This is a genomic window from Actinoallomurus soli (assembly GCF_024055715.1).
Classification (GTDB): Bacteria; Actinomycetota; Actinomycetes; order Streptosporangiales; family Streptosporangiaceae; genus Actinoallomurus; species Actinoallomurus soli.
The window spans coordinates 112008-164914 of record NZ_JAMXMV010000006.1; the positions used below are offsets into that span (position 1 = coordinate 112008).

Sequence of the window (52907 nt, forward strand, 5' to 3'; positions counted from 1 at the left end):
CAGGCCGGTGAGGCGGTCGAGCGCGGGGGTGTCGCGGTCGAAGACGACCGCCGTGCGCAGGACGACCCGGCGCTCGGCGGGCGCGTCGGCGGCGGCCGCCTCCCAGGCCCGCGCCACGCCGGCCATCTGCGGCGGCCCATCGGCGGGCGGATGGTCCTCGGTGATCGTCGCCTCGCCGCCGTCGCCGTAGATCGCCAGCGTGCTCATCTGGAGCCAGGCGATGGGCGGGTCGTCGAGGTGGGACGCCGCCTCGACGAGGGCGCGGGTCGGCCGGACGCGTGATTCGGTGAGCAGTTCGACGTTGGCCGGGGTGGGCCGGCGGTCCACGAGTTCGCCCGCCAGGTTCACGACGGCCGCGCCCGCCAGCTCCGCCGCCCACGCGCCCGTGGTGACGCCGTCCCAGCCGACCTGCCGGCCGGGGCGACCGGGGTCGTACGGGCGCGGCGAACGCGTCAGCACGACGACCTCGTCACCGCGCGCGGTCAGGTCGGCGGCGATGCGCCGCCCCAGCGCACCGGATCCCCCGGCGAGAACGACCTTCATGGAACTCCCCATTCGACGCGGCGACGGCTCCACGCGGGCAACCTGTGAAGGATCAAGCTTGGCCCCCTTTACGGGCGCAGTGACGATCTTGGTGTTAAGGTCCCCTAGCCTCCCCGGTTTCCAGCGACATGAGGTGTCATGCGCTTGTCTCGTCTCGGCCGTTCCATAAGTATCGTCTCAGGGGTTATCGCGCTGGCTTCGGTGATCGGTTCGTCGCCCGGCGCGATGGCGACGACACCCACCTGGACGCAGATCGTATTGGCGCCGATCCAGGAGATCACCTACGGCGATTCGACGGTCACGATCCACGGCACGCTCGAGACCCGCTCCTCGACCCCGGGCGACGCCCGACCGATCGCCGGGAAGGCGATCGACGTGGGCCTGCAGAACGACGGGCCCCCAAAGGACCTCGGCACGGTGACGACCGGAGATGACGGCACGTTCTCCCTGACCGCGACGCTTCCCGAACCCGGGATGGTGGTGGCCACGTACGCCGGGGACGCGGATTACGGCCAAACGAAGAGCGGCAGGACCGCGCGGCCCGCCGCCCACCTCCCGGCCAGGGTCACCCTGCATCCGATGCCGGCGACCGCGATCGCGTACAGCAGCGTTCCGGTGACCGGCACCGTGGAGATGCAGACCCCCGACGGCCGGTGGATCCCCGCACCCGACACCGTCATCGGCATGGACAGCGACGGCGTCCGGCAATGGATCGGGCCGTCCGTCCATACCGATGACTCCGGCGCGTTCCGCACCTCCGCCTTGATGACGTCGCCCGGCCCATGGACCGCGGTCGTCCAGGCGAACGACGCAAGCTTCGCCGGCAACGCGAGCAGCTCCGGGCAGACGATCGACGTGTCCCCGGCACCGGTCCAGATCAGCGACTTCAGCGCGACCTACTCCGGTAGGCCGGTGCGTTCGGTGGCCGCCGCGCAGGGGCTCGCCTTCAGCGCGACCGTCTCACCGTATGTCGGCGGCCAGACCGCCGAACTCTACTTCCAGCCGCGCGGATCCAAGGCGTGGAGCCTGATGGGCTCCTATCCCGTGGAGCGGTTCGGCACCGTCACCGTCTCGGGCATCTCCGGGTACGTCGCGAAGGGCCGGCCGCGCGAGGGCTCGTGGCAACTCCGCACCGCGGCGACTCCACTGCTCCAGGCCGCGACGACCCCGGCGCTGCCCGTCGAGGTGTACCTTTCGACGTCGTTCCACAGCTTGAAGATCAAGAAGGTGCACGGGAAGGCCTACCTCCAGGGCGTGCTCTCTTCCGCGAACGGCCCGCTGGCAGGCCAGAAGCTCGATCTCGAATACCGCTACCGGTCGAAGACGGCCGAGCACCACGCCGCGTACGTGAAGACGGGCAAGGGCGGCGTGTTCAGCGTCAGGTTGCCGGCGACCCACCGGTATTACCGGGTGCTGACCACGAAGCTCCCGCAGGACTACGACGGTGTGATCAGCAGCGAGCTCTACTTCTCCCACTGACGACCGGCACGTGCCGACCGTACGGGCCGGGTCGCCCTAGTCGTCGCGGCCGGGGTGAACGCCGTCGCGTGGTCGCGTACGAAGTCGGTGATGTCACGGGGAGGACGGCCGAGGAGGCCGGCGACCGTATCGGTGACGCGGTCGCCCCAGCCGGAGGCGTACGCCTGGGCGTACTCCTCGACCATGCCGACGGCGCACTCGGCGCTGTCGCGTGCGTCGATCATGCCGATCCGCGCCGAGCCATGTTCAGCGAGAACGTGCCGGTGGCGGAGATGTCACCCGCCTCGTTCAGCAGGTTCTGCATGAACCGGTAGGGGCGCAGGATCGTCCGGTCCATGCCGCACTGCTCGGTCTCCCGGTCGGACAGCGCGTGTCCGCTGCGGTTCGGCGCGTCGTGTGCCGCGCCGACCACGGACAGGCGCACGATGCGGCTCGGCGTGCCGCCCACACGGCGTTCATGTTGTTCTCCGGGGCACGCGGGCTGGTCGGGGTGAGCAGCCACAGTCCTGCACGCCCTCGAACGCGGGCCGCAGCGACCGAGGGTCGCCGAGGTCACCGACGAAGACGTCGGCGCGAGCGCGCCCCCGCGGTACACGTCCTCGTCCCGGCGCACGCGTCAGCGTGCGCTCGCCTCCAGGACCGCGCGGATCACGGCCGCCGTGTCGCGAAGGTCGGCGAGGACCAGTTCGGCGCCCGCGGCACGGAGGGTGGCCTCGTCGCTCGCGCCGGTCGCCACGGCGACGACCCGGGCGCCGCCTTCGTGACCGGCGAGAACGTCGTGCGGCGTGTCACCGATGACGACCGTGTCGGCGGGGGCGAAGGGATGGCCGTACTTCTCGGTCGCGCGTTCGCGGGCGAGCCCGACCATGGGCGGCCGCCGGAGGTCGTCGAACCCGAACGCCCCGACCTCGAAGTCGACGAACGTGTGCAGGTCGAAGGCGCTGAGCTTGCCGAGGGCGATCGGTGCCAGGTTGCCCGTGAGGAGGGACTGCACGACCTCGGGCCGGTCCGCGAGCGCGGACAGTGCCTCTCGCGCGCCCGGCAGCGGCGCCCCCCGGCGTCCGATCTCGTTCTCCCGGTCGGCGAAGCCGGCCGCGAGCGCGTCCCCGAAGGAGGTCAGCAGGCTCTCGGTCGGGGTGATCCGGTGGAGGCGCAGCGTCTCGGTGATGATCGCCCGATCGGTCTTTCCGGCCATGTCCGCGAGGTGTTCCAGGGTCCGGCCGGTGACCTCGCGGAACACCGTCGCGTAGATCTCCGCGCTCAGCCCGCGGACCCGGACCAGCGTGTGATCGACGTCCCACAGGACGAGAGTGCGCACGCCGGAATGGTAGATGCTCAGCCCTCGGCCGCCGCGCGGCGCTCGATGCGGAGGCGGTGGGCTGGTCCGCGGGGGAGAACGTCTCCAGGCGGAGTGCGGCGAGCGTGACGTCGGTGGCGGTGGCGAACGACGTCAGCGTGGTGATCAGCGCGGTCGCCGCTCACTGACGCGGCGTTCGGTGCACCAGCCGAGGAGCGCCAGGAGGGGAAGGGCCCCGCCGAAGGCGGTCAGCGCGCTCCAGCCCCAGTCGTGGTAGGCGAACGACCCGAGCTGTGATCCCACCGCTCCGCCCACGAAGAAGGTCGCGATGTACGCGCTGTTCAGCCGGGCGCGGGCGGTGGCGTCGAGCGCGTAGATCGTGTGCTGGCCGAGCACGAGCGTGGTCTGCACGGCCATGTCGATGAGGACCGCGGCGACGCCGAGCAGGATCACGTTGTGCCGGCCCAGCGCCGCGACGCCGAAGGACAGGGCCGCGGCGGCCAGGCCGACGGCCGTCATCGGGCGGGTCAGCCCGCGGTCGGCCCAGCGCCCCGCCCAGGGGGCGATCAGCGCGCCACCCGCCCCGACCAGGGCGAACAACCCGACGCCGAGCTGAGAGTAGTGGAACGGCGGACCGGTGAGGACGAACGCGATCGTCGTCCAGAAGGCACTGAACGCCCCGAACATCGCGGCCTGGTACAGCGCCCGCCGCCGCAGCGCCGGGTGGACGCGCACCAGGTGAACGGTGGTGCGCAGCAGCCGGCCGTACGACAGGCCCGTCTTCGGGGGGTGCGGCGGCAGGGTCGCGCGCAGGACGAGCCCCAGCACGGCCATGAGGGCGGCGGACGCGAAGTAGATGACGCGCCAGCCGGCGAGGTCGGCCACCAGGCTGCTCAGCGCGCGGGAGAGCAGGATGCCGGTGAGCAGCCCGCTCACCACGCGCCCGACGATGCGCCCACGCGTGGCGTCCGGCGCGATGTCGGCGGCGAACGGCACGAGGATCTGGACGACGACCGAGGTCGCTCCGCTGACCAGCGAGGCGAGGAGCAGGACGGGGAACGCCGGGGCGGTCGCGGCGACGAGCAGGGCCACGCACGTGATGCCCAGGAGTGCCGCGACGAGCCGCCGGTTCTCGACCCGGTCACCGAGCGGGACGAGGAGGATCATCCCGGCCGCGTATCCGAGCTGGGTCACCGTGATCAGCGCACCGGCGGCGACGCCGCCCACGTGGAACGAGCGGGTGAGTTCGGCCAGGAGGGGCTGGGCGTAGTAGAGGTTCGCGACGGTCAGCCCGCAGGACACCGCGAGCAGCAGCACCAGCCAGCCGGGCGGGCCGGAGTCGGGCGCCGAGCGGGCGGGGGACGCCTTCGGGCTGGGAGAGGGGCGGAGAGACACGAAACCTCACAGACGGGGGCCTGGTCAGGGAGTTCTCCAAAAGGTACCAGTTATACCGGTTCTCTCATTTAGGGTGGGGGGCATGACCACGACGACCGTCCGGTTCCGTGAGGGAGCGGGCCGGGTGTGCCTGGACTTCATCCGCACGCTGCGATACCGCGGGACGCCGGACGCGACGGAGGAGCTGCCCGACGGCGTGGCCGTCGCCGCCTGGGTCCGGCAGTGCGGCCCCTGTCCCCTCGACGTCGCATCCGAGTCCCCTGACGCCGCCCGCGCCCGCGAGCTGCGCGAGGCGGTGCACGCGCTGATCGTCGCCGCCGTCCGTACGGGCGATCCGGCGGCCTGCGGCGACGACACGCGGCATCGCGTCAACCGGGCCGCGGCGGCGCCCGTTCCCGTACCCGCCCTCGACGCGTCGGGGCGGATCCGGTGGGCCGCGGACGACCCGGTCACGGCCACGCTCGCCCTGATCGCGCGGGACGCCCTCGACCTCGTCACCTCGGCCGCCGTCACGCGCGTCCGCGAGTGCGCCGACCCGCGCTGCGGGGCGCTGTTCCTGGACCAGTCGCGCCCCGGCACCCGCCGCTGGTGCTCGATGGACACCTGTGGCAACCGCGCCAAGAAGACGACCCTGCGCGCGCGGCGGAGCGGCTCACACGCCGCCGTCAGCGAGGTTTGACCTTCCTCCTTGAGGAGATCACTTGGGCGTCTCGGGGGACGCGGATCAACCTCAGGAGGCACTCGTCATGTTGGCCATAATCGCGGCGATCTGCTTCGCCGTCGCGCTCCTCGCCGACTGGATCGGCGCGAGTTCTGACTTCTTCAACTACCCCACGCTGGACACGCTCGGACTGCTGCTCCTCGCGCTGCACTTCGCCGGGTTCGGCGCCGGGTACGACTGGCGGGCGCGCGGCCGGTCCTGGCGCGGCAGGCGCCGCTGAGACACCCGGGATTCGTCCCCGGCACGGCGTCCGCGGCGCCGTGCCGGGCCGCCCGTCCCGCGACGGCCGTACGGCACGGCTTCCCGCACTACCGCGCAAAGGAGGCAGGTCGGCCGGTGCGGCACTAAACTGCATGGGGTGATCTTCAAGGCAGTGGGCGAGGGGCGTCCTTACCCGGAGCACCGGCTGAGCTCCCGGGACTGGGCGAGCGTCCCGCCACGCCAGGTGCGCCTCGACCAGTTGATCACCACCAAGGCCGGGCTGGACCTGAACTCCCTGCTGGCCGAGGACTCCACCTTCTACGGCGACCTGTTCCCCCACGTCGTCCAGTGGCGTGGCCAGCTCTACCTCGAGGACGGCCTGCACCGGGCGCTGCGGGCGGCCCTGCACCAGCGCCTCGTCCTCCACGCCCGTGTCCTGGACCTGGACGAGAGCGCGCCGCGCTAAGGCCTAGCAGGTCGTACGGCCGGGCGCCCGCGTACACGTCGCCGCGGTCCACAGCTTCGGCGTCGCCCACTCGAACAGCTTCGGGAACGCCTCCCGCCAGGCGCCGTAGTTGTGCTGACCGCCCTTCACGATCATGAACGGCACGTCCGGCTGGTACCGCCGCACCAGGTCGACGAACGCGTGCGCCTGCACCAGGTCGACCTGCACGCCGCTGCCGGTCATCACCCAGAAGTGCGGTAGCCGGCCGGTGTAGCCGGTCTTGCCCAGCACCTTCAGCGGGGAGTTCGCCTCGCGCAGCGCCTTGTTCCCCCCGAAGGGATCGACCTGCTGCGGCAGCTTGTTGTACCGCAGCGGCTCGTAGTAGCCGCTCAGGGAGGCCGCGATCCCGTACCGGTCGGGATGGCGCACGCCGAGGTTGGCCGCGCAGTACCCGCCCTCGGAGAAGCCGGCGATCGCCCACGCCGGGCCGGGCGGCTGGACGCGCAGCCGCGCCGCGACGAGGTCCGGAACGTCGTACGCGGTGTACGTCTCGTCCTGCTCGCCGCCGACCGTGTCCAGGCACTGCGTGGCACGGTCCCGCCCGCCGCCGACGTCGGGGATGACGAGCACCGCCGGCTTGGCCTTTCCGGCGGCCATCAGCTTGCGGAACATCCCGGAGATCTTCAACCGGCCCTCATAGTCCCCCGGGTTCCCCGGGGCACCGTGCAGCAGCTCGACCACCGGGAACCGCGTCGTGGCGTACTGCCGCTGGAAGTACTGGGGCGGCAGCCAGATGATGCCCTGGCGGACGATGTGGCTCTTCGCGCCGTTCAGCACGGTCTCCATGGCGAAGCCGTTCTTGCGCGCCTGCCGCTTCTTCACCGCCTCGCCGAGGACCTGGTCGAGGCGGTCACCGAGGTCGGGCACGCGCGCCACGGCCGCCGGCGCCTGGTTGGTCAGGTCCCGCCACGCGTCGTCCCAGCTCTGGTAGTAGCCGTAGAACCTGTTCACGAGCGCCACGCCGAACAACATGGCGGGGGCGAACGCGACCACCCCGGCGACCATCCGCAACGCGAGCAGACGGGTCTTGACGAGCCAGTACAGCGCGCCCATGAAACTCGCCACGAGCACGGTGAAGGTCACGAAGCCCTGCGGACCGAACACGACCCTCCCTACCCATGGTCACCTCGCCAGGCCGGACTACTCCGGTCAGTAAGCATGACGTCTGCGGCGACGCGATAGATCCCACTGCGGACGGACGGAACACCAAGTTTGCTTTACCCGGCTTCCCCCGGCTCAGCCGCGCGTGGCCGGTCCGCGCCACGCCACTCGACGGCGAACGCCCGCGCCGGGTTGGAAACGAAGATCTTCTCCGCCACGGCCTCGCCCAGGTCGCGCGCGATCCTCGGCCGCATCACCCGCAGGAGGTACGGAATGCCGGGTCCGCCGCCCGTCGACGCCCGCGCCGCGGCGGTCGTCGTGTCGCCCCCCAGCAGCAGCCGGTCGGCGTGGCCCGCCTCGACCAGCGCCGCGAGCAGGTCGAACAGCCGCCAGTCGGTCGCATGGTTGGCCCGGGAGGGCCCGTCGAACGCCAGGAACGCGCCCGCCCGGCCCGCCTCCGCGTGCACGCTCGGATCCGGGAAGCGGTTCAGGTGCCCGAGGATCACGCGCTCCGGCGGCACGCCGTGCCGGCCGCACAGCAGGTCGAGCACGTCGAGCGAGGCCGTGCCGAGCTCGTGGTGAATGCCGATGGGGGCGCCGGTCGCGTGATGCGCCCGCGCGGCCGCCGCCATCACCGTACGGGCGTGGTCGTCCAGCCCGTGGAAGCCGCCCGCCACCTTGATCATCCCGGCGGGCGGCAGCGAACCGCCGTCCATCCCTTCGGTCAGCTCCCCGACGAAGAGCTCGTCCAGCCGCCCGTACACCTCCTCGACGACCCCCGGCTCGTAGTGCGCCGCCTGGTGCATGCCGGTCGCGGCGATCACGTGGACGCCGCCCGCCCTCGCCACCCCGGCCAGCGCCTCCGCGCGCCGGCCCAGCCCGTACGGCGTCCACTGCACGACCGTGCGACCGCCGAGCGCGTGGAACCCTCGCAGCTCCGCCACCGCCGCGTCAACGTCGTCGAGCTCCTGCCCCGGCAGCCGCGTGCTGCGGAAGAACAGATGGTCGTGCGCGTCGCAGATCCCGAGCTCGTCCGCCGGCACGTCGCCGAGGACGGTACGCGCGAACCTCATCGCTCCCCGCCCTCCGCGAGCACGGCCGTCCCCGACCGGGCGGCGAGCAGGCCCAGCACGCCCCTGATGGCGTGCTCGAACGGCTCGACCGACGCGGCCGCCCGTGCGAGCACGTAACCGCCCTGCAGCGTGGCGACGATCGTCGCCGCCGTGGCCACGGGATCGAGATCGCCCGCCAGCTCGCCGCGCTCCCGCCCCTCCGCGATGACCTGTGCCAGCCGCTGCCGGAGCCAGCCGAACGTCTCCTCCAGCGGCCGGCGGAGCACCTCATCCGTGATCACGTCCGGATCCTGGGTCAACCGCCCGACCGGGCACCCGCGCAGGACCGCGCGCTCGCGGAGCAGGTAGGCCTCGATGCGCTCATACGCGGTACCGGGCCCGGACAGCTCACCCTCGGCGTTGGCCCGCATCTCCTCGGCCGTGCGGCGCACGGCCGCCAGGGCGAGGTCCGGCTTGCCGCTGAAGTGGTGGTACATGCTGCCCTGACCGACCCCGGCTCGCTGCTGGATCGCCCGTGGGCTCGTCCCCACGTACCCCCGCTCCCACAGCAGCTCACGCGTACTCTCGATCAGCCGCTCCCTGGTGTCCATACGCGCATCGTACATACTAGTAGGTACACCACGCGCGGGCGGCCTCTTCAGTCGCCGGTCCGAGCATGGATCGATCTCCACCTCGAACCTCTCCGTCCCGCCGAACATGGCGGGCGCGGCGCAGCCGCGCACCGGGAGGCTTGAGAGGTCACCCCCCGAAAGAGGCCCGAAAAGCGGCAAGGCGGCCCCGGCAGGGGGCCACCGAACATGGCGGGCGCGGCGCAGCCGCGCACCGGGGGGCTCGGGGGGTCGTCCCCCCGAAAGAGGCCCGAAAAGCGGGAAGGTGGCCCCCGGCAGGGGGCCACCGAACATGGCGGTGGAGGTGGGATTTGAACCCACGGATGAGTTGCCCCATCACACGCTTTCGAGGCGTGCGCCCTCGGCCACTAGGCGACTCCACCAAGAGGGCAGCCTACCGGAACTCGGACGGTCCTCGGTCACGTCGGGCGGTGAAGAACTCGGTCAGCAGTGCGGCGCACTCGTCGGCGAGGACGCCGGAGAGGACCTCGGGGCGGTGGTTCAGCCTCCGGTCGCGTACGACGTCCCACAGGGAGCCCACGGCGCCGGCCTTGGGATCGTGGGCGCCGAAGACGATCCGGTCCAGCCGGGCGAGGACGGCGGCTCCGGCGCACATGGTGCACGGCTCGAGGGTGACCACGAGGGTGCAGCCGGGCAGGCGCCACTCGCCCCGGCGCGCGGCGGCCTGGCGGATGGCGACGATCTCCGCGTGCGCGGTGGGGTCGCCGGTGCGCTCCCGCTCGTTGTGGCCGGCGCCGACGATCTGACCGTCGGGCCCGAGGACGACCGCGCCGACGGGCACGTCGGCGGCGGCCCGTCTCGCCTCCTTCAACGCGAGCCTCATGGCCTCGTCCGTCGTGGGGCCTGTGGCGTTCATCACGGCCGTGGCTAGCGGAGCCGGTCGTACTCCTCGGCGAACCCGGCCCCCTCGGCGATGACCGACAGCGCGTCGCCGGGGAGCGTGCGCTCGCCGAGCGCGCTCAAGGCCTCCGAAGTGGTCCCGAGGTCGGCGAGGAGCTCCGGGTCGCCGATCGGCTCCTCGCTCGACGTCTCCGCGGGGGCGCCGAGCTGCTCGCTGAGCATCTCGGCCAGCTCGCTGCCCTGGGGCGCCCTGCCGTCGGACAGGAACACGCGGGGGTCCTCGCCGTCGTCCAGGCGGACCACGGAGAACCATTCGTCCTCCTGCTCGACGAGGAGGACGACCGTCTCGCCCGCCGTCTCGACGGCGGCCTCGCGCATGATGTCGGCGATGTCGTCAAGGCCGGTGACGTCGCTGAGGTCCGGCTCGGTCCCGATCCATCCGGCGTCGCTGCGTGCGAACACCCCGCAGAAGTACGGCACGGTTCCATTCTCTCCCGAAGCCGACGTCACTCGATCGCGCGCTCGAAGGCGACGGCGAAGCCGAGTCGTTTGGCGATGCTCGCCAGCATCTCGTCGGGATAGAGGTCGAGGTCGCCGGAGAGGGCGCCGAGCTCCATCTCGTCGAGACCCAGGTCCGCGAAGATCGACATGTCGCCCGCCGGGAGCACCTGGTCGAGCTCCTCGTCGTCGGGGATGTCGAGTTCGAGGAACTCGACGATCTGCCGCGCCAGCTCCCAGTCCACGGACGCGGTGACGTCCGAGAGAAAGACGATCACCTCGTCGCCGAGCACCCGGAGCGCCACGAAGAAGTCGTCGCCGACCGCGACCAACCCGATCGTGCCGCCCAGGCTCGGCTGTTGCCTGAGGGCGTGGATCAACCCCTCGAGGTCTTCCGTCAGTGCGATGGGAAGCTGCTCCACCTCCCACGCGTCGTCCTCGCGATAGACCACGACAGCGAAATCCGCCGTGTCCAGTTCAGTCATCTTCACCCCACCCGCGCGCGTCCTGCTCGGGCATCTTGGCAGATGCGGCGGCCGGAGATTCGCGGCACGGGAAAACCCGGGTACCGTCAGTTGGCTCGGAAGGTACGCATGCGGACCGCCTCGGCGACGCGTTCGCGCCGTGATCGGCGCGGGGTCACCCGCTTGCGGAGCTCCCTCGCCTCGGCCAGCTCGCGGAGGAAGACCGCCCTGCGTCGCAGACGGTCACGGACCTCCTCGGGGCTCATGCCTTCGTCGGGGTTCGTCCCTTCGCTCATGGCCGGGTACGTTCCCCATGCTCAGACATCCATTCAGATACCTTTTCGGACATGAAGACCCTCGTCGTCGATCACCCCCTCGTCGCGCACAAGCTCACGACGCTCCGCGACGCGACCACCGACTCCCCCACCTTCCGCCGGCTCGCCGACGAGCTGGTCACCCTGCTGGCGTACGAGGCGACCCGTGACGTCCGTGTCGCTCCTGTGAGAGTCGCCACACCCGTCGCGGAGGCCTCCGGCGTACGGCTGACGCGGCCGCAGCCTCTGGTCGTGCCGATCCTGCGCGCCGGCCTCGGGATGCTGGACGGGATGACGCGGCTGCTGCCGACCGCCGAGGTCGGTTTCCTCGGCATGGTGCGGAACGAGGGCACGCTTCAGGCGACGACGTACGCCACGCGGCTGCCGGACGACCTGTCGGGCCGTCAGTGCTACGTGCTGGACCCGATGCTGGCCACCGGCGGCACGCTGGCCGCGGCGATCCGGCTTCTCATGGAGCGGGGCGCCGACGACGTCACCGCCATCTGCCTGCTGGCGGCCCCGGAGGGCATCTCCCGCATGGAGGACGAGCTCGCGGACTGTCCGGTGCCGGTGCGGGTCGTCACCGCCGCGATCGACTCCCACCTCAACGAGAACGGCTTCATCGTGCCGGGCCTCGGGGACGCGGGGGACCGCCTGTACGGCGTCGTGTGACCGCCCCCGGCTCGCGGCTCTTTGCTACTGGATCGCTGCGTGGTGTACAAATTTAATGGGTCAGTGGGTCGGCCTTCGGGAGGCGGGGTTTCCTTGAAGAAGTACCTCACTCGGACGGGCGGGGCCTTGACGGGCTCCTCCTCGCCGAAGTCCCGCGATGCGACGCACATCGCCCGGAGCGCCGACGGCGGCCGCACCCCGGCGAGCGTTTCGGCGGCTCAATTCGTGACCGCGCTATGAGGCTGGTGACGCCGGGCGATTCGGCGCCCGCATCCATCCACCGCTACCTGCTGCCGCACGAGCATCAAGTGATCACGGTTCGGCGCCACCCCGCGGTGCTGATGACCCCGATCGGCTTCGTGCTCGGCGGCCTGATCGTCGCCGGAGTGCTCAGCAACCTGCTGGCCAAGCAGGGCGGAGCGATCGTCAGCTGGATCTGGTGGGCCTGGCTGGTGCTGCTCGCCTGGTTCGTCTGGAAGGTCGCCGAGTGGTCCGTCGACTACTTCGTGATAACGAACCAGCGCATGCTCCTGACCACGGGCCTACTGACCCGTAAGGTGGCGATGATGCCGCTGTCCAAGGTCACGGACATGAGCTTCCAGCGGTCCATCACCGGGCGCATGCTCGGCTACGGGGAGTTCGTTCTGGAGTCGGCGGGCCAGGACCAGGCGTTCCGCGTCGTCAGCTTCCTGCCGTACCCCGAACAGCTCTACCTCGAGGTCTGCAGCATGATCTTTCCGAGCAAGGACGACGCTGACGACTGATTCGACCCACGACTTGACCAAAACTTATCCATGTTGTCCTTGTTGTTTGGGTTACTCTCCATGTGTGAGGTAGTGCACCCTACGAACAAGACGTAACCCTTTACGGGTGAAGCCCTTCGGTAAGTGAGTCGAGATGCCGGGTCAAGGAAGCGTCGGTGAGCGAGTCCGTAACCTACGCCTGAGTAAACATCTGTCTCAGGCGCAGCTTGCCGGGACTGAGCTGTCCGACAGTTACATCTCATTGATCGAGTCGGGGAAGCGCACCCCGACGCCCGCGGTGGTCCGGCTGCTCGCTAGCCGACTGGGCTGCCTCCCCGAGTACCTGTCCGAGGGCATCGAGCCGGAGGAGCGCCTCCATCTGCAGGTGCGCGTCCGCCACGCGGAGCTCGCCCTGCTGGCCGGCGACGCCGACCAGGCCCTCAGCCTGTTCACGGACATCCTTTCCGCCATCGACAACGACCCCGAGCTCGCCAAGCGCGCCCGCTGGGGACAGGCACGCGCGCTCGAAGCACGCGGCGACGGGGAAGAGGCGATCAGGGCGCTGGAGGAGCTGCGCGAAGAGGCCACGCGCGACCGCGGCCGCGCGGGCTGGCTCCCGGTGCTCGTCGTGCTCGCCCGCTGCTATCGCGCCGCCGGGGACCTCGGCCGTACGATCGCGCTCGGCGAGTCCGCGCTCGAGCGCCTCGCGGAGCTGGGCCTGCTCGGCGGCGAGGAGGCGGCGGAGGTCGGCCGCACGCTCATCGCCACCTACCTCGATCGCGGGGACACCGCGCAGGCGCGGACGCTCTCCGAGCGCCTCCTCGCCGCGTCGGAGTCCGCCCCCGCCGCGATGATCACCGCGTACCGCAAGGCCAGCCAGCGGGCGCTGGAGGAGGGCGCGGGCGGAGAGTCCCTCTACCTCGCCGACCAGGCGCTCGCGCTGCACGCGGGCGAGACCCTGGCCAGGGCGCAGGCCCGGCTCCGGGTGGCGTCGGCGCGCAGCCTCCTGCCCGGCGACGCCTCGGCGGAGTCCGCCACCAAGGCCCTGGAGCTGCTGCGCGCGGCCGAGGAGTCGCTGAGCGGGGTCGACGCCGCCGAGTGCCTCATCGAGACGGCCCGGTCCAAGATGGTGCTCGGCGAGCCCGGTGCCGCCGTCGCGATCGCCCAGCGGGTCCTGACCGAGCTGAGCTCCCACCCCGGCGGTTCGGTGACCGCCATCCGGGCCCGGCTCATGCTCGCCCAGGCGCTCGTGGCCACCGGTGAGCGCGAGGAGGCGCTGACCGCGCTGCGCGCCACCGGAGACCAGCTCGGCATGCTCCCCCCGTCGCGCGCCACCGCGCGGGTGTGGCGGGAGCTCGGCGACCTGTTCGGCGCCGCGGGCGACAGCGAGGCGATGATGGACGCCTACCGGAAGGCGCTGGAGTCCGCCGGGCTGCGGTCCAGCCCGCAGCACTCCAGCATCGTCGCCAACCTCGGCGGCCGCTGACCCGGCGTGCCGGACCGGCCGCGCAGGCCGGCCCGGCACGCTCCGGCCCGCTCGCGGTCGGGCGTGCCGACCGCCCGTCGGGTGCCCGGTTCGCTCCCGCCCACCCGGAGTCCGGCGCGCGTGATCCGGCGCGCTCTCGCGGCTCGTTCTCAGCCGGTCGTGACGAGGCCGACGCCGACGACCGCGATGAGGAGACCGACGCGCTGTACCGGCCGCAGCCGCTCCCCGTACACGAGGCGGGCGAGCAGCACGGTGCTGGCCGGGTAGAGCGAGCTGAGGACGCCCGCCACGCTGAGCACGCCGGCCCGTGCGGCGAGGACGTACAGCGTGTTGCCGAGCATGTCGAGGCTGCCGGCCAGCAGCGCGATGCCGAACGTCGCGCGGTCCCGGACCAGCGCAAGGGGGCCACGGCGCTTCGCCAGGGCGACGACGACCACGACCGCCAGTCCCGACACCTTCGAGGCGGCCAGCGGCCACAGCGTGCCGTCGTCGCCCAGTTTGAGGATCACGAAGAAGAGGCCGAAGGACGTCCCGGCGAGGGCGGCGAGCACCGGCCCGCCGGTCAGCCGGACCGGCCCGGACCCGCGCTCGATGCTGACGAAGCAGATGGCGATCAGGCACAGGACGATCCCGGCGGCCATCGTGAGGCTCAGCCGGTCGCCGCGGGCGATGCCGACGGCCGCGGGCACGACCGCGGCCATCAGCCCGGACACCGGCGCGACGACGCTCATGGGTCCCATCGCCAGCGCCCGGTAGAAGACCAGCAGCCCACCGCCGCCGGCGAGCCCGGCGATCGCGCCCCAGGCGAGCTGCGCGGCGTGCCAGTGCCCGGTGAAGACGGCCACGGGCAGCAGCAGGCACAGCCCGGCGGGCAGGCTGGCCAGCAGCACCTTGAGGTCGTCGGAGCGCCGTGTCGCCGCGCCTCCGCAGAAGTCACCGGCGCCGAACGCGATCGCGGAGGCGAGGGCCAGGATGATCGTCACGGTTCGAGCAGGCGGGTACGGATGACGACGTCCGGGGAGATCTCGGTGAGCATCCCGGCCAGCGCATCGCCCGCCGCGCGCAGCCGGTCCAGCGGGTGCGGCTCCAGCCGTTCCAGGATGAACAGGGCGTTCTTCGTCTGTTCGGTGATGCGGGTGCGGGTGCACTGGCGCCAGTTCCAGCGGCGGCAGGTCACTCCGGTGCCGTCCCGCCAGATGACCTCGCCGGGCTCGGGGTGCTCGACGACGGCCTCGCCGTTCTTCACCGTGTCGAAGGGCTCGTCCCCCGCGGCGCGGACGAGCCGGGCGGGCCCATCGTACGCGTCGAGGTCCTCTCCGCCGATCGGAAGCTCGAACCGGACGCTGACCACGTTGTAGGCGTCCACGACCCGGTTGATCTCCGGCAGGTCGCCTCGGCGCAGCAGCGCGTCCACCGACGGCCGGGCCCGCTTGGGGTTGACGCCGAAGCCGCGGTAGGCCTCGCGCCACGCCTCCACGTGGCCGCCGTCCACGCCCTCGGAAGGCGTGACGTCACCGGTACGGCCGTCAGAGGACCCGTTCGCGAGTCCCTCCGCGGTCATCAGCAGGACCGCGAAATCGGGACGCAGGGCCTGAACCGCCTCATCGATGACGATCTGGTCGAGCATCGGACATCTCCCTCTCGACTTCGGTCGTTACAGCATACCGAGCGGTGCAATGGAATGACCCTCTAGGGTGTCCTGCGTGACGGACAAGGTCGGCGACGCGGTCGCCCGCACCGTACGCTCCCTGCGCGCGGCCCACGGCTGGAGCCTCGACCAGCTCGCCGCGCGGGCGGGGGTGAGCAAGGGCGTCCTCGTCGCGCTGGAGCAGGCGCGCGGCAATCCCAACCTCGGCACGCTCATCCGGGTGTCCGAGGCGCTCGGGGTCCCCCTCACCCGGCTCGTCCAGGTCGAGGAGGAGCCGCCGATCCAGTTCTTCCCCGCGGGCCGTCAGGTCGTCCTGTGGCACGGGCCGTCCGGTGGCACCGGCACGCTCCTCGGCGGCAGCGACCCGCGTCCCTCGGTCGAGCTCTGGCGCTGGGTGCTGCGCCCGGGCGAGAGCCGCGACAGCGAGGCGCACACTCCCGGCACCCGCGAGATCGTCACGGTGGACTCCGGACGGCTCTCCCTCACGGTCGGCGCCAGCCGTACGGAGATCGGCGCGGGCGACGCGGCCGTCTTCCACGGCGACCGGCCGCACTCGTACGCCAACGAAGGGGAGGAGGACGTCCTGTTCGTCCTCGCCGTCATGGACCTGTGACGTACCCGGCGGAGCCACGGGTCGGCGGTGGCCACCGGCCGGCGGGGGCGCGGCTCCGATCGCGCCTCAGCGGTGGCCGCCGGCCGGCGGGGGCGCGGCGTCGAGTTCCGCCAGGTCGTCCTCGGTGAGGTCCACGCCGGCCGCCCGCGTGTGCTCATACAGGTGACTCTGCCGCGTGGTCCCCGGAACGGGGATGACGTGGCCGCCCTGGGCGAGCGTCCAGGCGATCGCGATCTGCGCGGGGGTCACCGCGTGCCGCTCGGCGACCTTCCGCACGACGTCGGCGACGCCCGGGTTCCCCCGGCCGAGCGGAGCGTACGACACGAACGCCGCGCCCTTCGCCGCGCACCACCCGACGACGTTCCCCCGCACGTCGCCGTCCCCCTGTCCGTCCGCGTTCCGTCGGCCGTCCGCGCCTCTTCGGGCGTCGGTGCCGAGCGGGTCGCGGGTCCAGAGCGACAGTTCCGACCGGATCGCCGCCACGGGATGGATGCGGTGCGCCTCCTCGGCCTGCGCGACGGTCACCTGCGACAGGCCGAGGTGCCGGACCTTGCCCTCGGCGACCAGTTCGGCCATGGCGCCCCACGTCTCGGCCAGCGGCACCTCCGGGTCGACGCGGTGCAGGTAGTACAGGTCGACGGTCTCGGTCTCCAGGCGCCGCAGGCTCGCCTCCACGGCCCCGCGCACGTACGCGGGCGTGCCGTCGCGGCGGATCCGCCCGGTCTCCGGATCCGCGACGAGACCGGCCCCGGTGCCCACGACGACGAGGTCCCGGATCCCGCGCAGGGCCCGGCCGACGAGCGTCTCGTCGTGGCCGGCGCCGTACGCGTCACCGGTGTCCAGGAACGTCACGCCCAGGTCCACGGCCTCCCTGATCAGGGCGACCGACCGGCGGTCGTTCCGGTCGGATTCGGCGCGGCTCATCCCCGTGCAGCCGAGCCCGACCGCGCCCACGTGGCGGTCCGCGAATCTCCTCATCCCGGGTCCCTTCCTGGGCTCAGGCCACGGCTCCCGCGCGGGACGGCCGCGTCGGGCGAGGGAGTCTCGGTATACCCGGGGCGCGCTGATTCGACGCCGGGAGGCGCCCGGCGACGAAGACCGGCCGCAGGCGGGCCCGATTACCTCACACGTAATCGATCTTGCGCCGGATCAGCGGCATCGTGAGGGCATCGGATCACCGCGCCGGACCTTCCGGCCGGGTCTACAGGGAGGAACGTCATGAGCGACGTCAACGAGCTGGTCGGCCGGTACATCGACACCTGGAACGAGAAGGACCCCGCTGCCCGCCGCGCCGCGGTCCAGGCCCTCTGGGCGGAGGACGGCACGTACGTGGACCCGCTGGCGGACGTGCGGGGGCACGACGGCATCGACGCGGTCATCGGCGCGGTGCAGGGTCAGTTCCCCGACTTCGTCTTCCGGCTCGGCACGCCGGTCGACGCCCACCACGACCTGGCGCGCTTCACCTGGGAGCTCGGCCCGGAGGGCGGCGAGGCGCTCGTGGTCGGCTTCGACGTGGTGGTGCTCGCCGAGGACGGCCGGATCCAGCACGTCCACGGCTTCCTGGACAAGGTTCCCGCGGCCTGAGCGGCGTCATGCCGGTGCCGCCGGGTGCCGACGCACCCGGGCGACGGCGCGAGGACGCGCCACTACGCTTGCCGAACATGCGCATCCTCGTGACCGGCGGCGCCGGCTTCATCGGCTCCCACCTGGTGGACGCCTTCCTCGACAACGGCGACGAGGTCGCCGTTCTGGACGACCTGTCCCGGGGCCGGGCGGGGCGTCTCGACCCTTCGATCGTCGTCCACAAGGCGAGCATCACGGATGTCCCCGCGCTGAACGCGGTCGTCGAACAGGTACGGCCCGAGCTGATCTGCCACCTCGCCGCGCAGATCGACGTACGGGTCTCGGTGGAGTCCCCGGCCGAGGACGCCGCCGTCAACGTCGTCGGCACCGTCAACGTGCTGGAGGCCGCCCGCGCGGTCGGCGCCCGGGTGCTGTTCGCCGGCACCGGCGGCGCGATCTACGGCGTGGACGCGCCGGTGCCGACGCCCGAGGACGTCCTGCCGGGGCCGGAGGCGCCGTACGGCACGGCGAAGTACTGCGCCGAGCAGTACCTCGGCCTGTACAACCGGCTGTACGGCACCCGGCACGCGGCCCTGCGGCTCGCGAACGTCTACGGCCCCCGCCAGGACCCGGCGGGCGAGGCGGGGGTGGTCGGCATCTTCTGCGGGCGCGCGTTCCGCGGAGAGCGGCCGACGGTCTTCGGCGACGGCCACCAGACCCGCGACTACGTGTACGTCGGCGACGTCGCCGAGGCGTTCGTCGCGGCCGCCCGTACGGACCGGCCGGGCGTGTGGAACATCGGGACGGGCCACGAGACGAGCGTTCGCGAGCTGCTCGACCTGCTCGGCCGCGCCTCGGGCCGGGCGCTGGACCCGGAGTTCGCACCGGCCCGCCCCGGCGAGCTGCAGCGCAGCGCGCTGGCGAACGACAGCGCGGCGCGCGACCTGGGCTGGACGCCCCGCACCACGGTCGCCGACGGGATCACGGCGGTCTACCGCTGGGTGGCGGACGGCTCCCCGGACCGCGCCGGCCGCTGACGGGCCAGGACGGCATCGATTAAACCGCCTAATAGTTGAATTACAAACTCGATCTTGTTCCGTCGCACACGAAACGCCATGCTCATCTGGCGAGCATGACGTACGCAGAGGCGAACCCGAAAACATTCCGGGAAGGAACTCGATGAAGATAACCAAGCTCTTTCGAAACCGCCTGTCTCACGTCGCGGTGGGCACCGCCGCGGTGATGACCGTCCTCTTCTCCGGCGTCGGCACCGCACAGGCCGATTCCATCCACGTCCTCAGGAACTACCACACCGGTCGCTGCATCGACGACAGCGTCGAGTACGGCCTGCGGGCATTCACGTGCAACGGGATGGATTACCAGCAATGGCGCGCCCACTGGCTCAACGGCCTCACGGCGACTCTGCAGAACGTGCACACGGGGCGCTGCATCGACTGGAGCGAGGCCTTCGGCCTACGGCCGTTCACGTGCAATGGCCTCGATTACCAGCAGTGGAATATGGGATCCGGAGACGACATCTACAGCCGCCGCAATGGCATAAACCTCGATGACAGTTTCGAGTACGGCCTGCGGGCGTTTCCGCGCAACAACCTCGACTACCAGCGCTGGCACTGGATGAATCCCGCATGACGCCGGCCACGGGGACGAGAGGCACGTAGGAACGGACATCGCGGCGACAGGGCGCGGACCTGCGGTGGCGAACAGCCTGGCCGTCATACGGGATTCCCACCCGGCGGCTCTCGCCCTCGCCTCTCACGAGTACGGGTGCTCCCCCGCACGCGGGGAGCACCCGTCACCGCTCGACCGGCTGCTCGCCGGTCGCTCCCTTCCCCGTCGCGGCCGATCGGCTCTCGTCGCGGTGCCTGAAGCCGGTGGCGAACTCGGCGAAGACCCGGACGGCGGGGTTGTCGTCGCCGGCCGACCACAGGGGAACGATGGCCATGGGCGGCATGTCCGTGACCGGAATGACCGTCAAGTCCGGGAACGGCAATTGCTGAAGCAGGGACACCACGGTCAGGTGAATGCCGCGACCGCGGGCGACCAGTGTGATCACGTCATCTGCGAGGATGTCCCGTTTGCCGGTCATGGTCATCAGGTTCTGGGCGGTGCGGCGGAGGGGACGGCCCGAGGGCGTGAACCGCGGGATCCACAGGTCGTATATCTCCGGCGTCGTCACCGTTTCATGAGGCCAGAGGAGCTCGTAGTCGGCCAGGTCTTCCAGACTCACTTCACTGCGGCCGCTCAACGGGTGTCCGATGGGCACGAGCACGCCGCGCGGTACGGTGCCGAGTACGGCTCCGGCCGTCGGTTTCAGCCCGCGCAGCGCGGCAGCATCACCACCGGGTGACCAGATCAAAAGGACGTCGATGTCCTCATTCTCCAGTGCGATGTCCGGCTGAAGTATCCTGATCGCATTCAAAGTGGTGGAATGCCCAGGATGTCGGGCCTCGAAGTCGTTCGCCACCCGAGCGGCGAATCCGGCACCGATCGTCGCCGCGTATCCGATACGAACCAGGCCGCGGCTCACACGGGCACTCGCCTGACATTCCTGAAGTGTTCGCACGAGCGTTTCGTAGCCCTCGCCGACGCCTCGCAGGAAACGCCGGCCGAGGGGGGTCAGCCGCACCTGCCGGCTCGTGCGTTCGAACAACTCGCCGCCGACCTCCCGCTCGAGCGCCCGTATCGTCTGACTGACCCGCCCCTGCGTCACCATCATGCGCCGAGCCGTCCGCCCGAAGTGCAGTTCCTCGGCCAGCGTCAAGAACGTCCGTATGTCACGCAGTTCCATAACGACATCCGCGCAGCGATTCTCCGCCGCGCTTCGTCATGCACCCCTCACCGAGTGTCGATCACCGTCATCCGGCCCATACGACGGACCGGGCCCGCGGATGGTTCCGCTTTCAGGCAGTCCCGAGCTAGGGCGCGATGCGGTAGTGGTAGCCGTACGACCGGGTGAAGCCGGCCTTCTCGTACAGCCGCCAGGCCGCGTCGTTGCCCGCCTCGACCTGGAGGTACATCCGGTGCGCGCCCTGGCGGGCGGCCCAGCGGGCGCCCGCGCCGAGGAGGGCGGCGCCGATCCCCTGACGTCGGCGCTCCGGCCGTACGGCCATGCAGAAGACGCCGGCCCAACCGGTGTCCGCCACGAACAGGCCGATGCCCTCGGGCATCCCGTCCAGGGTCGCCGTCGCGAATCCGGTCGGCGCGGCGATCCGGGAGATCACCTGCGAACCGACCGCTTCGGAGTCGGTGTAGGCACTGAGCTCGCCGAAGGCCGGGAGCCACGCCGCGGGGCCCGCCTCGATCCCGACCTGGGCCGTGGCGTTCTCCGTCGCGGCCGCCACGTCCTCGGTGAACGCCGTGAGCACGGTCGTCGGCGCCTCGAATCGGTAGCCGCGCCGGTCCAGTAGCGCGTCGAGGTCGCCGGCGCCGTCGAGGCCGTCGACGACCTGCACGATGACCGGCCGGGAACGTTCCCGATAGAAGCGCTCGACGTCGCGGACGGCCTTCTCGGCACCGGCCGGAGGGGCAACGGCCGAGTTCGAGCGGCGTCGCCGGACACCCGTGGTGTGCCGTAGCAGCCAGCCCTCGTGCTCCTCGGTGAACTCGGCGGGCCAGGCGGCGCGGGCCCGGGGTTCGACCAGGCCGGCGACGGAGGAACGGCAGGCGTCCACGATCGGGCGGACCAGGCCGGCGAGGAGGTCCTGGTCCTCCGGTCGCGCGGGCTCGTACTCGGTGATGCCGAGACCGGCCACCTCGAGCCGCCGGGCGATGGCGGTCACCATCGCGAGCAGCCGGTCCGCGGTCAGCCCCCGGGGCGTGGGCATGCCGACGGAGCGGAAGACCGACGGGTCGAGGACGTCGAGGTCGATGTGGACGTACACCGCCGACGCGTCACCGACCGCCTCGACGAGCGCCTCCGGGTCACCGACGGTGGGAATGCCGGCGGCGGCCGCGTACTCGTGTTCGGCCGGGTCCAGGTCCCGTACGCCGGCGAGCACCACCTGGCTCGGTTTCAGCGGGCGGTCCGGCACCAGCTCGGCCGGTCCGTCACCCAGCAGGGTGCGCAGCACCATGCCGTGGAAGGCGCCGGAGGGCGAGGAGACTGGGGTGTTCAGGTCGCCGTGCGCGTCGAACCAGACGACCGCGAGCCGGTCGCCGTACCGGCGCGCCGCCGCGGCGATCGGCTCGAGCTCGACGCCGCAGTCGCCGCCGATCGTGACGGTGAACCGGCCGCCGGCGTGGTCCAGGGCGGTGCGGATCCGCCGCGCGTTGGCGACGAGCGCCGCCGCGCCGGCCTGGTCCGCGACGCCGACGGTTCTCCGGTCGGCGGCGGGCAGGAGACCGGCCAGAAGACGCGCGCCGGCGCGGAGCCGGTGCGCCGTCGCCGAGGACGACCCCTGCCACTGCGGCACCTCGATGACCGTGACATCGGGCCGCTTCGGCGCGTCGTTGTCCATCGGAGCCATCCTAGAGAGCCGACCGGCCGCGGCCGACCCGGTTTCCCTCTTCGGCATCCTCATTGGCCCGATCATTTGGCGCTCGATTGGTCCTTACGGTCGGCCATTGGGCTTCCTACGCTGGCGGCGTGATCGAAGCTGAGATGTGGTTCGACCCCAAGTGCCCGTGGGCGTGGATCGCCTCCCGCTGGCTGCTCGAAGTCGAGAAGGTCCGCGACGTCCGCGTGCGCTTCCACGTCATGAGCCTGGCGATGCTCAACGACGGCCGCGAGGGCCTCGACGAGTGGTACGCGGAGTGGCTGCGGGACACGTGGGGCCCGGTGCGCGTCGCGATCGCGGCCCGGCAGAAGTACGGCGACGAGGTGCTGCGCGACCTGTACACGGCGCTCGGCACGCGGATCCACCACGACAAGGCGCCGATCGGGCGCCCGCTGTACCTCGACGCGCTGGCCGAGGTGGGCCTGCCCGCGGAGCTCGCCGACGCGGCCGACGTGACCGACTACGACGAGGCCCTGCGCGAGAGCCAGCACGCGGGGCTGGACCCGGTCGGGGAGGACCTCGGCACTCCGGCGATCCACGTGCCCGGCCCGGACGGCGAGCGGATCGCCTTCTTCGGGCCGGTGGTCAGCCCCATCCCGCGCGGTGAGGACGCCGGGCGGCTGTGGGACGGCGTGCTCCTGGTCGCGGGGACCGACGGATTCTTCGAGCTGAAGCGCGCGCGGACCCGCCGCCCGATCACCTCATGACGGAGGCCGCCCGGCGCGGAGGCGCTCCGATCACCCGATGACGGGAGCCGGGCTCGCCCGGCGCGGAGGCGCTCCCCGGACGCGGCGATGTCCGGCGAACTCCGACAGCAGCACCCCCTCGCCCCGGGTCAGCCCCGGCAGCCGCCGCCCGAGTTCCTGCACCCGGCCGAGGGGGAGCACGCCCGTCACGTACGCGATGTCGGATCGAACGGCCATGTCGTGCGGAGCGCCCGCCAGCTCCGCGAGTACGCCCAGTACGCCGTTGACGAGGTCGGACGGCACCTCCAGGTCCGCGCGGACGACCGGCTCGTACACGTGGGTCCCGGCCTGACGCAGCGCCCGCTCCACCAGCCGGGGCGTCAGCGTGCGGAAGTCACCGGCGGTGGTGACCGGGCTCGCGTAGCCCGAATGCGTCAGCGTGACGACGCAGTCGGTGACCTCCCAGCCGTACGGCCCGCGCAGCAGGGCGGTGCGCACGCTGTCCTCGATCGCCGCGTGGAACGCCGCGGGCAGCGAGCCGGGCTCGACCTCCAGGCGGTACCGCACGCCGGTGCCCGCCGGGGCGGGCTCGATCCGGAGACCCGCGGTGGCGCACACCTCGTGGTCACCGTGCCGGTCGATCTCATGGAACGCCGCACCGACGCCGGCCGGCCGTTCGAGGTACACGATCCGCGTCTCAGCGAAGGCGACGGCAATGCCGTCCTCCTCCAACTGGGCCTTGAGCACCTCCTTCTGCACCTCTCCGTACAGCAGCACGGAGATCTCCCGCCCCCGGTCGTCGACGCGTATGTCGATCAGCGGGTCCTGCTCGGCGAGTCGCTGGAGCGCGGCGTGCAGCAGCGGTGCGTCGGACGGGCGCACGCTGCGCACGACGGTCTCGAGCGCGGGCGGCGCGAACTGCGGTTCGTCCGTCCCGTCACCGGACCCGCCGAGCCGGTCCTCCCCCGACCCGTCACCGGACCCGCCGACTCGGCCGGCATCCGGCCCGGTGCCGGGGCGGCCGAGCCGGTCTCCGATCCTGGCGTCCTTGAGCCCCGAGAGGAGGACGATGTCGCCCGCCCCCGCCCGGTCCGCCGGCACCGCCCCGCCCTGCTCGAAGACGCGCAGCGACGTGATCTTTCCGGTGTGCTCCTCCCACCCGGCACGGTCCCACCGTCCGCCGGCGCGGCGACGTACGGTGACGTGCTCCCGGACAGCGACGGACCCGGTCCGCAGCCGCGCGTACACGGCCTTCCGGCCTGAGGAGTCGCGCTCGATCTTGAAGATGGTTCCCGACAGCGGCTCCTCCTGGCCGCCCCCGGCCGGCGGGAGGAACACACGGATGCCGCCGACCAGGTCGGCGACGCCCACCCCCGTCGCGGCCGACCCGAAGAACACCGGATGCGCCGCCGCCAGGCCCGTCCGCTCGATCAGCCGCCGGCGACAGTCCTGCGCGTCGGCCCGCCCGTCGGCTTGGACATAGGCCGCCAGGAACGAGTCGTCACCGTCGGCCAGCACCTCCGCCACCCGATCGAGGTGCCGCGGATCATCGACGGCGTACGGCCGGACGGCGGCGTCGCGGGTGCCCAGGCCCGTGACCGCGCTCATCGGCACGGCCGCGGGTGTCAGCCGGCGAGTGATCTCCACCAGCAGGTCGCCGTACCTGGCCCCGGTCCGGTCGATCTTGTTGACGAAGATCAGCGTGGGGATGCGCAGCCTGGTCAGCACGCGCATGAGGATCCTCGTCTGCACCTGAACGCCCTCGACCGCGGACAGGACCAGCACCGCGCCGTCCAGGACCCGTACCGCGCGTTCGACCTCGGAGATGAAGTCGGAGTGGCCGGGCGTGTCGATCAGGTTGACCTTCAGGTCGTCGATGGTGAACGAGACCACCGCCGACCGGATGGTGATCCCACGCCGCCGCTCCAGCTCCATGGAGTCGGTCTGCGTCGTGCCCCGGTCGACGCTGCCGGGCTCGTCGATGACGCCGGCGTGGAACAGCAGCCGCTCGGTGAGCGTCGTCTTGCCCGCGTCAACGTGCGCGAGCACCCCCAGGTTCAGGGTCGTCATGAAGTGTCGTCCTCGATGCCGCCGAGTGATCTTCCGTCGTGATGACCTCTGACCACTGGCGCATCGCAAGCCCCCTGGCTCGTACGGACGACGGCGCCCTGACCGACGCCGATGCGGCGGACCCTAACAACGGGGGCGGGAAACGGCACCTCATTTTCGGGTGCGTACGATCACGGCGGGGCCCGTCCCGGAGGATCTGCAGCTCCTCCGGGCGGCCGGCGGGGCCGGCCGTCAGCTCAGCCGGGCGCGGGCGTACGCGGCCATCGCGTCACGCTGGAACTCGGCCAGACCTTCGGTGATCTTCTCGTAGTTCTCGCGGAACCTCGGGTCGTTCACGTACATCTCCCCGAGCTTGGTGTACGCGCACGCGTCCGGCTTCCAGAACCGGCTCACCGAGCGGTAGTTCCAGTCCACCTCGTCCAGAACGACCGGGTCGTCGGGCGCCGCGCCCGCGACCTTCAGCTCGGCCATCCGGACCATGTGCGCGGTCACGTCCCGCTGCCAGGTCTCCATCTGCTCCGGTGTGATACCCGCCTGGGCCTGCGCGGCCTGGGCGTACTGCTCCGGCCAGCGCTCGCGCGCCTCGTCCTCGTACTGCGAGGAGTCCAGGCCCGCGAAGAGGTTCTCCGGCCGATTGATCTTCGGGGTCACGGTGTCACCACCTTCTTCGAGTTCGGCGATGGTGCGGGCCACGGTCTCGACGAGCACTCCGAGCCGCTCGCGCTCGGCCAGCAGCCGGGCGTGGTGGCGGCGCAGCGCCGCGACCGTGCTCGGCTCCGAGTCGATCGCCTCGGCGATCTCGGCCAGCCCCACTCCCAGCTCCCGCAGCACGAGGATCTGCTGGAGCCGCAGCAGCTGCTCCTCCTCGTAGTAGCGGTAGCCGTTGTCCCCGACGTACGCCGGGGTGAGCAGGCCGATCTCGTCGTAGTGCCGGAGCGTCCGCGAGGTGACCCCCGACATCCGGGCCACCTGAGCGATCGACCAGGTCATGACCGTCCCATCCACCGGTGCGGCCGGGCGTTCCGGCCACGACTCAGACGATAGGAGTTGACGTAACGTCAAGGTCAACCGCGCGGGCGCCCGCCTCAGGCACGGCCGTCTCCCAGACCGGGTCGGCCGCGACCCGGGAGAGCCGCCAGCCGTCAGGGGTGCGGGCCGCCTCCAGCCGGTACCGCTCACCGAGGATCCGCCGCTGCGCCGGACCCGCGAAGACGACGAGCAGGTTGGCGTCGATGGTGGCGCGGTCGCCGTCCACGGCGATGAGGGGATTGGTGATGAAGTGCTGGGTCGCCACCTCGGGCGGGTGCGAGCGCCGGGCCTGCGCGGCAAGCGCGTCGATCCCGCGCACCGAGCCGCCCGCCGTGTCGGCCGTCGCGTCCTCGGTGAAGACCGTACGCGCCTCGTCGAACCGTTTCTCGTCCAGCCACAGCCCCAGGCGGTTGACCAGGTCGGAGAGCAGGGCGTGGTCGCTACGTCCCATGAGACATCTCTTTTCATTGGCGATTCCAACATTGGCTTCGCCAACGATAGCGCCCTTCGTGGGCCGTGCCAACGATTAGACTGCGGCCATGACGGCCGACGACACGGTGCCCGCGCTCCTCAAGGAGACCCCGACCTGGCTGATCGGCCAGGCGGCGATGCACAGCCATCGAATCCTGACCGAGCGCTTCTCCGCCGCGGACGCCCGCGGGTACCACTATCGGCTGCTCGCCGCCCTCAAGGAGTTCGGCCCGGCCAGTCAGGCGGCGCTCGGCCGCCGCACCGGGATCGACCGCAGCGACGTGGTCGCGGCGCTCAACGAACTCGCCGGCAAGGGGCTGATCGAACGCTCACCCGACCCCGCCGACCGGCGGCGCAACATCATCACGATCACTCCGGCCGGTGTCGACCACCTCGACTGCCTGACCGACGTGCTCGGCGAGATCCAGGACGCTCTGCTCACCCCGCTCTCGGCCGCCGAACGCGACCAGCTGACGCGCCTCCTCACCCGCGTCGTCGACCACCACACCACCCGCCGCTGACCGCTCACCCACTCCCGACGGCAGAGGCCTCGGGCGAGACGGGACGGCCGGACTTCCAGAGATCCGTGACGTGGCAGGCGAAGCGGTCGTAGAGTCCGTCGTCCTGGCAGCGCCGGATGTGCAGCATCGGTGAGTCGTGTCCGACGAGCCGCGCCAGATGGGGAGTGACGAGCATCTCCTCGTCGAAGACGAAAACGCTCATGGCGATGTGCTCATCACTGAACCGAGCCTCGACGCCCGAGGTTCCGGACAGCTTGGACAGTTCGTCGAGTGTGACCCTTATTCGTGTGCCGACCGTCAAGGGAACGGCCTCGATCTCTTCACGGCGCCGGGTCACCTCGCTGTCCGGGTCCCCGATCAAGAACCGGACCGAGCACCCGCGCTCGGCCTTGCGCCGGAGAACGTTCCGCAGGCTCGGATGTTCCAACCAGAGGAAGTAGTTCGTGTAACCCGCGAAGATCAACTGATCAGTGGCCTTAGCGATCAGGCTCCGCCATACGGATTTCGGACACCCGGCTCGGAATGGATAAACACTGACTATTTCTCGGTCCGGTCCGGTCTTCACTGCGTTTCGGATGGCATCCGGCCAGATCATGGACTCATCAACTCCAAGGGCGTCGCATGCGGCCCAGCGATGACGGGGGTGGGGTGTACGACCCTCCTGACATACCCACCGATTCACCGTCTTCACGTCCACTCGGCATATCGCGGCCAAGTCCGATTCTGTCATCTTGGCTTCGGACATGGCTCGGCGAAGCGCGTCATTCGGCATGAGCGTCACCTACGGCATGTGGGACGGCTGGGACATGTCTGAAGCGTATCCGGTAAACGTCCCCTCCGTCCCGCGAACGCAGTTCCCGCGTCACGCATAGTGATCGATTCTGAGGATCGCAAGGTCGCCACGGCGACGCGGAACCGAGGCTCACGGGGAATTCTCATGGGGAACGAAACTCCGGCCGGGACGATGATCCGCTTACTCCAGAACCTCCAGCGGCGCGCGGAAGAGAACGGATTGGCCGGGCGCGTCGTCCAGACCTCTCGAGCACATCCACCGGTCCTCGTTCTGATTAATCCTGACATCCATCAACTCTCGGAAGAGATCAGTTGCAAGGAGGTGAATCCCGGCGACTGGTGGCTCTACTGGTCCTGGGGCGGCCAGATCGGGCGAGCGACCGATGTCACCGGCGCGGTCGCGGCCATTCGGCGAGTTCTGGGAACGCGTCCATGACGGCCAGGCGCAGGCCCCAGGGCACGCCTCCCGTACGCCCGGAGGGCGACGCTCCTCAGATCGCTCGTGACCTGGAGCGACGATGCCCGGGGTGGGTCGTCATCTGGTCGGCTTGGCGACGCACTTTCACCGCCTTCTCGGCCGTGACCGCGGAGGGCCTGGTGATCGATGACCCGTCGGCGTACCGGCTCCTCCAGCGGATCGGCGACGTTCATCGGGCGGCCGTTCTCGGGGCGCGGACAGGCGGACGACCGCCCCTGCGGTCCTACGACCCGCCGGCACATTTCCGCCCTGACGTCCCGGCCCGCTGAGGCCGTGGCGCGGGGTCGCCGGGGGCAGGAGGTGAGGGACCTGCGCCCGGCGGCCCCGTCAGGCGAGGGCGGTGATCGCTCGGCCGAGCGCCTCCTGGTCCTCCTCGGGCAGCCCACGGGCGGCGTGGACCATGTGGAGGGCGGTCGCGAGGCGGGTCCGGTCGTCGTCCGTGCCGAGGTCGCCCAGGTAGGCGGGAAGGATGAGGCCGAGCGTCTCGAGGTCGCGGCGGGCGCACAGGCCGGAGAGCAGGTCCGCCAGGAGGTCGTCGACGGGACGGGGGCCCAGGCCGCCGGTCGAGCGCAGGCCCTCGGCGATGGCGAACCGGTTCCAGTCGCCGTACTGCCCCTGAGGCAGGGCGTCGACGCATGCGGCGGCGCGCTGGAAGTGCTCGCGTGCCTCGTCGAGCCGGCCCAGGTCGCGGCAGGCCTTGGCGATGTTCAGGTGCAGGGACGGGTAGAAGGCGCGGACGCGTTCGTCGCCGACCCGGTCGGCGCGGGCGAGGCATTCGCGGTTCCAGTGGAGGGTGTCCTCGGGGGTCGGCTGGTGCCGGGCCACGTAGTGCGCCGCGACGCATGCCTCGTAATCGTCGGTGGCCGTCTCCCACGCTCGCCGGAAGAGGTCGCGCGCGTCGTTCTGCCTGGCCTCGGCCTCCGCACGCATGCCCTCGCTGCACAGCCGTACGACCGGGTTGTCGGGGTTCATCGCTCTTCTTCCTGGAGGACCGGCATGACGAGGGTGGTGAAACTGCCCTGGTCTGCGGAGCGGACGACGACCGGGCGGAGCGTGGAGGAGATCTCCAGCAGCACGTCGGGGCCCACGCTCGCCTCGACGGCCGGCAGGAGCACGCCCGGGTCGAACGCGATCCGCAGCGGAGGACCCGTGCAGATCGACGGGACCTCGGCCGCTGCCCGGCCCAGGACGAGACGATCGCGCTCGTCGGTCCGGAGGAGGACCGGGCCGTCGTCGTGGTCGGCGAGGGCCGTACGGAGGGCGTCGCGGTCAACGATGAGGCGGTGCCGGGCGGCCGGGAGGTCGTCCAGGACGATCCGGTAGTCGGGGAACGTCCCATCGACGGCGGGGAGCGGCCGCTCCTCGCCGTCGCCGTGGACGCGGGCGCCCCGGCCGTCGACCTCGATCGCGACCTCCGGCAGGCGCATCGCCCAGGAGGCGATCTCCTTCATCGTTCCGGCGTCGGCCAGGAGGCCGTGCGCACCCCCGGTGACGGCACTGGGGCGCAGGGCCCGTACGGCGAGCCGGTAGCGGTCGGTGGCCACCAGGCGCACCTCCTGGCCGGTGAGCTCGACGAGCACGCAACCGAGCACGGGGAACTCCTCCCGCACCGCGCCGCGGGCCGCCGACGGCGCCACCTGGCGTACCGCGCCGGCCAGTTCCGCGCCGCCGACGCGGGCCATCGCCGCGTTCCCGGCGCCGGAGAGGTCCCGGAGCAGGCCGTCGATCGCCGCCTGGGCGGCCGCGGCGGTGTCCCGGGTACGGCGCGCGTGCGCCGTCAGCACCGCGCGGGCCTCCTCCCGGTCGCCGTCGAGCACCACCGACGCGTCGACCAGCGGCAGCCCGGTCTCGCGGAGCCGCCGTACGAGGACGGCGCGCGGCTCCTGGTCGGGGGCGTAGTAGCGGTACCCGGTCGCGGCGTCCACGCGGGCGGGCCGCAGGACGCCGCAGTCGTCGTAGAACCGCAGGGCGCTCGGCGTCAGCCCCACCCGGCGGGCGAAGGTCCCGATGCTGACCAGCGCTTCGGCGTCGTTCATGCCGGACATCGTGAGCCTTCGAGCGGCTCGAAGGTCAACTCCGGCTCAGTCGGCGGAGCCGGCCAGGCGCTCGTACGTCTCGATCGTCCGGACGAACGTCGCGCGCTCCTCCGGGGACAGGGGGTCGAACGCCGCACGCCAGGCCTTCGCCCCGTTGGCGAGCCAGCTCTCGATCGCCGAGCGGGTCTCCGCGTCCTCGGTGAGGTCGACGATCGTCCGCCGGGCGTCTCCCGGGTCCGAGCGCCGTACCAGGACGCCCTGCCGGGCGAGGTCGCTGACCATCAGGCTCACGGTGGTCGGGGCGACCTGCAGCCGGGAGGCCAGCTCGCCGACCGCCATCGGCCCGTCGAACAGCAGGTACGACAGCAGCGACAGGTGCCTGGGCGCCAGGTTGAAGGAGCGGAGCCGTTCGGGGATCGGCGTCCGCTTGAGCCGTGCGGCCAGCCGCGGCATCAGCGACAGCATGGCCCGGACCGCCTCGTCCGCGCGCAGGCCGGGCTCTGGCGTCTGCTCCGTTGACATCCCCGCGATCATCCCTATACGTTTGCGATCAAAGCTTATTTGTTTGCAAAACAAATTGGTACGGCGTCCACACCGTACCGGACCCTCTCCGGCGGAGGTCTCGCCCATGAACGCAACGCCCGTGGCACCGAACCCGAACGACCCGGTCATCGGTGAGTTCCGCGCGAACAACGGCAAGGTCGGCGGGGTCTTCGACGGCGTTCCGCTGCTCCTGCTGACCACGGCCGGCCGCAGGACCGGCCGGCCGCACACCACGCCCGTCGTCCACCTCCGCGACGGCGGCCGGTACCTCGTGTTCGCCTCCAACGCCGGGCGGCCGGAGCACCCCGACTGGTACGAGAACCTGCTCGCCGGCTCGCAGGCGACGATCGAGGTCGGCACCGAGGAGGGCCGCGTACGCCCGTTCGCCGCCCGCGCCGTGGTCCTCGACGGCGACGAACGGGACCACTGGTACGAACGCCAGTGCGCCCTCAACCCAGCGTTCCGCCGGTACCAGGAGCAGACCACCCGGAGGATCCCGGTGGTCGCCCTGCACCCCCTGGACCTGGCCGCCGACGCCGCGCGCGCCCGGATGATCGGTGAGCAGCTCGTCCGCCACCACGAGGAGCTCCGCGCCGACCTACGCGACGTACGGGCGCGGATCGACGACCTCCTCGCCGGCGGGCCGGGCCGTACGGATCCCACCCCTCCGGCGGACCTGACCGCCCAGCTGCGCCGGCACTGCCTGACCTTCTGCTACGGCCTGCACATGCACCACACTCGCGAGAACGGCGCGTTCTCCGCGTTCGAGGACGAGTTCCCGCACCTGGTCCCGGTCATCGAGCGGCTGCGCGCCGAGCACCACGTGATGGAGAAGGCCCTGCGGGACTTCGAAGCGCTGCTGCGGGAAGGGCCGTCCGGCGACGACGTGACGCGGTTCCGCGCCGAACTGGACCGCGTGGTCACCGGCCTGGAGGACCACTTCGCGTACGAGGAGGCGAACCTCCTTCCGGCGGTGGGCGCCACGCCTCCGCGGCGGTGAGCCCGCCCCGGCCGTGCCATGGACGCTCAGGCGAGCTCGGTCCTCCCCGGACGGCGGTGACGGCCATACCGGCGGTGAACACCAGGCCGGCACAGACGACGGCGCCGACGTCGTACGGCGGACGGGCCGGCCAGGCCCACGGCGTGGTCACCGCCGGGCCGTGCCACAGGGTGTACTGCGCGTACATCGCGATCACCAGGTAGCCCGTCGGACCCGTCCAGGCGAGACCGGCGCCGAGCGTGGCGGCGCAGAGCAGGCCGATACCGGTCGAGCCGGCGACGTTGCGGACCACGCCCGCGGTGCCGCCGGCGAGGTGCAGACCGGTTCCCGCGATGACGAGCGCCCCCATGGCGATGGCGATCAGCACCGAGGTGCCGCCCAGCCGCAGAACATGGCGCCGCGGACCGGTCGCGCTCTCCGGATCACCGAACGGGCTTCCCACCGTGGCGGCGATGACCGTCGCGGCAGCCGTCTCGAACAGCAGCGGCATCTGGAGCGCGCCGTAGGTGTTCCACCTCCAGTGGAGCGCGACCCGCGTTCCGGCGGCGCAGGTCAGCAGGATCAGCAGGGCGAGAGGCAGCCTGCGGCTGGTCGCGTACAGCCGCACGAGGCGCAGTCCGGCCCGACACGGGGTGCGCGCCCGCGGCATGCGGGCCGACGCAGCGCTCACGGCAGGTCTCGCAGCGTGAGGCGGCCTGCCCGCAGCGCGGCCGCGTGCGCGACCAGCCAGGCATGCCGGGTCGAGAACGGAAGTGCGGCGAACCGCCGGGCCGCGTCGAACTCCGGGCTCCCGGGGCTCGGCAGCCCGTTCTCGGCGGGACGCGCGGCCATCCGGCCCCCGTCGATCCCGGCCACCGTGAGCAGCGCCATCGTGACCGCCCGCTGTGCCGGGCCGGGGTGGGGAGTGCGACCGACGACAGTGGAGATCAGATCAAGGCCGGCGGAGGACGCGACCGCCCTCGTGAACTCCGCGGTCGTCATGCCGTACTCGCCGGGCAGCGTGTCCGGAACGACCAGGCCGATCTCGGGACGGCCGCCGACGGTGCGCGGGCCTCCGCCGCCGACGACGACGTCGTCGCCCCGCTGCCGGAACACCGGAGCGGTCTCCTCCACGGTGAGAGGCGCGCCCGGTACGCCGGCGAGCTCGCTCAGCACGGGTCCGAGCGCGTCCGTCACAACGGGCAGGTACGCCGCGTGCGCCGGGTGCACGCAGACCCGGATCGCGGTCCGGCCGCAGACCGGCGTGTACGGGACCGGCCGATCGTCGGCGGAGTCGTGCAGCGCCGGGATGAGCGTCATCCCGTGCCCGTCCGGCCGGGACGTGCCGACCAGCAGCACGCTCGTCGCGGCCGAGGCGATGCCGACCGCACCGAGACAGACGGCGACCCGGCGCGGCCACCGCCCTGCGCCGGGCAGGCCGACGACGCCGAGCAGAGCGGCGGTGAGCCCGATCAGGAAGATGACCTGGGCGATCGGCAGGTCGGGACGGTAGGGGTAGAAGGTCGCCACGGAGGCGTTGGGCGGGGCCCACAGCGGGTCGACCTGCCAGTACGACGGCGTCGTGTGGATGGGGTAGAGGCCGAACCCGAGCCCGAAGAACACGGCGAGGATCGTCAGCGGGACGGTGAACCGGTGGGGCAGGAACACGCCGACGACGAACCCGAGCGCGGAGATCGCCGGGATGCCGACGGCGCCGACGGCGGCCGGCCACCACAGCGGGCCGCCCCACGGGGCCTGCCCCGCGGTGACCCCGTACAGCACGCCCACGCAGCCGAGATAGGCCGCCTCGGCCCAGCACGTACAGGCGGCCCAGGCGACCAGCCGGCGGGTCCAGCCCGATCGTGGGGTGCCGGCGATCAGATCGCCCATCCGGTGACGGCCCTCGCGCGACCCCAGCCACGCGGCGGCGCCCACCACCGGGGGGACGAAGTCCAGCAGGATCGACTGCTGCATGGCCATCGCCCGCAGGTTCCACAACGGCGGAAGCGCCATGCTCTCGCGGAAGGCGTTGTACCAGAACAGGCCGGCGACGACCGGCAGCATCCAGACCATCGTGCTGCGGCGCAGCTCCAGGCTCACCAGCCGCGTCACGGAGCGGCCCGGCGGACGCGGGCCGCGGCGCGCGACGGCGAGGGTCATGACCGCACCTGAGCCAGCACCGCGGTGTACCCGCGCTCCAACGGCGCGTCGCCGACGCCGCGGTCATCCCCCTGAGCCGCCAGCTCGTCCGGCGTGCCGTGGAAGACGACCCTCCCCCGGTCCATCAACGCCACCGCACCGCACGCGGCGCCGACGTCCTCCACCAGGTGCGTGCTGACCACGACGGTGGCGCGCGTGCCGATCTCACGCAGCAGGGCACGCAACGCGACCCGCTGCTCGGGGTCCAGCCCGGCGGTCGGCTCGTCCAGGAGCAGCAGCTCCGGGTCGTTCACGATCGCCTGCGCGATCCCCACCCGCCGCAGCATCCCGCCGGACAGCGTCCGCAGCTTCGCCTTCGCCTTCTCCCCCAGACCGACCCGTTCCACGGCGACGGCGACGGCGCGGGGGACCCGGGCCGCGGGCATCTCCTTCAGCAGCGCGAAATACTCCACGAACTCCACCACGGTGAAGCCCGGGTAGTAGCCCAGGCTCTGCGGGAGGTACCCCAGCCGGCGTCGAAGCTCCCGGCGCTCACCGTGAACGCTCGGATCACGACCCAGCAGCCGCAGCCGCCCCGACGTCGGTTCGATCACCGTCGCCATCATCCGCAGCAACGACGTCTTCCCCGCGCCGTTGGGGCCCAGGAGCCCCAGGACGCCCGGCCCCGCCCGTAGATCCACCCCGGCCACCGCCTCCGTCCGGCCGAACCGGCGGGTCACCTCCGTGATCTCGATGGTCACGACGATCCTTTCGGCATCCGGGTGGTGAACAGGACGATCGCCGTGCAGGAGGCGGTCACCACCAGGTACGGAACGACCAAGGAGGAGTCGGTGACGACGGCGGCGAGGCGTCCCTCGGCGGTGCGCGCGTACAGGACCGTGCCGGCCCAGGCCGCCGATCCCGCGACGGTGCCGACGAGCGCCGACCGTGTCACCGTGGCGGTCGCCAGCGCCAGTGCCGACACGGCCGTCATCGGGATCAGCCAGCCGAACGTCACGCCGACCGTGGCGCCCGACGCCGCCGAGCCGGCCAGCCCGAACACCGTGTCGACCGCGAGCACGCCGAACGCCCGCACCAGCAGCACCATCCGCACACCGACGGCCGCACTGCACGACAGCTCCCACGCCGGATCGATCCCGGGACCGTACGCGTAGGCGATGCCCGCCGCGGCCACGGCCGGCGCCACGAGGCTCACCAGAGGCCGTCCGCTGGCCGCCGTCGCCACCGTCCCCGCCCCGAGCACGACCGTGCTGGCGAGTAACCAGGGCACGAGCAGCGATGGAGTGGTGAGCAGCGCCCGCGCCAGGCCCGGCGAACGCAGCAACCGCCCGATGGTCCGCTCCGGCCACCGCACGTCGCGGCGCCACAGCCCGGTGGCGATCCCGGTCCATACCCGGTCCAGGTCCACGTCCTCCGGCACGTTCGCGTGGGCCGGCCGCGCATCCGAATCGCTCATCCCGCGCCTCCTTCCTCGGCCCGGCGGCCGCCCTCTCCGGTGACGCGCAGCGCCGCGCGCAGCCGGTGCCGCACCCGGTACGCCCGGCTCTTGACCGTTCCCGCGGGAACCCCCATGAGCCGCGCCACCTCGGCGACCGGGCGGTCCTCCACGTACAGCAGTCGCCACACCTCCGGATCCGGGTCGCCCGGCGGGCCCAGTACCGCGACCGCTCCGTCGAGATCGGCCCGCGACGATGCCGCCTCCGCCGGATCCTCCGGGTCCGGCCAGTCCTCCAGTACGACGGACGGCAGCAGGTGCGCAGGCCGCCGGCGGCGCAGGACGAGAGCGGCCTGGCGCCGGGCGATGCCCCACAGCCAGCCGCCCGCCGCGCCGGTGGGGCGATAGCCGGCCGCACCGCGCCAGGCGGCGAGGAACGTCTCCTGCAGGACGTCCTCCACCTCGGCCGCGGGCAACAGCGCCCGGAGCCGCGTCGCCAGCCAGGGCGCATGCCGTAAGAACAACTCCCGCGTCGCCGCGTCGTCGCCGGCGGCCATGGCCGCGATCAGCCCGTCGTCATCCATCGCATCCCTATTGCGCCAGGACCGCGATCGGTTCACGACCATCGCCGGGATCTTCTCAGTGGCCGCTTCCGCCGGACACCGACCGGCCGATCCTCTCCTCCGCCCGGGCGAGCCGCCAGGCCGCTTCGCTGGGATGGACGGCCAGTGCGGCCTTCGCCCCGGCGAGCAGCTCCGCGTGGCGCAGGAACTCACCCGAGCGGATGCCGGCCGTCCACTCCTCGGAGGTGCGGGGAGCGGAGTAGTACTCGCTGATCGCCGTGGCGATGTCGAGGAACGCCTCGAGCGACGCCTCCAGGCCGTCGTCACCGGGCTCCTGCGGATTCCGTACGGCCAGCTGCCGGTGCGGGGGTTCGGCGTCGTCCTCCAGGAGCCTCCGCAGTGCCAGGAGATCCTCGATCCGCGACCCGGGCCCACCGTCCTGGCGACGCCGGACGGCCGCGTCGATCACCTCGGTGACATCTCGGCGGATGATCGTGTGGACGAGGTCGGCCACGGCGATCGGCGCGTTCGCATGAGCCTGCGCCGTGATGCACGCCCTGGCGGTCCGGACGAGGTCGCGCGGCAGGCCGCCCGACCACGCGTGACAGAACAGCGCGGCCGGGTACGGGAACCGGCGGGCTCTCTGCCGCAGGAGCTCGTACGACTCCTCGGCGCGGAGCCGGCCGACCTCGATCACGGTATCGAAGGCGGTGTCGAACGCGTCCCGCACCGGGATGCCCCGGGCGGCGAACCGCCGCAGGGCGTCATCGGAGACCGACACCACGAAGTGCACGCCTTCGATGTGGAAGAGGTCCTTGATCCCGTTGATCACCTCGATCGCCTTCTCGGAGTCGGCGACCTTGTCCAGTTCGTCGACGGCGATGAGGATCGGAGCGCCGCCACGGACCCGGTGCCCGCGGACGAAGCCGCGGAAGTCCTCGACCCAGTCGGCACGGCTCAGGTCCCGCTCGGTCCAGGTGACCTGGCCCGAAAGCTCGGCCGACACCCCCCACCGGGCGAGGCCGCCCTTCCGCACCCACTGCCGGGACCGGCTCCCGGTGATGCCGTCCAGCGTGGCCAGGGCCCAGTCGACGTCGCTGTTCGATCGGCGGCGGACGCGGACCCGGCCGCGCTCGGGAAGAGGAACACCACGGCGGAGGATGACGGCCCGGACGACCGCACCGTAGATGACCTTGACGAACTCCGATTCCTTCGGGTTCATCGGAGCGGGCAGGTACACGCCGATCCACTCCGGCCGCCACAGGTCGGGGTCCCCCTCGCACAGCAGCCGCAGCAAGGTCGTCTTGCCCGCGCCGCGCGACCCGGCGACGCCGACCGCCGAGGTGACGTGCCCGGCGATCAGGGCCTGCACCTCTTCGAAGCTTCCCGACCGGACCACCGCCGTCGACCCGAACTCCACCAGGCTGGGAGCCCGCATCTGGTGCAGGAGCGCGCCGCGCAGGCGCTCGTCGTCGCGATGGAGGATCTCGTCGACCATCGCGGCGATCTCCTCGGTGAGATCACCCGTGATCAGTTTTCGGTAGGTCCGCGTTCTCCGCCGGTCGATCCGGTGCTGAGCCGCCCAGGTGAGGCGGCGGACCGGCACCGCCAGGAACAAGAGACCTCCCGCGACCGCCCCCGCGACCCACATTCCGAGAGAGATGCGCTCGTGCCTTGACCAGGAGGACGCCACCGAGCCGCCGACGGCGAACAGGGTCAGACCCGCGGCTCCCATAACGACACCGCAGGTCCACTCCACAACGCGCCAGGTGGACTCCTCGGCATCGGCGTCCGCCTCTTCACGCCGGTATTCGTCGAGCCCGTCTTCGAAGCGCTCCGCGAGTTCCTCTCGACGAGCCCAGACCTCCTCGTACACGGTGGCGGTGGCGATTCCCGCGGGCCGGGCGGCCCTCGCCAGCGCCTGGCGAACGAAGAACGCAAGACGCATGGGCGTGACCGGATACAGGGGGTTGTCGGCGTCGACCGCCGATTCGAGAAAGGCCAGTGTCACGCGTCCACCACCGTGTCGGAGATCCCGCCATATCCGACCACAGAACGCTCCCGGCCCGCGAGAGGGCGTAAGCGGGGTACGCGGGTGACGGGGAGACTGATCCTATTCGCCGGAGGGCGCTTCGCCCCTGGTGTGGAGGACCTCGCGGGCCTGGTCGGCGGCGCGGATGATGCTCTCGGTGACGAAGTCGAGGAAGCGGGCGATGTTCTGGAGGCGGGCGGCGGCCGGGCTGTCGGGGCCGAGGACGGCGACGCCCTGCCGTGCGGTCTCGGCGACCTGGGCGGTGCCGCGGGCGCTGGCGATCATCGATTGGTACAAGACGTCGTCGTCGACGACGTAGCGCTCGCGGCGGCCTTCGTCGCGTTCCCGGCGGACGAGGCCCTGCTCCTCAAGGAAGGCGACCGCTTTGGAAATGGAGGCCGGGCTGACCTGGAGGCGCTGGACGAGCTCGGACGCGGTGAGGCTGCCCGTGTCGCTGCAGAGGAGGCGGGCCAGCACCCGGGCCATCATCGCGGGCGTGCCCGACTGCATGAAGACGGTGGTGAGCGTCTCTTCGTACTCACGCACGGCCTCGTCGTCGCGTCCGTGAGCCTGCAGCCCGGGGGGCGCGGCCTGCCTGCGCCGGTGGGCGCGGCGTTCGGTCGCGCGGTGGGCCAGGTCGGCGCGGTAGCCCGTGGGGCCGCCGTTGCGCATCACCTCACGCGTGATCGTCGAGGTCGGGCGGTCGAGGCGTCTGGCTATCTCCGCATAAGCGAGCCCGTCCGCCAGCCCTGAGGCGATCCGCTGGCGGTCCTGCTGGGTGAGCCTGCCTCCCGGCATCACAACCTCCTCCGTGCTTCCCGATGCCTCCAGCATAGCGTTCACTGCCAACTCATCGCAACGAACACCTGCTCCAGTGTTGCATTAAACTCAACCTCATTGCAATGAATTACAGCTTGTGAGCTGCTCTGATGTTCAAGCGTCGCAACGAGCTCGTTGAAGAGAACAGAAAAGCAACGTAGCGTTTGCGTTGTTCGAAACAACGAGCCGCACGGAGCGCACGATGCAGAAGTTCACCACCCCCGCCCCGATCACCGCCGTCGTCGACATCCCCGCCGGACGCGTGCAGGTCATCGCCGCCGACCGCACCGACACCACCGTCGACGTCCGCCCCGCCAACCCCTCCAAGAACCGCGACGTCAAAGCCGCCGAGCAGACCACGGTCGAATACGCCGACGGCACCCTGCGGATCCACGTCCCCACGGGCAACCAGATCCTCGGTCCCTCCGGATCCATCGAGGTCACGATCCAGCTGCCCGCCGGCTCCCGCGTCGAGGGCAAGGCCGCCGCCACCGAACTGCGGACCGTCGGCCGCCTCGGCGACGTCACCTTCGACGGCGCCTACCGCCACATCAAACTGGATGAGGCCGCGAGCCTGCGCCTGACCGCGACCGACGGCGACGTCGAGGTCGGCCGCCTGGGCGGCCCCGCCGACATCAGCACCGCCAGGGGCGACATCCAGATCACCGAAGCCACCGGCGGCAAGGTCGTGCTCAGCACCCAGTCCGGCGACATCACCATCGGCGCCGCCACCGGAGTCTCCGCCGCCCTCGACGCCGGCACCCCCAACGGCCGCATCACCAACGCCCTCAAGAACGACGGCATCACCGAACTCGACCTCCACGCCACCACCTCCAACGGCGACATCACCGCCCGCAGCCTCTGATCAGCAGCCTCCAAGGAGCAGCGTCATGACGAACCTGGCCATCGCGGCGAACGGGCTGCGCAAGTCCTACGGCGACAAGGTCGTGCTCGACGGCGTCGACCTGGCCGTCCCCGAAGGAACGATCTTCTCCCTGCTCGGCCCGAACGGCGCCGGCAAGACCACCACCGTCCAGATCCTGTCCACCCTGATCCGGGCCGACGGCGGCACCGTCCAGGTCGCCGGCCACGACCTGGCCCGCAGGCCGGACGACGTACGCGGCGCGATCGGCGTCACCGGCCAGTACTCGGCCGTCGACAAGCTGCTCACCGGCGAGGAGAACCTGCTCCTCATGGCCGACCTCAAGCACCTGTCCCGCAGGGACGGCAAGCGCAAGGCCGCCGAGCTGCTCGACCGCTTCGACCTGGTCGACGCGGCGCGCAAACCGGCCTCGACCTACTCCGGCGGCATGCAACGCCGGCTCGACCTGGCGATGACCCTGGTCGGCGACCCGCGACTGATCTTCCTGGACGAGCCCACCACCGGCCTCGACCCGCGCAGCCGCCGCTCCATGTGGCAGATCGTGCGCGAACTCGTCACCGCCGGCGTCACCATCTTCCTCACCACCCAGTACCTGGAGGAGGCCGACGAGCTCGCCGACCGCATCGCCCTCCTCGACCACGGACGGCTGATCGCCGAGGGCACCGCCGAAGAGCTCAAGCGGCTCATCCCCGGCGGCCACATCGAGCTCACCTTCGCCGGCACGCACCTGCTCGAGGCGGCCCGTCACCTCGTCGAGGCCGGAGTCCCCGACCCCGAGGCGCTCACCCTGCAGGTGCCGAGCGACGGCAGCGTCCGCTCGATCCGCGAACTGCTCGCCCTCCTGGACGACCACTCGATCGACGTCGCCGAAATGAGCGTCCACACCCCCGATCTCGACGACGTCTTCCTCACCCTCACCGGCCAGCAGAAGGAGACCGTCCGATGAGCACCCTCGCCCTCGCCATGCGCGACTCCTCCACCATGGTCCGGCGCCAGCTCAAGCGCCTGATCCGCTACCCGTCCATGACCGTGCAGCTGATCATCACGCCCGTCATCCTCCTGCTGCTGTTCGTCTACGTCTTCGGCGGCACCCTCGGCGCCGGCCTCGGCGGTGGCCGCCACGTCTACGTCAACTACGTCGTCCCCGGCATCCTGCTCATGGCGGCGGCCACGGCCGCGACCGGAACCGCCGTCATGGTCGCCACCGACATGACCGAGGGCATCATCGCCCGCTTCCGCACCATGCGGATCTCCCGGGCCTCCGTCCTGACCGGCCACGTCGTCGGCAGCGTCGTCCAGCAGCTCGTCGGCATGGCGGTCCTCATCGGCATCGCCCTGGCGATCGGCTTCCGCCCGAACGCCACCGCCGTCGAATGGCTGGCCGCCATCGGAATGCTCACCCTGTTCGTCGTGGCCATCACCTGGCTCGCGGTCGCCCTCGGCCTGAAGTCCTCGACCCCCGAGGCCGCCAGCAACGCCCCGATGCCCTTGGTCGTGCTGCCCTTCCTCGGCAGCGGCTTCGTCCCCACCGACTCCATGCCCACGGCCATCCGCTGGTTCGCCGAGTACCAGCCCTTCACCCCGATCATGGAGACCGTCCGGGGCCTCCTCCTCGGCACCCCGATCGGTCACAGCGCCGCCATCGCGGCCGCCTGGTGCGTCGGCATCGCCGCCGTGTCCTACCTCTGGGCCAAGAAGACCTTCAACAAGGCCTGACCGTGGACCGGCCGAACAGGGCCGTCAGACCAACGGGTCTGACGGCCCTGAGGCTTTTTTCGGGTCAGTGGGCCATGTCGACGAAGCGGCTGTAGTGACCCTGGAAGGCGACCGTCACCGTGGCGGTGGGGCCGTTACGGTGCTTGGCCACAATGAGGTCGGCCTCACCCGCCCGCGGGGACTCCTTCTCGTACGCGTCCTCGCGGTGCAGCAGGATGACCATGTCCGCGTCCTGCTCGATCGACCCACTCTCGCGCAGGTCGGACACCATGGGCTTCTTGTCCGTTCGCTGCTCCGGGCCACGGTTGAGCTGGGAGAGCGCGATGACCGGGACCTCCAGCTCCTTCGCGAGGAGCTTGAGCGACCGGGAGAACTCCGAAACCTCGACCTGGCGGCTCTCCACCCGCTTGCCGGACTGCATGAGCTGCAGGTAGTCGATGATGACCAGGCGCAGGTCGTGCTGCTGCTTCAGCCGCCGGCACTTGGCGCGGATCTCCATCATCGACATGTTCGGCGAGTCGTCGATGAACAGCGGGGCCTCGGCGACCTCACTCATCCGCCGGGCCAGCCGCGTCCAGTCCTCGTCGTTCATCGTGCCGGACCGCATGGCATGCAGGGCGACCCGCGCCTCGGCCGACAGCAGGCGCATCGTGATCTCGTTGCGCCCCATCTCCAGCGAGAAGACCACGGTCGCCAGCTGGTGCTTGATCGCCGCCGCCCGCGCGAAGTCCAGAGCAAGGGTACTTTTCCCAATGGCCGGCCTTGCGGCGACAATAATCATTTGTCCGGAATGGAGGCCGTTGGTCAAGGCATCCAGATCCGTGAAGCCGGTGGGGACGCCGACCATCTGGCCGCCGCGGCTGCCGATCGCCTCGATCTCGTCCAGGGCGCCGGGCATGATGTCGCTGAGCGGCGAGTAGTCCTCGCCGGAACGCTTGTCGGCGATGGCGTAGACCTCGGCCTGGGCCCGGTCGAGGAGGGCGTCGGCGTCGGCGCCGTCGGTGCTGTAGCCGAGCTGGGCGATGCGGGTGCCGACCTCGACCAGCCGTCGCAGGACGGCCTTCTCCTGGACGATCTTCGCGTAGTAGCCGGCGTTGGCCGCCGTCGGGACCGACGCGACCAGGGTGTGCAGGTAGGGCGCGTCGCCGATGCGGCTGAGCTCACCGCGCTTGAGCAGCTCGTCCTTCACCGTGATGGCGTCGACCGGGTCGCCCCGGCCGTACAGGTCGAGGATCCGCTCGAAGACGGTCTGATGGGCCGGACGGTAGAAGTCTCGGCTCTGGACCATCTCGATGACCTCGGCGATCGCGGTCTGGGACAGCAGCATGCTGCCCAGGACGCACTGCTCGGCGGCGAGGTCGTGCGGCGGGGTTCGCTCGAACTCCCGCTCGTGTGACGGCATCTCGGTGACGCTCATTTCGGCACCCCCAACCGCCTCAAACGCTCACGTCTCCCACGTCTATCCCATGGGACTGACAGTCTGCGGCCGGTCCGGGATCGAAGGCAAAACGATCTGTGGAGGGCGCTGTGGACCACCTGTGCATACACGCCGATCCGGCTGTGCACATCGCCTGTGGACAACCTGTGGATACTCGAATCGCCTCGCCGAATAACGGCCGTGACCTGCGAAGACTCCATCCACCCCTTGTGGGCGGAAGAAAGTGGGGGCGATGGTCATCCACAGGGTCGCCCACAGGATCAAGTAATCGTTAACTCACCTTTGCCGGTTACAGTGGCACATCATGACGTTCCGGCACCCGTACGACCGAGAGATCCTCCGCCTCGCGGTCCCGGCGTTCGGCGCGCTCGTGGCCGAGCCGCTGTTCCTCCTCACCGACTCGGCGATCGTCGGTCACCTGGGCACGGTCTCCCTGGGTGCGCTCGGAGTCGCCGGGCAGATCCTCGGCACGCTCGTCAACCTGTGCATCTTCCTCGCCTACGGGACGACCGCCTCCGTCTCCCGCCAGGTGGGCGCCGGCAACCACCGTGCCGCCGTACGCCAAGGCGTCGACGGCATCTGGCTCGCCGCCCTCATCGGGGTCGCGCTGATCGTGGTCGGGCGCCCGCTCGTCCCCATGGTCGTGCGCGCGTTCGGCGCGTCGGCGGTCGTCGCGCCGCAGGCGGAGACGTACGTGCACGTCAGCCTCCTCGGCGTCCCGGGCATGCTGATCGTGCTGGCCGGCACCGGCGTGCTGCGCGGGTTGCAGGACACGAGGACGCCGCTGATCGTGTCGGTGGGGATGTTCGCCGTGAACGCGGGGCTGAACGCGCTGTTCGTGCTGGCGCTCGGGTTCGGCATCGCAGGTTCGGCATGGGGCACCGTCCTCGCACAGACCGGCGGGGCCGTCGCGTACGTGGTCATGGTCCTGCGCGGCGCGCGGAGCCACGGCGCGCCGCTCCGCCCGGATCTGAGCGGATTGCGGGCGTCCGCGACGGCCGGCGTCGGCCTCCTGATCCGCACGCTCAGCCTGCGCGTCGTCCTCGTCGTCGCGACGATGGTCGCCGCCCGCCTCGGGGACGCCCAGATCGCCGCGCACCAGATCGCGGCGAACGTCTGGACGCTCACGGCGTTCGCCCTCGACGCGATCGCGATCGCCGGGCAGGCCATCACCGGCCGTCAGCTCGGTGCGGGCGACGTCGCGGCCGCCCGCGCCGCCACCCGCCGGATGGTCGAGTGGGGCGTCGCGTGCGGAGTGGTGTTCGCGCTGGTGCTGTTCGCCGTACGGCCCTGGCTGCCGAACGCGTTCACCGCCGACGCCGCCGTACGGTCCCAGCTCCTTGACGCGCTGGTGATCGTCGCACTGTTGCAGCCGATCGCGGGAGTGGTCTTCGTCCTCGACGGGGTGCTGATCGGTGCCGGTGACATGACCTACCTCGCGGTGGCGGGCGTGATCCAGACGGCGGCGTTCCTGCCGGTGGCGTGGCTCGCGTACGCGCTGGGCGGCGGCCTGGTGTCGCTGTGGCTGGCGATGGGGGTCTGGATGGCCGCCCGACTGGTCACGCTCGGCCTGCGCGCCCGTACCGACGCCTGGTCGGTCGCGGGCGCCGTACGCGGCTAATCCTCCGCCTGGTCGGTCGCGGAGGGTGTGCGCGGCCGGTCCTCGCGGTCGGTCGCCGGCGGCGGGTCCTCGTGGCCCGGGTGCGTCTCTCTCGCGGCCGTCACGTGGGTGCGCATGCCGTCCAGCATCCGCTGCAGGCCGTACTCGAACGGAAGCTCGCCGCCGAGGTGTCCGGGTGGGCCCCGGACGGCCTGCTCGACACCTACACGACCGAAAGGCGTCCGGCGGCGGCGCGCGTCCTGCACAACACGCGGGCGCAGGTGGCGCTGCTGGCTCCCGGCCCGCGGGTCGACGCGCTGCGGGAGATCTTCACCGCCCTCGCCGAGACCGAGGAGGCCAACCGCCTGCTCACCGACCTCATGGGCGATCTCGATCTGCGGTACGACGTGGCCGTCGACCATCCGCTCGCCGGCCGCTACTGCCCGGACCTGGGCCTGACCGTGTCCGGCACGGCGACGAGCGTGGCCCGCCTGTCGCGGAGCGGGCGCCCGCTGCTGCTCGACCTCGGCGGCCGATCCACCGTGCGGGAAGCGGCGCGGCCGTGGGCCGATCGCGTCGAGGTCGTTGCCGGACGACGCTCCGGCGGCCGCCGTGCTCGCACGGCCCGACGGGTACGTGGCCTGGGCCGGTGAGGATGTCGGTGGCCTGCGAGAGGCTTGCGCCCGCTGGTTCGGAGCACCCCGTGAGTAATCAGTAGGGCGGAAATCCACGCTCGTGTCGGTCGGGGACGCTAGACTTCGAACATGTGTTCTACACAAGGGGAGCGCCTGGCTCGCCTCACCCGAGCGATCGACGACCTGGCGGCCGAGGGCCTCGGCGGCCTTCCGCCGGACGCGTGGGCGGAGCGGGTGGCCGGCATCTGGGCCCTCGTCGAGGGCATCGATCCCGAGCTCGCCCGCCGTCGCGCCTGCTATTCGACTCTGGAGTCCTGAACGACGCCCGCGTGCGGACGCCACCGCCCCGGCGTCCGCACGCGTAGGCCCCGGCGGCCTACTCCAGGGCCCGGCGACCTACCTCCAGGGCCCGGCGGCCGGGCATCCGGCCCAGCCCCGGGCGCCCTGGCGCCCTACTCCCGAAGCCCGCAGCGCGGCCGGGCGCCGGGCTCCGAAACCCGGTAGCCGTCCCGGCCCGGCGGGCCGGCCGGGGGCCTACTTTCCGTGGGGGCGCAACCGGCGGTGGTGGTGGGACGTGAGGCGGCGGCGTTCGTCGGACGGCGGGTCGGCGTCCGGTCCGGCGGGCGGTCCGGCGGGCGGCTCGGTGCGATGCGCGTCGTCCAGGGCCCGCCCCACCTCCGCCCGCAGGCGCGGCAGCCGGCGGTAGAGCACGTCACCCGGGCAGTCCGTGTCGTTGTAGTCGCGGTGACCGACGATCGCCTCGCCCGGGTCGAGCCGGTAGGCCGTGCACAGCCACGCGCAGACGTCGACCAGGGAGGCCCACAACCTGCCGGGCACGTCGTCCTCGAGATACGTGCCCTCGTTCTCGATGCCGATCGTGTGGTTGTTGTGGTGCAGCGACTGGGCGCCGACGACGAGCCGTCCCTGCTGGATCGCGGGCAGGGAGGCCGCCCGGCCCTCCATGACGTATCCGCCGCGGCTGATCGTCAGCTGCTCTCCGATGTCGTCCCAGCCCTGGTTCTTCATGTGGTAGCGCTGGATCTGCCGTGACAGCGCAAATGCGTGCGCACGGGACATATCGGTCACGTTGGGCGAGGCGGTGTGGTGAACGATGATGTGGTCCGGCGGGCGGTCGAGCACCCGCGGCGGCCGTCTCGGCGGCACCGCGCCCCATTCCCTGCGCGTGTACACCCTCGGCATCACATCGGCGTCCGCCCACCTCATCGCACCGGCCATCATGACATCTGCGGCCACGACACCCAGCATCCCCCGCAGCACATCCCGGCGCAGCGTCCCCTTACGCACGATCGCGGCCACCCCCCGTGGACGACTGATCGCTTAGCGTAGTGATCGCGACGCGGAATGCGAGGAGGCCGGATTGGGTGTTTCACGTGGAACGCCCCTCTGAGGTACGCGAAAGGGCCGGGCCCCAGGGGGGACCCGGCCCTTTCGCGTGCGCTGAACTCAGGTCAGCCGGCGAGGACCTCGAGTGAGATCTTCGCGCTCACCTCGGGGTGGAGGCGGACCGCGACCTCGTGAGAACCGACCGTCTTGATCGGGTTCTTCACCTCGATGCGGCGCTTGTCCAGCTCCGGGCCACCGGACGCCTTCACGGCGCCGGCGATGTCGGCCGGGGTGACCGCACCGAACAGCCGGCCGCTCTCACCGGCGCGCGTCCGCAGCCGGACCTTGAGCTTCTGCAGGTCGGTGCGCACGGCCTCGGCCTGCTCGACACTGGCGATCTCGCGGGCCGCGCGGGCCTTGCGGATCGAGTCGATCTGCTTCTCCGCGCCGCGCGTCCACTGGATCGCGAAGCCGCGCGGGACCAGGTAGTTACGGCCGTAGCCGTCCTTGACCTCGACGACCTCACCGGGCGCGCCGAGACCGGAGACCTGCTGAGTCAGGATGAGCTTCATGAAGAGTGACTCCTTTCTCAGCGAGCCGTGCTGGTGTACGGCAGCAGCGCCATCTCGCGGGCGTTCTTGATCGCGGTGGCGACGTCACGCTGGTGCTGGGTGCAGTTGCCCGTCACCCGGCGCGCGCGGATCTTGCCGCGGTCGGAGATGAACTTGCGCAGCAGCGCCGTGTCCTTGTAGTCGACGTAGGAGAGCTTCTCCTGGCAGAACAGGCAAACCTTCTTCTTCGGCTTGCGTGGTGCCGGTTTCGCCATCGTGGTGCTCCTTAGGAAGAGAGCCCCGCTCGCGCGGGAATGGTCGGTCGGATGATGAGTGGTGCCCGTAGGGGCTTAGAACGGCGGGTCGTCGGAGAAACCGCCGCCCCCGGTCGCCCAGGGGTCGTCGGCCGGCGCGTTGCCGCCTCCGCCGAAGCCGCCGCCGCCCGGTCCGCCCTGACCGCCACCGAAGCCGCCGCCCTGACCGCCACCGCCGTAGCCGCCCTGGCCACCGCCACCGCCGCCGTAGCCGCCGCCGCCGCCTCCACCGAAGCCGCCTCCGCCGCCGCCGCCGCCGGAACGCTGCGACTTGTTGACCTTGGCGGTGGCGTTCCGCAGGGACGGGCCGACCTCGTCGGCCTCGAGCTCGAAGACGGTGCGCTTCTCACCCTCGCGGGTCTCGTACGACCGCTGCTTGAGGCGGCCCTGGACGATGACCCGCATGCCGCGCTGGAGGCTCTCGGCGACGTTCTCGGCCGCCTGCCGCCAGACGTTGCAGGTGAGGAAGAGGCTCTCGCCGTCCTTCCACTCGCCGGACTGCTGGTCGCGGAAGCGAGGGGTGGAGGCCACGCGGAAGGTCGCGACCGGCTGCCCGTTCGGGGTGAAGCGGAGCTCGGGATCGGCGACCAGGTTGCCGACGATCGTGATCTGGGTGTCGCCTGCTGCCATGCGGCTCTCCGGTTACAGATCGGTACGTGTCGTGGGCTGACCGGGGAACGGTCAGTGGGCCTCGGGGCGGATGACCTTGGTGCGCAGGATGGACTCCTGCAGGTTCAGCTGCCGGTCGAGCTCTTTGACCGTGGCGGGCTCGGCCGTCAGGTCGATGACCGCGTAGATGCCTTCGGACTTCTTGGCGATGTCGTACGACAGGCGCCGGCGGCCCCAGACGTCGACCTTCTCCACGCTGCCACCGCCGTCCTTCACCACGGTGAGGAACTGGTCGAGCGACGGCTGGACCGTGCGCTCCTCGGTGTTCGGGTCGAGGATGACCATGACTTCGTAACGACGCATGCTGGTCCCAACCTCCTTTGGACTGGTGCGGTCACGGTCTCTCCGTGACAGGAGGGCTCTTGCGTCGTCCCGCGTCTCGGATGCGCGGGACCGACAAAGGCTATCAACAACCGGCAGCTCAATCGGCCGGAAGCGGGGACTCAGCGGCCCCGGCGGCGGTCGAGCTCGGACATGATGTCGGCCATCCGCGACCGCATGCGGGCCGTCTGGGTCGTCAGCATGGACAACTCCTCGATCAGCTCGGCGTCGTCGATGCCGGCCAGGTCACGAGTGATCATCGTCATGGCATCCTCCGTTCGAAACCACGTTCGACACTACCGCCTGGGACCGACAGTACGCTCGTCACCCCGGAGACCCCGGCGACGCACTTGACCAGCACCGCGGCGGGGAACGACTCTGAGAGAGACTCGTCCCTCGGAGGAGGTGACCGACCGTTATGTCACCACTCGCCATCCCGCGTCGGCTCATGGCACGGCAGACGCACCCCTTGGAGAACTCCCTCGCCCTCGTCACCGTGGTCGCCGGCCTCGCGACCTTCGTCCTCGGCGCCGTCCACACGACGCACTTCGTCGCCGTGTGCCTCGGAATCGTGACGTTCCTCTTCGGCCTGTACTCCCAACTCGTCTCCGCGACCACCGCCGAGCGCTGGCTCAACATCCTGGGCATCGGCATGGCCTTCGTCGGGCTCGGCCTGGGTCTGTCCCATGGCGGCTTCACGGTCTGACCCGCGGAGCGGTACGACCCCGGCCGCCGACGCCGCACGGCGGCCGGACCGGTCCGCCCCGGTCACCGGCGCGTCGGCCCCCGGCGGGGTGGGGCGGGCGGACCGGTCCGGCCCGGTCGCCGGCGCGTCGGCCCCAGCGCGGTGGACGGACCGGTGCGGACATGGCTCTCTCGTCCGACCGCGCGCGTAGGCTCGTCGCCATGCTGCGAATCGGAGCCCACGTCGACCGCACGGACCCGCTCGCCGCCGCGGCGGCGAAGAAGGCCGAGGCGGTCCAGTTCTTCCTCGGGGACCCGCAGGGCTGGAAGGCCCCCGTCCTGCCCGAGGGCTACGAGGCGATCCGCGACTCCGACGTCGACGTGTACATCCACGCGCCGTACGTCGTGAACGTCGCGACGTCCAACAACCGCATCCGGATCCCGAGCCGCAAGATCCTCACCCAGCAGCTCGAGGGCGCCGCGAAGATCGGCGCGAAGGGTCTGATCGTGCACGGCGGGCACGTGCTGAAGAACGACGATCCGCAGACCGGCTTCGACAACTGGCGCAAGGTGTTCGAGCGGATGGAGGAGTGCCCGGTCCCCGTGTTCATCGAGAACACCGCGGGCGGTGACAACGCCATGGCCCGCAGGCTGGAGCGGATCGCCCGGCTGTGGGAGGCCCTCGACGGCTTCGACGTCGGGTTCTGCCTGGACACCTGCCACGCGCACGCGGCGGGTGAGGACCTCGTCGAGGTGGTCGAGCGCGTCAAGGCCATCACCGGCCGGATCGACCTCGTGCACTGCAACGACAGCCGCGACGCGTTCGGTTCCGGCGCGGACCGGCACGCCAACCTCGGCGACGGCCATATCGACCCGGAGCAGATCCTGGCGGTCGTACGGGCGGCCGGGGCACCGGTGATCGTGGAGACGCCCGGCGACGGGCAGGCCGCCGACATCGCCTGGCTCCGCGAGCACCTCTGATCCAAGAGTTATCCACAAGCTGTGGACGACCCATGCCGTGGTGAGCCAGGGATTCCAGCGGGAAGCGGCTCCCCGGATGTCCACAGCCTGTGGAAAGCGGCGGACGCGGCTCAGACGTCCGGGAGCCCCACGGGCCCGTGCTCCCGGTCCTCCTCCGTCATGAGGATGAGGACGGACAGCGGCGTCGTGGTGTCCCGCCAGTGCTCGACCGCGGCGGTGAACACCTCCAGCAGCGTGTGGTGGGTGGCGGGGTCGGCGCCGGCCAGGTCCCGCCAGTGCTCGTACAGGACCAGATAGCCGCAGTTCGCCGGCGCCCAGGACAGATCACGCAGGCTGTCCTGGAGGGCGTCCCAGTTGTGCCCGAAGTACGACGGCAGGACGAACTCATCGGCGCACCGCGCGAGAAGCCCCCGCTTGTCGCGCACGTCGTGGACGTCGAGCCAGAACACCCGCCGGCCGGCGCGCTCGGCCTCGGCGGCGCCGCGCGCCGCCTCCTTCCGGTCGACGGGCCAGGTGTAGACGCCCGGCGGCCGGCGCCCGGTCAGGATCTCCGCGATCATTCGTCACCCTCGTCCCGCAGGTCCGTCTGTCGCTCGCTGTTCTACCTTCGAGGATCCCGCCTACACCCGTCCGGCCTCAGCCCGCCCAACCTCCGGAGTTGTAGGTCACCACCTCGGCGACCATCAGCGGGATGAAGAGGGCGAGCAGGAAGAGGTACGCGGGCCGCCGGCTCCGGCCGATCGCCAGCCACAGCGGCCACCACAGCAGCGTCGCCCGGCCGATCGACAGGTAGTACGCCGAGGTCAGCAGCGAGAGCAACGGCAGCCCGACGTACACGCTCTCCGCCCACTGCCGTCGCCACAGCAGCCAGCAGGTCAGCACCACGCCGACGGCGGCCGCGATCAGCTCGACGCGGAAGGCCGTCGTGAACTGGTCGTGCGTGCCGAAGGCCGCGTGCCACGTCGTCTCGAAGGACTTCCACGGCCAGACGGTCGAGCGGCCCCAGCCCGCCTCCTGCGCGTGCTGCCACGCCGACCAGTCGCCCGTGCGCCGCCACAGGTACAGGATGTAGCCCAGCACCGGCAGGAACGGCACGGCCAGCCACGGCGCCGACCGCCACCGCCGGTCCGCCGTCAGGAACTCCACGATCAGCGCGACGGCGAGGAACAGCCCGGTGACCCGCACGCAGGACGCGCCCGCGGCGCACAGGGCGGCGGCCTCCCACCGCCGCTGCCGGGCCAGCAGCCAGGCCGGCAGCGCGAACGCCAGGAACAGGCTCTCGGAGTAGCCGGCGAACAGGAACACGGCGTACGGGCTGACGAGCAGCGCGAGCACCGCGCGCGGTCCCACGGCGCCGGTGATCCCGTGCGCGCCGAGCCTCGGGTGGCTGGCGTGCGCGCCGGGCGCCGTGCCCGCGGGCTCATCGCCGAGCCGGGCCAGCGCGACCATCGCCACCGCGCCGGCCACGAGGCTGACCAGCAGCGCCGACAACTGCCAGTTCGGGATCAGCGGATGGAGGATCCGGAGCGCGAGGGGCAGGCCGGGGAAGAACGCCGGCAGGCCGGGGTCCGGCGGGTGGGAGGGATCGCCGCGGTAGCCGTACCGGGCGATCTCCACGAAGTGGTCGACGTCCCACTGGGTCCAGCGGTTCAGGAAGGAGTCGTGCAGGTCACCGTACGACCACAGCGCCGAGGCGAGGAGCGAGATCGCCAGCACGGCCGCCCGCGTGCCGAACCAGGCGCCCAGCGCGAGCCGGTCGCCGGGGCGGAGCCGCTCCGCGCCGACGCCGTCCGAGTGATCTTCCGTGGCCATGGCTCACGCGGGCCGCGGCGCGCGGCGGCGCACCAGGACGAAACGGTCTTCTGCATCGTCGAGGACGCCGCCGGCCGGGTCGTCGGCGCCGTCGGCCCGTACGGCGTCGAGCCGGGGCACGAGGATGTCGACCACGACGAGCACGGCCAGCAGCAGCACCGTCAGGAAGCGGGCCAGCAGGGCGATGAAGTACACGCCGTCGCTGATGCCCGCGGCGGGGGCGTGCCCGGCGAAGATCGCGGACAGGGTGGCGGACAGCCCCACACCGGGGTGCTGCTTGGCACCGGCCATGAGGTACCACCAGATGCCGAAGAAGTAGACGATCTCCCCTGCCTGCCACAGCAGGAAGGCCGGCAGCTTCGGCCGGGCGAGCGCCGCCAGGGGCAGCAGCCACAGGACGTACTGCGGCGACCAGACCTTGTTGGTCAGCAGGAAGGCCGCGAGCGTCAGGAACAGCACCTGCGGCAGCCGCGGCCGGCGCGGGGCGAGCAGCACGAGCAGCGCGATGCCCAGTGCGAGGATCACGAATCCGCTCTCGCCCATGAGGTTCAGGGTGGGCACCTTGTCGACGGACGACAGGCCCTTGCGCTCGGCCAGGAAGAAGATCGAGCCCCAGTCGACCGGGCGTTCCTGGTTGAACGTGTAGAACCGGCTCCAGCTGTCCCACGCGGCCAGCGCGATCGGCACGTTGACGACCAGCCAGGCGACGACGGTGCCGGCCAGCAGCCGGCCGAACTCCCGCCACCGGCCCGTGCGCAGGCACAGCAGGAAAAGCGGGCCGAGGAAGACGAGGGGGTAGAACTTCGCCGCGACCGCGAGGCCGAGCAGGGCGCCCGCCACGCCGGGGCGGCGGCGGGCCCACGCCGCGAGCGCCAGCGCGGACAGGGCGACGGCGAGCAGGTCCCAGTTGATGTACGCGGTGAGGAGCAGCGCGGGCGACGCCGCGACCATCATCCCGACCCGGCGGCTCTGTCCCCCGGCGACGAGCGCCGTCGCCAGCACGGTGACCGCCGCGCAGAGCACGAGGACCACGGCGGTCAGGT

At 71.4% G+C, this 52907-nt stretch carries 63 protein-coding genes, 1 tRNA gene and 1 pseudogene (2 of these 65 cut by a window edge); 23 read left to right on the forward strand and 42 right to left on the reverse strand.

Features of this window, described 5'->3' with window-relative positions:
- Positions 1–543, reverse strand: the 5' portion of a protein-coding gene (locus NDW01_RS17005; protein ID WP_252821649.1) for an epimerase. It extends 363 nt beyond the left edge of the window; 543 of the gene's 906 nt are visible here — the first part of the coding sequence; the start codon lies at positions 541–543; the stop codon falls past the left edge of the window.
- 138 nt (positions 544–681) lie between these two features.
- On the opposite strand from NDW01_RS17005, the gene NDW01_RS17010 reads away from it, so the two are divergent.
- Complete coding sequence (locus tag NDW01_RS17010; RefSeq protein WP_252821651.1) at positions 682–2022, forward strand: hypothetical protein; 1341 nt, start codon at positions 682–684, stop codon at positions 2020–2022.
- Here NDW01_RS17010 and NDW01_RS17015 read toward each other — a convergent pair.
- From NDW01_RS17015 to NDW01_RS17030, 4 genes are all read right to left on the reverse strand, one after another.
- Positions 2007–2246, reverse strand: coding sequence for a hypothetical protein (locus NDW01_RS17015; protein WP_252821653.1), 240 nt, complete (start codon positions 2244–2246; stop codon positions 2007–2009). The two genes, NDW01_RS17010 and NDW01_RS17015, sit on opposite strands and share 16 nt — an antisense overlap.
- On the reverse strand, positions 2243–2470 hold the full coding sequence (locus NDW01_RS17020) for a Rossmann-fold NAD(P)-binding domain-containing protein (RefSeq protein WP_252821654.1): 228 nt from the start codon (positions 2468–2470) through the stop codon (positions 2243–2245). Before NDW01_RS17020 ends, NDW01_RS17015 begins: the two co-directional genes overlap by 4 nt.
- 168 nt (positions 2471–2638) lie before the next feature.
- Entirely contained in the window at positions 2639–3340 is a 702-nt protein-coding gene (locus NDW01_RS17025; RefSeq protein WP_252821657.1) for an HAD family hydrolase, read from the reverse strand.
- 144 nt (positions 3341–3484) lie between these two features.
- Entirely contained in the window at positions 3485–4714 is a 1230-nt protein-coding gene (locus tag NDW01_RS17030; RefSeq protein WP_252821658.1) for an MFS transporter, read from the reverse strand.
- An 82-nt stretch (positions 4715–4796) separates the two neighbouring features.
- Between NDW01_RS17030 and NDW01_RS17035 the strand changes: the two genes are divergently transcribed.
- The 3 genes from NDW01_RS17035 to NDW01_RS17045 all read left to right on the forward strand — a co-directional run bounded on the left by NDW01_RS17035 (position 4797) and on the right by NDW01_RS17045 (position 6102).
- The gene (locus NDW01_RS17035; RefSeq protein ID WP_252821659.1) at positions 4797–5393 is read left to right on the forward strand and encodes a CGNR zinc finger domain-containing protein; all 597 of its coding nucleotides are present in this window, start codon (positions 4797–4799) and stop codon (positions 5391–5393) included.
- A 67-nt stretch (positions 5394–5460) separates the two neighbouring features.
- Positions 5461–5655: a hypothetical protein gene (locus NDW01_RS17040; RefSeq protein ID WP_252781216.1), complete on the forward strand. Its 195-nt coding sequence runs from the start codon at positions 5461–5463 to the stop codon at positions 5653–5655.
- 138 nt (positions 5656–5793) lie between these two features.
- On the forward strand, positions 5794–6102 hold the full coding sequence (locus NDW01_RS17045; protein WP_252821661.1) for a type II toxin-antitoxin system VapB family antitoxin: 309 nt from the start codon (positions 5794–5796) through the stop codon (positions 6100–6102).
- Between the two features lie 3 nt (positions 6103–6105).
- On the opposite strand, the gene NDW01_RS17050 is transcribed toward NDW01_RS17045, so the two are convergent.
- The 8 genes from NDW01_RS17050 to NDW01_RS17085 all read right to left on the reverse strand — a co-directional run bounded on the left by NDW01_RS17050 (position 6106) and on the right by NDW01_RS17085 (position 11042).
- On the reverse strand, positions 6106–7245 hold the full coding sequence (locus NDW01_RS17050) for an alpha/beta hydrolase (RefSeq protein ID WP_252821663.1): 1140 nt from the start codon (positions 7243–7245) through the stop codon (positions 6106–6108).
- Positions 7246–7358: 113 nt separating this feature from the next.
- The gene (locus tag NDW01_RS17055) at positions 7359–8315 is read right to left on the reverse strand and encodes a phosphotriesterase family protein (protein WP_252821664.1); all 957 of its coding nucleotides are present in this window, start codon (positions 8313–8315) and stop codon (positions 7359–7361) included.
- Positions 8312–8905, reverse strand: a complete 594-nt coding sequence (locus NDW01_RS17060) for a TetR/AcrR family transcriptional regulator (protein ID WP_252821666.1) — start codon at positions 8903–8905, stop codon at positions 8312–8314. The genes NDW01_RS17055 and NDW01_RS17060 overlap by 4 nt, the downstream gene beginning before the upstream one ends.
- A 311-nt stretch (positions 8906–9216) precedes the next feature.
- Positions 9217–9306, reverse strand: a tRNA-Ser gene (locus NDW01_RS17065).
- A gap of 11 nt (positions 9307–9317) precedes the next feature.
- Positions 9318–9767, reverse strand: a complete 450-nt coding sequence (tadA, locus tag NDW01_RS17070) for a tRNA adenosine(34) deaminase TadA (RefSeq protein ID WP_252821668.1) — start codon at positions 9765–9767, stop codon at positions 9318–9320.
- Between the two features lie 44 nt (positions 9768–9811).
- Positions 9812–10264, reverse strand: coding sequence for a tRNA adenosine deaminase-associated protein (locus NDW01_RS17075; RefSeq protein WP_252821670.1), 453 nt, complete (start codon positions 10262–10264; stop codon positions 9812–9814).
- A gap of 26 nt (positions 10265–10290) precedes the next feature.
- The gene (locus NDW01_RS17080) at positions 10291–10767 is read right to left on the reverse strand and encodes a tRNA adenosine deaminase-associated protein (RefSeq protein WP_252821672.1); all 477 of its coding nucleotides are present in this window, start codon (positions 10765–10767) and stop codon (positions 10291–10293) included.
- Positions 10768–10853: 86 nt separating this feature from the next.
- The gene (locus NDW01_RS17085) at positions 10854–11042 is read right to left on the reverse strand and encodes a hypothetical protein (protein ID WP_252781227.1); all 189 of its coding nucleotides are present in this window, start codon (positions 11040–11042) and stop codon (positions 10854–10856) included.
- Between the two features lie 51 nt (positions 11043–11093).
- Between NDW01_RS17085 and upp the strand changes: the two genes are divergently transcribed.
- From upp to NDW01_RS43530, 3 genes are all read left to right on the forward strand, one after another.
- Positions 11094–11732: a uracil phosphoribosyltransferase gene (gene upp / locus NDW01_RS17090; RefSeq protein WP_252781228.1), complete on the forward strand. Its 639-nt coding sequence runs from the start codon at positions 11094–11096 to the stop codon at positions 11730–11732.
- A gap of 236 nt (positions 11733–11968) precedes the next feature.
- Entirely contained in the window at positions 11969–12496 is a 528-nt protein-coding gene (locus NDW01_RS17095) for a PH domain-containing protein (protein ID WP_252781229.1), read from the forward strand.
- Between the two features lie 133 nt (positions 12497–12629).
- Complete coding sequence (locus NDW01_RS43530; protein ID WP_305883790.1) at positions 12630–13961, forward strand: helix-turn-helix domain-containing protein; 1332 nt, start codon at positions 12630–12632, stop codon at positions 13959–13961.
- A gap of 149 nt (positions 13962–14110) precedes the next feature.
- On the opposite strand, the gene NDW01_RS17110 is transcribed toward NDW01_RS43530, so the two are convergent.
- Both NDW01_RS17110 and NDW01_RS17115 read right to left on the reverse strand, forming a co-directional pair.
- A complete protein-coding gene (locus tag NDW01_RS17110) occupies positions 14111–14944 on the reverse strand; it encodes a DMT family transporter (protein ID WP_252821674.1) in 834 nt (277 codons plus the stop codon).
- Positions 14941–15588: a B3/B4 domain-containing protein gene (locus NDW01_RS17115; RefSeq protein WP_252821676.1), complete on the reverse strand. Its 648-nt coding sequence runs from the start codon at positions 15586–15588 to the stop codon at positions 14941–14943. Before NDW01_RS17115 ends, NDW01_RS17110 begins: the two co-directional genes overlap by 4 nt.
- A gap of 76 nt (positions 15589–15664) precedes the next feature.
- Between NDW01_RS17115 and NDW01_RS43840 the strand changes: the two genes are divergently transcribed.
- On the forward strand, positions 15665–16222 hold the full coding sequence (locus NDW01_RS43840) for a helix-turn-helix domain-containing protein (protein WP_252821678.1): 558 nt from the start codon (positions 15665–15667) through the stop codon (positions 16220–16222).
- Between the two features lie 66 nt (positions 16223–16288).
- On the opposite strand, the gene NDW01_RS17125 is transcribed toward NDW01_RS43840, so the two are convergent.
- On the reverse strand, positions 16289–17200 hold the full coding sequence (locus NDW01_RS17125) for an aldo/keto reductase (RefSeq protein WP_252821681.1): 912 nt from the start codon (positions 17198–17200) through the stop codon (positions 16289–16291).
- A gap of 240 nt (positions 17201–17440) precedes the next feature.
- On the opposite strand from NDW01_RS17125, the gene NDW01_RS17130 reads away from it, so the two are divergent.
- The 3 genes from NDW01_RS17130 to NDW01_RS17140 all read left to right on the forward strand — a co-directional run bounded on the left by NDW01_RS17130 (position 17441) and on the right by NDW01_RS17140 (position 19435).
- Entirely contained in the window at positions 17441–17806 is a 366-nt protein-coding gene (locus tag NDW01_RS17130; protein ID WP_252781235.1) for a nuclear transport factor 2 family protein, read from the forward strand.
- 77 nt (positions 17807–17883) lie between these two features.
- Positions 17884–18822 (forward strand): NAD-dependent epimerase/dehydratase family protein, encoded by a 939-nt coding sequence (locus NDW01_RS17135; protein WP_252821683.1) that lies wholly within the window; start codon positions 17884–17886, stop codon positions 18820–18822.
- Positions 18823–18964: 142 nt separating this feature from the next.
- Positions 18965–19435: an RICIN domain-containing protein gene (locus tag NDW01_RS17140; RefSeq protein WP_252821686.1), complete on the forward strand. Its 471-nt coding sequence runs from the start codon at positions 18965–18967 to the stop codon at positions 19433–19435.
- A 163-nt stretch (positions 19436–19598) separates the two neighbouring features.
- Here the strand turns inward: NDW01_RS17140 and NDW01_RS17145 are convergent, their stop codons facing one another.
- Together NDW01_RS17145 and NDW01_RS17150 are read right to left on the reverse strand one after the other, a co-directional pair.
- A complete protein-coding gene (locus tag NDW01_RS17145) occupies positions 19599–20594 on the reverse strand; it encodes a LysR family transcriptional regulator (protein ID WP_252821688.1) in 996 nt (331 codons plus the stop codon).
- A 127-nt stretch (positions 20595–20721) separates the two neighbouring features.
- Positions 20722–22263 carry a GNAT family N-acetyltransferase gene (locus NDW01_RS17150; RefSeq protein WP_252821690.1) on the reverse strand — a complete coding sequence of 514 codons (1542 nt, stop codon included), beginning with the start codon at positions 22261–22263 and terminating at the stop codon, positions 20722–20724.
- A 143-nt stretch (positions 22264–22406) separates the two neighbouring features.
- Between NDW01_RS17150 and NDW01_RS17155 the strand changes: the two genes are divergently transcribed.
- On the forward strand, positions 22407–23009 hold the full coding sequence (locus tag NDW01_RS17155) for a DsbA family protein (RefSeq protein ID WP_252822261.1): 603 nt from the start codon (positions 22407–22409) through the stop codon (positions 23007–23009).
- Positions 23010–23039: 30 nt separating this feature from the next.
- Here the strand turns inward: NDW01_RS17155 and NDW01_RS17160 are convergent, their stop codons facing one another.
- The 3 genes from NDW01_RS17160 to NDW01_RS17170 form a co-directional block, all read right to left on the reverse strand.
- Positions 23040–25058 carry an elongation factor G gene (locus NDW01_RS17160; protein ID WP_252821692.1) on the reverse strand — a complete coding sequence of 673 codons (2019 nt, stop codon included), beginning with the start codon at positions 25056–25058 and terminating at the stop codon, positions 23040–23042.
- A 231-nt stretch (positions 25059–25289) separates the two neighbouring features.
- The gene (locus tag NDW01_RS17165) at positions 25290–26048 is read right to left on the reverse strand and encodes a MerR family transcriptional regulator (RefSeq protein WP_252821695.1); all 759 of its coding nucleotides are present in this window, start codon (positions 26046–26048) and stop codon (positions 25290–25292) included.
- A 43-nt stretch (positions 26049–26091) separates the two neighbouring features.
- Positions 26092–26538 (reverse strand): nuclear transport factor 2 family protein, encoded by a 447-nt coding sequence (locus NDW01_RS17170; protein ID WP_252821697.1) that lies wholly within the window; start codon positions 26536–26538, stop codon positions 26092–26094.
- Between the two features lie 88 nt (positions 26539–26626).
- Between NDW01_RS17170 and NDW01_RS17175 the strand changes: the two genes are divergently transcribed.
- On the forward strand, positions 26627–27079 hold the full coding sequence (locus tag NDW01_RS17175) for a MarR family winged helix-turn-helix transcriptional regulator (protein ID WP_252821699.1): 453 nt from the start codon (positions 26627–26629) through the stop codon (positions 27077–27079).
- A 4-nt stretch (positions 27080–27083) separates the two neighbouring features.
- Here the strand turns inward: NDW01_RS17175 and NDW01_RS17180 are convergent, their stop codons facing one another.
- Entirely contained in the window at positions 27084–27674 is a 591-nt protein-coding gene (locus NDW01_RS17180; RefSeq protein ID WP_252821701.1) for a hypothetical protein, read from the reverse strand.
- Between the two features lie 342 nt (positions 27675–28016).
- On the opposite strand from NDW01_RS17180, the gene NDW01_RS17185 reads away from it, so the two are divergent.
- A complete protein-coding gene (locus NDW01_RS17185; RefSeq protein ID WP_252821703.1) occupies positions 28017–28307 on the forward strand; it encodes a hypothetical protein in 291 nt (96 codons plus the stop codon).
- A 369-nt stretch (positions 28308–28676) separates the two neighbouring features.
- On the opposite strand, the gene NDW01_RS17190 is transcribed toward NDW01_RS17185, so the two are convergent.
- The 3 genes from NDW01_RS17190 to NDW01_RS17200 are packed head-to-tail and all read right to left on the reverse strand — an operon-like array spanning position 28677 to position 30907.
- On the reverse strand, positions 28677–29321 hold the full coding sequence (locus NDW01_RS17190) for a hypothetical protein (RefSeq protein WP_252821705.1): 645 nt from the start codon (positions 29319–29321) through the stop codon (positions 28677–28679).
- Positions 29318–30385, reverse strand: a complete 1068-nt coding sequence (locus tag NDW01_RS17195; RefSeq protein ID WP_252821707.1) for a DNA polymerase III subunit beta family protein — start codon at positions 30383–30385, stop codon at positions 29318–29320. Before NDW01_RS17195 ends, NDW01_RS17190 begins: the two co-directional genes overlap by 4 nt.
- A gap of 45 nt (positions 30386–30430) precedes the next feature.
- Positions 30431–30907 carry a MarR family winged helix-turn-helix transcriptional regulator gene (locus NDW01_RS17200; protein WP_252821708.1) on the reverse strand — a complete coding sequence of 159 codons (477 nt, stop codon included), beginning with the start codon at positions 30905–30907 and terminating at the stop codon, positions 30431–30433.
- A 106-nt stretch (positions 30908–31013) separates the two neighbouring features.
- Here NDW01_RS17200 and NDW01_RS17205 point away from each other — a divergent pair, with 106 nt between their 5' ends.
- Positions 31014–31928, forward strand: coding sequence for a nitroreductase/quinone reductase family protein (locus NDW01_RS17205; RefSeq protein WP_252821710.1), 915 nt, complete (start codon positions 31014–31016; stop codon positions 31926–31928).
- Here NDW01_RS17205 and NDW01_RS17210 read toward each other — a convergent pair.
- The 7 genes from NDW01_RS17210 to NDW01_RS17240 all read right to left on the reverse strand — a co-directional run bounded on the left by NDW01_RS17210 (position 31849) and on the right by NDW01_RS17240 (position 38895).
- A complete protein-coding gene (locus tag NDW01_RS17210; RefSeq protein ID WP_252821712.1) occupies positions 31849–32598 on the reverse strand; it encodes a hypothetical protein in 750 nt (249 codons plus the stop codon). The two genes, NDW01_RS17205 and NDW01_RS17210, sit on opposite strands and share 80 nt — an antisense overlap.
- Positions 32595–34067, reverse strand: a complete 1473-nt coding sequence (locus NDW01_RS17215) for a hypothetical protein (RefSeq protein WP_252821714.1) — start codon at positions 34065–34067, stop codon at positions 32595–32597. The genes NDW01_RS17210 and NDW01_RS17215 overlap by 4 nt, the downstream gene beginning before the upstream one ends.
- On the reverse strand, positions 34064–34807 hold the full coding sequence (locus NDW01_RS17220) for an ATP-binding cassette domain-containing protein (RefSeq protein WP_252821715.1): 744 nt from the start codon (positions 34805–34807) through the stop codon (positions 34064–34066). Before NDW01_RS17220 ends, NDW01_RS17215 begins: the two co-directional genes overlap by 4 nt.
- Positions 34804–35523, reverse strand: a complete 720-nt coding sequence (locus NDW01_RS17225; protein WP_252821717.1) for a hypothetical protein — start codon at positions 35521–35523, stop codon at positions 34804–34806. The genes NDW01_RS17220 and NDW01_RS17225 overlap by 4 nt, the downstream gene beginning before the upstream one ends.
- Positions 35520–36086, reverse strand: a complete 567-nt coding sequence (locus NDW01_RS17230; RefSeq protein WP_252821720.1) for an RNA polymerase sigma factor — start codon at positions 36084–36086, stop codon at positions 35520–35522. The genes NDW01_RS17225 and NDW01_RS17230 overlap by 4 nt, the downstream gene beginning before the upstream one ends.
- A gap of 55 nt (positions 36087–36141) precedes the next feature.
- Positions 36142–38076 (reverse strand): KAP family NTPase, encoded by a 1935-nt coding sequence (locus tag NDW01_RS17235; protein ID WP_252821722.1) that lies wholly within the window; start codon positions 38074–38076, stop codon positions 36142–36144.
- 102 nt (positions 38077–38178) lie between these two features.
- Positions 38179–38895 carry a helix-turn-helix domain-containing protein gene (locus tag NDW01_RS17240; RefSeq protein ID WP_252821724.1) on the reverse strand — a complete coding sequence of 239 codons (717 nt, stop codon included), beginning with the start codon at positions 38893–38895 and terminating at the stop codon, positions 38179–38181.
- Positions 38896–39118: 223 nt separating this feature from the next.
- Between NDW01_RS17240 and NDW01_RS17245 the strand changes: the two genes are divergently transcribed.
- Genes NDW01_RS17245 through NDW01_RS17255 form a run of 3 tightly spaced genes read left to right on the forward strand, consistent with a single transcriptional unit; the run spans position 39119 to position 41515 of the window.
- Positions 39119–39781, forward strand: coding sequence for a DUF4097 family beta strand repeat-containing protein (locus NDW01_RS17245; protein ID WP_252821726.1), 663 nt, complete (start codon positions 39119–39121; stop codon positions 39779–39781).
- Between the two features lie 25 nt (positions 39782–39806).
- On the forward strand, positions 39807–40745 hold the full coding sequence (locus tag NDW01_RS17250) for an ATP-binding cassette domain-containing protein (protein ID WP_252821727.1): 939 nt from the start codon (positions 39807–39809) through the stop codon (positions 40743–40745).
- Positions 40742–41515 carry an ABC transporter permease gene (locus tag NDW01_RS17255; protein WP_252821729.1) on the forward strand — a complete coding sequence of 258 codons (774 nt, stop codon included), beginning with the start codon at positions 40742–40744 and terminating at the stop codon, positions 41513–41515. The genes NDW01_RS17250 and NDW01_RS17255 overlap by 4 nt, the downstream gene beginning before the upstream one ends.
- A gap of 64 nt (positions 41516–41579) precedes the next feature.
- On the opposite strand, the gene dnaB is transcribed toward NDW01_RS17255, so the two are convergent.
- Positions 41580–42932, reverse strand: coding sequence for a replicative DNA helicase (gene dnaB / locus NDW01_RS17260; protein ID WP_252821731.1), 1353 nt, complete (start codon positions 42930–42932; stop codon positions 41580–41582).
- A 325-nt stretch (positions 42933–43257) separates the two neighbouring features.
- On the opposite strand from dnaB, the gene NDW01_RS17265 reads away from it, so the two are divergent.
- The 3 genes and pseudogenes from NDW01_RS17265 to NDW01_RS17275 all read left to right on the forward strand — a co-directional run bounded on the left by NDW01_RS17265 (position 43258) and on the right by NDW01_RS17275 (position 45506).
- On the forward strand, positions 43258–44574 hold the full coding sequence (locus NDW01_RS17265) for an MATE family efflux transporter (protein WP_252821733.1): 1317 nt from the start codon (positions 43258–43260) through the stop codon (positions 44572–44574).
- A 104-nt stretch (positions 44575–44678) separates the two neighbouring features.
- Positions 44679–45264, forward strand: a pseudogene (locus NDW01_RS17270) (aromatic-ring hydroxylase C-terminal domain-containing protein).
- Between the two features lie 53 nt (positions 45265–45317).
- Positions 45318–45506 carry a hypothetical protein gene (locus NDW01_RS17275; protein ID WP_252781262.1) on the forward strand — a complete coding sequence of 63 codons (189 nt, stop codon included), beginning with the start codon at positions 45318–45320 and terminating at the stop codon, positions 45504–45506.
- Between the two features lie 216 nt (positions 45507–45722).
- On the opposite strand, the gene NDW01_RS17280 is transcribed toward NDW01_RS17275, so the two are convergent.
- From NDW01_RS17280 to NDW01_RS17305, 6 genes are all read right to left on the reverse strand, one after another.
- The gene (locus NDW01_RS17280) at positions 45723–46493 is read right to left on the reverse strand and encodes a peptidoglycan recognition protein family protein (RefSeq protein ID WP_252821738.1); all 771 of its coding nucleotides are present in this window, start codon (positions 46491–46493) and stop codon (positions 45723–45725) included.
- Positions 46494–46657: 164 nt separating this feature from the next.
- Positions 46658–47104, reverse strand: coding sequence for a 50S ribosomal protein L9 (rplI, locus tag NDW01_RS17285; protein ID WP_252781264.1), 447 nt, complete (start codon positions 47102–47104; stop codon positions 46658–46660).
- A 17-nt stretch (positions 47105–47121) separates the two neighbouring features.
- Complete coding sequence (gene rpsR, locus NDW01_RS17290; protein ID WP_252781265.1) at positions 47122–47358, reverse strand: 30S ribosomal protein S18; 237 nt, start codon at positions 47356–47358, stop codon at positions 47122–47124.
- 75 nt (positions 47359–47433) lie between these two features.
- On the reverse strand, positions 47434–48027 hold the full coding sequence (locus NDW01_RS17295; protein ID WP_252821740.1) for a single-stranded DNA-binding protein: 594 nt from the start codon (positions 48025–48027) through the stop codon (positions 47434–47436).
- 51 nt (positions 48028–48078) lie between these two features.
- The gene (rpsF, locus tag NDW01_RS17300) at positions 48079–48369 is read right to left on the reverse strand and encodes a 30S ribosomal protein S6 (RefSeq protein WP_252781267.1); all 291 of its coding nucleotides are present in this window, start codon (positions 48367–48369) and stop codon (positions 48079–48081) included.
- A gap of 140 nt (positions 48370–48509) precedes the next feature.
- The gene (locus NDW01_RS17305; protein WP_252781268.1) at positions 48510–48653 is read right to left on the reverse strand and encodes a hypothetical protein; all 144 of its coding nucleotides are present in this window, start codon (positions 48651–48653) and stop codon (positions 48510–48512) included.
- Positions 48654–48835: 182 nt separating this feature from the next.
- Here NDW01_RS17305 and NDW01_RS17310 point away from each other — a divergent pair, with 182 nt between their 5' ends.
- Together NDW01_RS17310 and NDW01_RS17315 are read left to right on the forward strand one after the other, a co-directional pair.
- Positions 48836–49093 carry a hypothetical protein gene (locus tag NDW01_RS17310; protein ID WP_252821742.1) on the forward strand — a complete coding sequence of 86 codons (258 nt, stop codon included), beginning with the start codon at positions 48836–48838 and terminating at the stop codon, positions 49091–49093.
- A gap of 200 nt (positions 49094–49293) precedes the next feature.
- Positions 49294–50052 (forward strand): deoxyribonuclease IV, encoded by a 759-nt coding sequence (locus NDW01_RS17315; RefSeq protein WP_252821744.1) that lies wholly within the window; start codon positions 49294–49296, stop codon positions 50050–50052.
- A 110-nt stretch (positions 50053–50162) separates the two neighbouring features.
- Here the strand turns inward: NDW01_RS17315 and NDW01_RS17320 are convergent, their stop codons facing one another.
- From NDW01_RS17320 to NDW01_RS17330, 3 genes are all read right to left on the reverse strand, one after another.
- Positions 50163–50612 (reverse strand): barstar family protein, encoded by a 450-nt coding sequence (locus NDW01_RS17320; protein WP_252821746.1) that lies wholly within the window; start codon positions 50610–50612, stop codon positions 50163–50165.
- A gap of 76 nt (positions 50613–50688) precedes the next feature.
- Complete coding sequence (locus NDW01_RS17325) at positions 50689–51864, reverse strand: mannosyltransferase family protein (RefSeq protein WP_252821748.1); 1176 nt, start codon at positions 51862–51864, stop codon at positions 50689–50691.
- Positions 51865–51867: 3 nt separating this feature from the next.
- Positions 51868–52907, reverse strand: partial view of a glycosyltransferase family 87 protein gene (locus NDW01_RS17330; protein ID WP_252821750.1) — the 3' portion only. 382 nt of this gene lie beyond the right edge of the window; only the last 1040 of its 1422 coding nucleotides appear in the window; the start codon falls outside the window, past its right edge; its stop codon occupies positions 51868–51870.

Excerpts from the sequence above, each read along its gene's own strand:
- NDW01_RS17010 (WP_252821651.1), top strand. The coding sequence starts at position 682 with ATGCGCTTGTCTCGTCTCGGCCGTTCCATAAGTATCGTCTCAGGGGTT.
- NDW01_RS17015 (WP_252821653.1), bottom strand. The coding sequence starts at position 2,246 with ATGATCGACGCACGCGACAGCGCCGAGTGCGCCGTCGGCATGGTCGAG.
- NDW01_RS17035 (WP_252821659.1), top strand. The coding sequence starts at position 4,797 with ATGACCACGACGACCGTCCGGTTCCGTGAGGGAGCGGGCCGGGTGTGC.
- NDW01_RS17040 (WP_252781216.1), top strand. The coding sequence starts at position 5,461 with ATGTTGGCCATAATCGCGGCGATCTGCTTCGCCGTCGCGCTCCTCGCC.
- NDW01_RS17055 (WP_252821664.1), bottom strand. The coding sequence starts at position 8,315 with ATGAGGTTCGCGCGTACCGTCCTCGGCGACGTGCCGGCGGACGAGCTC.
- NDW01_RS17060 (WP_252821666.1), bottom strand. The coding sequence starts at position 8,905 with ATGGACACCAGGGAGCGGCTGATCGAGAGTACGCGTGAGCTGCTGTGG.
- tadA (WP_252821668.1), bottom strand. The coding sequence starts at position 9,767 with ATGAGGCTCGCGTTGAAGGAGGCGAGACGGGCCGCCGCCGACGTGCCC.
- NDW01_RS17080 (WP_252821672.1), bottom strand. The coding sequence starts at position 10,767 with ATGACTGAACTGGACACGGCGGATTTCGCTGTCGTGGTCTATCGCGAG.
- NDW01_RS17085 (WP_252781227.1), bottom strand. The coding sequence starts at position 11,042 with ATGAGCGAAGGGACGAACCCCGACGAAGGCATGAGCCCCGAGGAGGTC.
- upp (WP_252781228.1), top strand. The coding sequence starts at position 11,094 with ATGAAGACCCTCGTCGTCGATCACCCCCTCGTCGCGCACAAGCTCACG.
- NDW01_RS17095 (WP_252781229.1), top strand. The coding sequence starts at position 11,969 with ATGAGGCTGGTGACGCCGGGCGATTCGGCGCCCGCATCCATCCACCGC.
- NDW01_RS43530 (WP_305883790.1), top strand. The coding sequence starts at position 12,630 with ATGCCGGGTCAAGGAAGCGTCGGTGAGCGAGTCCGTAACCTACGCCTG.
- NDW01_RS17115 (WP_252821676.1), bottom strand. The coding sequence starts at position 15,588 with ATGCTCGACCAGATCGTCATCGATGAGGCGGTTCAGGCCCTGCGTCCC.
- NDW01_RS17125 (WP_252821681.1), bottom strand. The coding sequence starts at position 17,200 with ATGAGGAGATTCGCGGACCGCCACGTGGGCGCGGTCGGGCTCGGCTGC.
- NDW01_RS17130 (WP_252781235.1), top strand. The coding sequence starts at position 17,441 with ATGAGCGACGTCAACGAGCTGGTCGGCCGGTACATCGACACCTGGAAC.
- NDW01_RS17135 (WP_252821683.1), top strand. The coding sequence starts at position 17,884 with ATGCGCATCCTCGTGACCGGCGGCGCCGGCTTCATCGGCTCCCACCTG.
- NDW01_RS17140 (WP_252821686.1), top strand. The coding sequence starts at position 18,965 with ATGAAGATAACCAAGCTCTTTCGAAACCGCCTGTCTCACGTCGCGGTG.
- NDW01_RS17145 (WP_252821688.1), bottom strand. The coding sequence starts at position 20,594 with ATGGAACTGCGTGACATACGGACGTTCTTGACGCTGGCCGAGGAACTG.
- NDW01_RS17150 (WP_252821690.1), bottom strand. The coding sequence starts at position 22,263 with ATGGACAACGACGCGCCGAAGCGGCCCGATGTCACGGTCATCGAGGTG.
- NDW01_RS17155 (WP_252822261.1), top strand. The coding sequence starts at position 22,407 with ATGTGGTTCGACCCCAAGTGCCCGTGGGCGTGGATCGCCTCCCGCTGG.
- NDW01_RS17160 (WP_252821692.1), bottom strand. The coding sequence starts at position 25,058 with ATGACGACCCTGAACCTGGGGGTGCTCGCGCACGTTGACGCGGGCAAG.
- NDW01_RS17165 (WP_252821695.1), bottom strand. The coding sequence starts at position 26,048 with ATGACCTGGTCGATCGCTCAGGTGGCCCGGATGTCGGGGGTCACCTCG.
- NDW01_RS17170 (WP_252821697.1), bottom strand. The coding sequence starts at position 26,538 with ATGGGACGTAGCGACCACGCCCTGCTCTCCGACCTGGTCAACCGCCTG.
- NDW01_RS17175 (WP_252821699.1), top strand. The coding sequence starts at position 26,627 with ATGACGGCCGACGACACGGTGCCCGCGCTCCTCAAGGAGACCCCGACC.
- NDW01_RS17180 (WP_252821701.1), bottom strand. The coding sequence starts at position 27,674 with ATGATCTGGCCGGATGCCATCCGAAACGCAGTGAAGACCGGACCGGAC.
- NDW01_RS17185 (WP_252821703.1), top strand. The coding sequence starts at position 28,017 with ATGGGGAACGAAACTCCGGCCGGGACGATGATCCGCTTACTCCAGAAC.
- NDW01_RS17190 (WP_252821705.1), bottom strand. The coding sequence starts at position 29,321 with ATGAACCCCGACAACCCGGTCGTACGGCTGTGCAGCGAGGGCATGCGT.
- NDW01_RS17195 (WP_252821707.1), bottom strand. The coding sequence starts at position 30,385 with ATGAACGACGCCGAAGCGCTGGTCAGCATCGGGACCTTCGCCCGCCGG.
- NDW01_RS17200 (WP_252821708.1), bottom strand. The coding sequence starts at position 30,907 with ATGTCAACGGAGCAGACGCCAGAGCCCGGCCTGCGCGCGGACGAGGCG.
- NDW01_RS17205 (WP_252821710.1), top strand. The coding sequence starts at position 31,014 with ATGAACGCAACGCCCGTGGCACCGAACCCGAACGACCCGGTCATCGGT.
- NDW01_RS17215 (WP_252821714.1), bottom strand. The coding sequence starts at position 34,067 with ATGACCCTCGCCGTCGCGCGCCGCGGCCCGCGTCCGCCGGGCCGCTCC.
- NDW01_RS17225 (WP_252821717.1), bottom strand. The coding sequence starts at position 35,523 with ATGAGCGATTCGGATGCGCGGCCGGCCCACGCGAACGTGCCGGAGGAC.
- NDW01_RS17230 (WP_252821720.1), bottom strand. The coding sequence starts at position 36,086 with ATGGATGACGACGGGCTGATCGCGGCCATGGCCGCCGGCGACGACGCG.
- NDW01_RS17240 (WP_252821724.1), bottom strand. The coding sequence starts at position 38,895 with ATGCCGGGAGGCAGGCTCACCCAGCAGGACCGCCAGCGGATCGCCTCA.
- NDW01_RS17245 (WP_252821726.1), top strand. The coding sequence starts at position 39,119 with ATGCAGAAGTTCACCACCCCCGCCCCGATCACCGCCGTCGTCGACATC.
- NDW01_RS17250 (WP_252821727.1), top strand. The coding sequence starts at position 39,807 with ATGACGAACCTGGCCATCGCGGCGAACGGGCTGCGCAAGTCCTACGGC.
- NDW01_RS17255 (WP_252821729.1), top strand. The coding sequence starts at position 40,742 with ATGAGCACCCTCGCCCTCGCCATGCGCGACTCCTCCACCATGGTCCGG.
- dnaB (WP_252821731.1), bottom strand. The coding sequence starts at position 42,932 with ATGAGCGTCACCGAGATGCCGTCACACGAGCGGGAGTTCGAGCGAACC.
- NDW01_RS17265 (WP_252821733.1), top strand. The coding sequence starts at position 43,258 with ATGACGTTCCGGCACCCGTACGACCGAGAGATCCTCCGCCTCGCGGTC.
- NDW01_RS17275 (WP_252781262.1), top strand. The coding sequence starts at position 45,318 with ATGTGTTCTACACAAGGGGAGCGCCTGGCTCGCCTCACCCGAGCGATC.
- rplI (WP_252781264.1), bottom strand. The coding sequence starts at position 47,104 with ATGAAGCTCATCCTGACTCAGCAGGTCTCCGGTCTCGGCGCGCCCGGT.
- rpsR (WP_252781265.1), bottom strand. The coding sequence starts at position 47,358 with ATGGCGAAACCGGCACCACGCAAGCCGAAGAAGAAGGTTTGCCTGTTC.
- NDW01_RS17295 (WP_252821740.1), bottom strand. The coding sequence starts at position 48,027 with ATGGCAGCAGGCGACACCCAGATCACGATCGTCGGCAACCTGGTCGCC.
- rpsF (WP_252781267.1), bottom strand. The coding sequence starts at position 48,369 with ATGCGTCGTTACGAAGTCATGGTCATCCTCGACCCGAACACCGAGGAG.
- NDW01_RS17305 (WP_252781268.1), bottom strand. The coding sequence starts at position 48,653 with ATGACGATGATCACTCGTGACCTGGCCGGCATCGACGACGCCGAGCTG.
- NDW01_RS17310 (WP_252821742.1), top strand. The coding sequence starts at position 48,836 with ATGGCACGGCAGACGCACCCCTTGGAGAACTCCCTCGCCCTCGTCACC.
- NDW01_RS17315 (WP_252821744.1), top strand. The coding sequence starts at position 49,294 with ATGCTGCGAATCGGAGCCCACGTCGACCGCACGGACCCGCTCGCCGCC.
- NDW01_RS17320 (WP_252821746.1), bottom strand. The coding sequence starts at position 50,612 with ATGATCGCGGAGATCCTGACCGGGCGCCGGCCGCCGGGCGTCTACACC.
- NDW01_RS17325 (WP_252821748.1), bottom strand. The coding sequence starts at position 51,864 with ATGGCCACGGAAGATCACTCGGACGGCGTCGGCGCGGAGCGGCTCCGC.